This window comes from Rathayibacter sp. PhB152, assembly GCF_003751395.1.
Classification (GTDB): Bacteria; Actinomycetota; Actinomycetes; order Actinomycetales; family Microbacteriaceae; genus Rathayibacter; species Rathayibacter festucae.
In genome coordinates this window covers 400,015-454,863 of the sequence record NZ_RJUT01000002.1, presented here as the reverse complement: position 1 = coordinate 454,863, position 54,849 = coordinate 400,015, and the positions used below count along the sequence as shown (strand labels likewise).

The following is a 54,849-nucleotide window of genomic DNA, read 5'->3' as shown; positions in this document are numbered from 1 at the left end:
CCCCAGCGGTCCGCGAGGCGACCGGCGAGATAGGCGCCGACCGCGCAGCCGAGGAGGGCCGATGCGACGGCGAAGCCGATCAGCGCGGCCGACAGCTCGAACTCGCCCTGCACCGCCTCGACGGCTCCGTTGACCACGGACGAGTCGAAGCCGAAGAGGAAGCCGCCGACCGCCGCCGCGATGGCGAGACCGATCACCTTCCTCTTCAGTTTCGCCGCCGAGGGGTTCGGGATGGTGTCAGATCGTCCGCTGGTCATGGTCGTCTCCGATTCTCGCCGCCGGTGGGTGCGGTGTCTCCGCGCCCGCTCCGGATCACAGGCACGTTACTCCCGCCTGCTAATGTCCCGGGCCGGGTTGCGCAGCGGGGTCGACGTCGTTCTCCTCCACAGCCCACCGTGCGAGCGTCTTCTCCCCCGGTCGCGCAGCCGGTCGCCCGCGCGACGCGAGCGAGGACGAAGGTGTCCGCATGGTTGCTCCACTCCTCCTCCGCCCGGGCGTGTTCCTGGTGCTCGCCCTGCTCGCGCCGATGCTCTGGACCCCGCCGGTGGACGGGTTCTCCGTCGTCGAGCCGTGGCGGGCTCCCGCGCATCGCTACGCCGCGGGGCATCGCGGGATCGACCTCGCTGCCACGGCCGGGTCTCCGGTGCGGGCCGTCGCGGACGGGCGGGTGTCGTTCGCGGGGCGGGTGGTCGACAGGAGCGTGGTCAGCATCGCGCACGCCGACGGGCTGGTGTCGAGCGTGGAGCCGGTGGAGCCGTCCGTCGCGGAGGGTCAGGAGGTCCGCGCCGGGGACGTCATCGGCACCGTGGGCGCGGGCGGGCACTGCGACGGCTCGTGCGTGCACCTCGGGGTGCGCGAGGACGGGGAGTACGTGAACCCGATGCGGTTCTTCGGCGGGATCCCGCGCGCGGTGCTGCTCCCGATGGATGGAGTGGCCGCAGGAGCGGTCACCGATACGGAGCAGGCGGTGGTGAGTGCGGCGCGCTCAGGCGCGCGGGTGGGCGAGGCGGTAGGCCTCGCGGATCCGCTCGGTCGAGACGTGGGTGTAGATCTGCGTGGTGCCGAGGCTCGCGTGGCCGAGCAGCTCCTGGACGGCGCGGAGGTCCGCTCCCCCGTCGAGCAGGTGCGTCGCCGCGGTGTGCCGGAGGGTGTGCGGGCCGGACGGGCCGGAGCCTTGGCCGCCGTCGAGGAGCCGGGCGACGACGCCGTAGACGGTGCGCGGGGTGAGGCGGGCGCCGCGTCGGCCGAGGAGGAGGGCCGGGGTGCTCGTACCGGTCGCGCCGGTCTCCGCGTCCGGGAGCAGCTGCGGGCGGGCCTTCTCCAGATAGGCGATGAGCGCCTCCTTCGCGGGCACGCCGAACGGCACGACGCGCTGCTTGCTCCCCTTGCCGGTGACGAGCACGGTGAGCCGGCTCAGGTCGAGATCGCCGACGTCGATCGCCACGAGCTCGGAGACGCGGATGCCGGACGCGTAGAGCAGTTCGACGATCGCCAGGTCGCGCAGGGCCACCGGGTCCTCGGTCGCCCCGCGCGCGGCGACCACGTCGATCAGGTGCTCGGTCTGCGGCTCGGTGAGCACGCGCGGCAGCGGGCGCCCGCCCTTCGGGGTGCGCAGGCGCGCGGCGACGTCGATCGGCAGGCGCTCGGAGCGCTGCGCCCAGGACGAGAAGGAGCGGACGGCCGCGGTCCGCCGGGCGAGCGTCGCGCGGGCGACGCCGGTCTGCGACTCGTGCCAGAGCCAGTCGCGCAGCAGCTCGAGGTCGAGCTGGGCGAGCATCGGCTGCTTCCGGCTCGCGGCGAAGTCGATCAGCGTCGAGAGGTCGGCTCGGTAGCCGCGAGCCGTGGCGGGAGAGAGCGAGCGCTCGTCGAGGACGTAGCGGAGGAAGTCCTCGACGGCCGCCGCGAGCGGCTCGCCACGCGGGGGCAGGCCTGCGGGAGGCGTGTCAGCCATCGGTGCCCGGCATCCGCGACCAGAGGTCGATGCGGCCCTGCTCGTCGAGACTCTCGAGCTTCTCGATCAGGTCCGTGCCGAAGCGGGTGGCGATCGGCGCGGTGGCGCTGGGGACGAGCGAGGTGACGACCGTCTCCGGGTGCACGTGGACGAGCGCGAAGCTCTGCGCGCCGTCGATGCCGGCGAGCTCGCGCTCCGGGGCGCCGAGGTCCATCGTGTAGCTGGTCGCCCCGGCGACGAAGACGGGGACGCCGGCGAAGGTCGCGGCCGTCGGGTAGTGCAGGTGCCCGCCGAGGATCGCGCGCACGTCGGTCCCGCGCACCACCTCCTCGAGCCGGTCCATCCCGCGGAGCTCGAGCACGGTCATCGCTCCGAGCGGCGTCGGCAGCGGCGGGTGGTGCAGCGCGAGGACGGTGCCGAGCGCGGCCGGCATCGCGAGCTCGGCTCGGAGCGCCTCGAGCTGCTCGCCGGTGAGCGCGCCGTGGTGGTAGCCGGGCACCGCGCTGTCGAGCGCGATGAGCCGCAGCCCGCCGAGGTCGACGACCTGGTCGATCGGGGCATCGCTGGACACGTCGCCCGGCTCCTGGTCGAGGAGCACCCGGCGGAACGCGCCGCGCTCGTCGTGGTTGCCCATCACCCAGACGATCGGGCAGTCGAAGCGCTCGCCCACGGGATCGAGGACGTCCTTCACCCGTCGGTAGGCGTCCTCCTCGCCGCGGTCGGCGACGTCTCCGGTGACGAGAATCGCGTCGAGCCGACCGCCGCGCTCGACGAGCCGCGCAACGGCCTGCTCGAGCCGCGACCCGGTGTCGACGCGCCCGTAGAGCGGAGCGCCCTCCGCGAGGAAGTGCGTGTCGCTGAGATGGGCGACCACCCGGTCGGCGGCCCGGAAGTGCCCGAGCTGCGGATGCTCCGGCTGCGTCCTCGTCGTCGTCTCGTCGCCCATGCGGCTCCCCTCGCTGCTTGATCGACAGCGTAGGGCGCACCGCCGACAGCGCCTCGTCGGCTCGGCGGCAGCCCGTGCGCTCGGGATGCTCCGGACGGGTTGCTTCGCCGCGGATCAGGCGGGGCCACTCCCCCATGCCTCGCGCGGCCGGAAGAACCTCCTGCCGCCAGTCGGTCGCCTTCCGGGGCCGTCGAGGACCGGATGCCCCGCCGGGCGGCGAGGAACGGGGCGGAACATCACCCGGTCCTCCTGCGTCGGACCGTCGCCTCCCCTCACCCGCTTCTCATGCGGCTGCCCTCCACCTCCCCTCCGCGTCGCGCTGGACGAGCCCGGTCGCGAGGCAGGTCCCGAGCAGGTCGAGCGTCTCGAGGACGGACAGGCCGGAGCGCTGCGCGAGCGCCTCGGTCACGTGCGCACCGTCCGAGCGGAGGACGTCCAGGACGCGCGACGCCGCCCGTGAGACCTCCGGTGCAGCAGCGAGTACCGCGGACATGCCGAGCAGTTCGACGACCTCCGGAGCCGACGTCACGCAGGTCGCGGCGTACTCCCGGAGAAGCCGATGGCAGCCCGCTGAGGAGGCGCTCGTCACCGGGCCCGGCACTGCACCGAGCGGGCGCCCGAGCGCCGCAGCGTGGCCGGCGGTGTTCAACGACCCGGAGCGGGCTCCCGCCTCCACGACGACCGTGGCCGCGGTCGTTGCGGCGATCAGCCTGTTGCGCTGCAGAAAGCGCCAGCGCGTCGGCGTCGTACCCGGCGGCACCTCCGTCACCACCGAGCAGCCGGGCGTCGCGATCACGCGATGCAGGAGGTCGGTGTGCGCCGTCGGGTAGAGCCGGTCGGAGCCGCCGGCGAGGAAGGCGACCGTGCTGCCACCCGCACCGAGGGCGGCCTTGTGCGCGACCGCGTCGATCCCGAAGGCGGCTCCGGAGACGACGAGGACGCCGCGCTCGGCGGTTCCGGCGGCGAGGTCCGCGGCGACGTGCTCGCCGTAGCCGGTCGCCGCGCGGGCCCCGACGACGGACAGGCGATACGGAGCGGCGAGGGCGATCGGGTCGCCGCGGCTCCACAGCGCGAACGGCGCGTGGTCCCCCAGATCGGCGAGCGGCTGCGGCCAGCCGTCGCATCCCGGCAGCAGCAGGCGCGCGTCGAGACGGTGCGCGATCTCCAGGCGGCGGAGGAGCAGGGCCCTGTCGACCCGGGGACGCCAGCGCGCCAGGCCTGCGGCGAGGACTCTCGTTCCGCTGCGGGAATCGTCGCCGTCGCTCTCTCCGTCGCCTGTCGAGTCGAACGAGTTATCGGAGCGGCCGGTCTCCGCGGCAGCGTCACCCGCAGATCCGGACCCCCTCTGGCGCAGGTCGGCCGCCGCCGCTTCCGCGAGGATCTCCCCGGCGGACGCCGTCCCCACCACCTTCGCGAGCGCGCCGCCGGCGCCGAATCGCTCGATCAGTGTGCCGGCCGCCGCGTCGCCCGGCTCGGCGAGCGACGACCAGGCCGCGCGCGCGAGCGCCTCCAGCGGATCCGACTCGCCGTCCTCGGGAAGGAGCCGCCGCGCGAGGCGTGTCTCGGTCCGGTCGAAGAGCTCGGCGACGGCCGTCACGAGCCCGCTCCCCGCAGAATCAGTGCGCGGGCGAGGTGGCTCGCAGCGGGGCGGTCGACCTCGTCGAGGTCGGCGAGCGTCCACGCGAGGCGCAGCACGCGGTCGTAGCCGCGCATCGTCACGAGCCCGCGCTCCAGGGCCAGGTCGAGGGTGCCCGACTCCCGGGCGGTCGGGCGCTGCGGGCTCGCGCGGAGCCACGCGCCGTCGACCTCGGCGTTCAGCGACCACGGGGTGCCTGCCAGACGCTCCCGAGCGCGGGCGCGGGCGGCGACCACCCGAGCGCGAGCCTGCGCTGTCGAGAGCCCCGGCTCGTCACGGCGGACGGCGAGCTGTGCCGCGCCGATGCGCCGGACCGTCAGCCGGATGTCGACGCGGTCGAGCAGCGGACCGCTCAGCCGCGCCAGGTAGCGGCGCCGCACCGGCGGCGAGCACGTGCAGATCTCACCCCGGATGCCGTGGCGACCGCAGGGACACGGGTTCGCCGCGAGCACGAGCTGCACGCGGGCCGGGAACTCCGCCATGACGTTCGCCCGGTGGATGCGGATCAGGCCCGACTCGAGCGGCTGCCGCAGCGCGTCGAGGGCGACGGCGGAGAACTCCGGAGCCTCGTCCAGGAAGAGGACGCCGCGGGTCGCGCGTGCGACGGCGCCCGGTCGGATCCTTCCGCTGCCACCGCCGACGATCGCTGCGGCGGACGCGGAGTGATGCGGACTTTCGAAAGGCGGACGCCTCACCAGGGTGCCGCCGGTGTGCTCGCCGACGAGGGAGCGCATGCAGGTGGCCTCGAGGGCGGCCTCGTCGTCGAGGTCGGGCAGGATCTCGGGCAGGCGTGAGGCGAGCATGGTCTTTCCCGCACCGGGCGGCCCGAGCAGGAAGACGTGGTGCCCGCCCGCAGCTGCGGCGATCATCGCGGACGCCGCCTCCTCGTTGCCGATCACGTCCGCGAAGTCGAGCCGGGACTCCGGCTCAGGGACGGCTGGAGGCGCAGCAGAGCGCTCCGGCAGGACCGGCACATCCCACTCCGCCCCGTGCCAGACGGCGGCCGCCGCCAGGGACGAGACCGGGATGACGTCCACCCCGTCCACGAGCTCCGCTTCGAGCCGGTCGTCTTCGGGCACCATCACCCTGTATCGGCCGGCCCGCGCCGCGGCGAGTACCGCGGGCAGAACGCCCGGCACCGATTGCAGACGTCCATCGAGCCCGAGCTCGCCGATGTGCACGACCGCCGCGACCGATTCCCGGTTCACCTCCCCCAGCGCCGCCAGCGCCGCGAGCCCGATCGCGAGATCGAACGCGGACCCGTGCTTGGGCATCGCCGCCGGCGACAGGTTCACCGTCATCTTGTATTCGGCGATCCCGCTCCCCGAGTTGATCGCCGCGGACCGCACCCGCTCCTTCGCCTGCGACAGCGCCGCATCCGGCAGCCCGATGATCACCATCCCCGGAGTGCCGTCCGCGGAATGCGCCTCCACGCCCACCACGGCACCCGTGAAGCCGACCAGACCGACCGCGGACGTCCGCCCCAGCCCCATCACGCCACCGCCCGCACATGACGCACCTGCGACGGCACTCCGTCCGGCGCGACGATGCCGACCGCGTCGATGCGCAGGTGCCGCGAGCGCTCGTCGTGCTCCCGCGCCCACGCATACGCCAGCCGCCGCAGCCGCTGCGCCTTCACCCGCGTGATCGCCTCGATCGGCAACCCGAACCGCGTCGAGGACCGCGTCTTCACCTCCACCACCACCAGCGCCGCACCCTCCCGCGCCACGATGTCCAGCTCCCCCTCCCGCACCCGCCAATTGCGGTCGAGGATCTCGAAACCGCGCTCCCTCAGATGCGCCGCAGCGATGTCTTCGCCGCGGCGGCCCAACTCGTCCTTGTCCATCCAGAACCTCCCGGACGAACCCTCACCGATCCGGACACCCCGCGAACGAGCGAGCGGCACATCTTGGGAGCGATCCCGAGATGTGCCGCTGGGGAGGAGACCCGCGAGGACCGCGTCATCCCACTCGCGTGATCCGCAACACCAGCGCCTCCCCCTCCGGCAACGCCACCTCCCCATCGACGGCGTACGCGTCGTTCCGCTGCACGTCCCCCAGCACGAACCGCCGCCCGGCCGGCGTCACGGTCATCGCCCAGGTGTCGATCACATCGACCTCGAAGGCGTCGCCGGGCTCGAGCCGCTCCCCCGTGTTCCCCTGCGGCAGGCGGAACGTCCACGACGACGGAGAAGAACGCCCGAGGTACTGCAGGTACTGCCGACGCGCCACCCCCGCGACGTACGCCGGGTCGTCCCAGCGGTCGATCGGGTCCAGACCCGGCACGACGAGCTCGTCGAGGATGCCGCGGAGGAAGCCCAGGCGCGCCGGGCTCGTCCCCCGCAGCTCGCCGCCCTCGACCATGTGCAGGCTGCCGCTCTCGGTGACGAAGCTCTCGCCGTGCGAGGCATAGCAGCCGGCGACCGTCGCGACCCAGAAGCGGTGCACGAGCTCCTCGCCGCTGAGCCGACCCCAGCGGTCGGGGATGTCGCCCTCGTACTTGATCTCATCGAGGACGACCGGTTTGCGGTAAGCGTCGCGGTAGAGCGAGGCGCGGCCGAACTCCTCCGTCGCCGCCCCGTTCTGGATCGACGCGTGCGTCACCCAGGCCTTGTTGTGGTCGTAGAACTCCATCCACTGGTGGATCGAGCGCAGGCGCTGGTGCGGATCGACCGCGGCGACGAGCTCGCCCGCGCGAGTCCACCGCTCGACGGGACGCGGCAGCAGGTCGAACTCGTTGCAGAGTGACCACCAGACGTTCGGCGCCGCGGAGAGCCGGGCGACGAGGTAGCGGAGGTAGGCGGCGTCCTGCTCCTCCGTCAGCCCGTCGAGGCCGAACGCGGCGGCGGAGTCGTACGCGTTCAGCATCAGCACGTCGGCCTGGATGCTGTGCGCGTCGAGCGCGGCGACCGCGCGGTCGAGGCGCTGGAAGAAGGCGACGACCGGCCGCGAGGCGTCCCAGTGGCCGTCCGCGTCCTTCTCGAACGGAAGCAGGTCGGGCACGTGCTCGACGCGGTCGCCGGCCTGCGGGAAGACCAGGAAGCGCAGCTTGGTGAAGCCGGCGTCGGCGATCGCGGTCACCGTCGCGGCGAGCCGCTCGTCGGGCTGGTGCAGCCAGTTGTAGACGGTGGCGCCGACCGGGCGGAACGGTGTCCCGTCGGCGTGGGCGAAGTGGTGTGCGTCGACGACTCCGATGGCGCCCGGCGATTCGCGCGGACCGGAGGCGAAGGATCCCGAGACGCCGTCCAGTTCCGCTGCCTCGCTCGACGCCCTCCACGACCACTCCCCCTCGAGCGGTGGACTGAAGCGCACCCGGTAGACGTTGTCGCCGTCCCAGAACCCCGGCACGCCGACCGAGATCTCGGCGTGCCGGAACAGCACCGTCAGTGGCGTGCGGTCGGCGGGGATCCGCTCCTCCGGGCCGGTGAACGTCAACTCGAGGACGCCGCCGACCGCGATCATCGAGCGTCGCCCGGGACGAGCACGCCGTCGACCCGGCGCGGCAGGCCGGGCACCGCGTCGTCGCGCAGCTCGGGCGGCAGGAGTGCCTCCGGAGCGTCTTGGAACGCGATCGGCCGCTGGAATCGACGGACACTCGTCGCGCCGACCGAGGTGAACAGCGAGGTGGTGGCGGGCCAGGGACCGCCGTGCTGCTGCGACCAGGTCACGGCCACGCCCGTCGGCCAGCCACCGAAGAGGACCCGGCCGACCCGCTCCGCGAGCACGGCGACGAGCCCCTCGACGTCCTCCCCCGGCTCGGCGTGCACGGTGCCGGTGAGCGAGCCCTCGAACGCCGCGAGCGCCGCGACCACGTCGTCGAGCTCCGCGTAGGTGACGAGCAGCGTCGCAGGACCGAACAGCTCCTCGCGCAGCAGCGGCTCCGCGAGCAGGACTGCAAGCGGCACGCGGACGAGACCCGGGGTGACGCCGTCGGAACCCGACGTCGCCTCGGTCAGGACCTCCACCCCGTCCAGAGCGGCGAGCTCGGCCCAACCGCGGGTGAACGCGTCGCCGATCGACGGAGTGAGCAGTTCGGCGGCGGCGGCACCGGCCGCACTCTCCGCGGCGACAGCGGGGATCCCACTGCCCTCGGGAACGAAGACGATCCCGGGCTTGGTGCAGAACTGGCCGGCGCCGAGCGTGAACGATCCGGCCAGGCCGAGACCCAGCTCCTCCGCCCGGGCGGCGCTCGCGGCCGGAGTGACGACGACCGGGTTCACGCTGCCGAGCTCGCCGTAGAACGGGATCGGGTCGGGTCGGCCGGTCGCGATGTCGAAGAGTGCGCGGCCGCCTGTGACCGAGCCGGTGAACGACGCTGCGCGGATGCTGGGGTGGGCGACGAGCGCGGTGCCGGCCTCGCGGCCCTCGACCAGCGCGAAGACGCCCTCGGGCGCGCCTGCGGTGAGGAGCGCCTCCGTCACGATCTCGGCCGTTCGCCGGGACAGCCCCGGGTGGCCGCTGTGGCCCTTGACGATGACGGGGCAGCCGGCGGCGAGCGCCGCGGCGGTGTCGCCGCCCGCGATCGAGAAGGCGAACGGGAAGTTCGACGCCGCGAAGTTCGCGACCGGGCCCAAAGGCACCAGGATACGTCGGAGGTCCGGCCGCGGCGGGACGGCCTCAGCGGCCGCGTGGTCGATGATCGCCTCGCGGAACGAGCCCTCGCGGACCACTGCCGCGAACAGCCGCAGCTGCCCGGTGGTCCGAGCGACCTCGCCGGTGAGCCGCACGGGCGCAAGATGTGTCTCCTCGTGCGCGATCGCGACGAGCTCGTCGCGGGCGGAGTCGAGGGCGTCGGCCACCGCCTCGAGGAACTCGGCGCGTTCGGCATCGGGGATCGTCCGGAGGGCGCGCGCGGCCTCGACGGAACGGTCGAGCAGGGCGTCGAGCGAGGTCGAAGCTGTGGTGAGGGTCACGGAGTCTCCTGAGGTTCGAGGATCGAGGGTTCGACGGTCGGGTGTTCGTGGCTCGGCTGATCGCGGATCGAGCTCTCGCGCCCCGCCTCCGCTGGCGCCCGAAGAGCGAGCCCGAGACCGAGCACGGAGCGGACCTCCGCCGTCGCTCCGCTGATCCGCACGGGCGACCACGCCTCGAGGACACCGAGCGCATCGAATCCCGCTTCCTCGACGTCCTCCACCCAGGTCGGTCGAGCACGGGTGACGGCGAGCTGCGCCGAGAGGTCCGGCAGCAGGTGCGGAGCGACGGTGACGCCGGCCGCGTCGGCCAGGGCGGCGATCTCGAGGAACGGCGTGATGCCCCCGACCCGGATGACGTTCGGCTGCACGACGCCGGCGAAGCCGGCCTCGATGGCCTCCCGGAAGCGGTGGATCGTGTGCAGGTTCTCTCCGAGGGCGATCGGAACGTGGATCCGCTCGGCCAGCCGGCGGTAGCCGACCGTGTCGTCGGAGCGCAACGGCTCCTCGATCCACTCCGGATCGAAGCAGGCGAGCGCGTCGACCGCGCGGACGGCCTGCTCGAGTCCCCAGCGCTGGTTCGCGTCGATCATCAGCATTCGGTCCGGCCCGATCAGGTCGCGGACGAGTCCGACCCGGGCGACGTCCTCGCCGAGGTCCGGCTTGCCGACCTTGATCTTCACGGCGTCGAGCCCGCGCGCGAGCCAGCGCCGCACCTGCGCGGCCAGCTCGTCCTCGCCGTAGTGCAGGTTCACGCCTGAGCCGTAGACGGGCAGCCGATCCTGGCGCCGGACGAGCAGATCGGGCAGCCCGACACCCGAGGTGCACGCGCGGAGGTCCCAGAGCGCGAGATCGAGGCCGGCCATCGCGATCGTCGTGATCCCACCGCCGCCCGCCTCATGCAAGTGCGCCCAGAGCTCCGGCCACAGCGCGGCCGGATCGGTGTCGCGGCCGACGGCGAAGCGGGTGATGTCATCGCGGAGCAGCGCCGCGACAGCGCTCGCCCCGATCGTGGGCGTCCAGGAGAAACCGGTGCCGCGCCGACCGTCCGAGTCCTCGACGTCCACCCGCACCAGGTGCAGGTCGGGCGCCGAGGGAACCCAGGGGCGGGGCATGCGCGCCGAGATCGGGCGGAGGCGGATCGCCGCGATCGTGCTCATGCGGCGACGAGCTCCTCGCCCGCGCGCAGCAGCTCGTGCAGGCGCGCGAGGTGCTCCTCCCCCGGGTCGGTCAGCGGCGGCCGGACCCCGCCCACGGCCGCGCCGCTGAGGCGCAATCCCGCCTTGATCAGCGCGACGGCGTAGCCGGGCGTCGTGTCCCGAAGCCGCACCAGCGGGTGGTAGAACCCGGTCAGGAGGCGGTCGCACTCGGCCTGATCCCCCGCCGTGTACGCGCGATAGAAGGCGTTCGCGATGGCAGGGGCCATCGCGAAGACCGCGGAGGAGTAGAGCGGGATGCCGAGGGCGCGGTAGGCGACCTGGCTCGCCTCCGCGGTGAGCAGGCCGTTGAAGAACTGCAGATCGTCGCGGACGGCGCGGGCGGCGAGCACGATCTCCTGCGCGAGGGCGACGTCGCCGACCCCGTCTTTGAAGCCGGCGATCGTCGAGTGCTCGGCCACGAGCCGGGCGAAGGTCGCGGCCGAGAACACCGCGCTACCTCGGTGGTAGACGACGACGGGGAGCGAGGAGGCGCCGGCAACGGCCCCCACGTACCGCCCGAGCCCCTCTTGCGTCGCGCCGACGAGGTAGGGCGGCAGCAGCAGCAGGCCGTCGACCCCGGCCTTCTCGAGGGCGCGGGCGGAGGCGACGGCCTGACCGATCGGTCCGCCGACACCTGCCACCACCGGCACGCGGCCGGCGACGACCTCGACGCTCGCGCGCGCGACCGCGAGCGACTCGGCACTGGAGAGCGCGTGGAACTCGCCGGTCCCGCAGGCGGGGAAAACCCCGCCCGGGCCGTGCTCGAGCCCACGCGCGAGCACCTGCGCCGTCGCGTCGAGGTCCACCTCGCCCTCGGCGTCGAACGCCGTCACAGGGAAGTAGAGCGGTCCGTCGCGGAAGGGGAGCGTCATGAGGAGGTCCTTTGCGAGAGGGCGGGCTCGAGCGCGCGGACGGCGGCGAGCGAGTCGGAGTCGAGTTCGGTGCGCCAGGAGCGGCGGGCCGTCCAGCCGGTGTCGCGGGCCGCGGCCGAGCTGTCGAAGGCCGGCGCGGTGCCCAGCAGACCGGCGGCGGCGAGCGCGGTGGTCGGCAGGTGCTCGGGGAGGAGCTCGGCGAGCGGCCGCGCGGCCAGTGCGTCCTGAGCACCGACGAAGTAGCAGGCGCCGCTCGGAGCGGAGTCGGCCGCGAGCCAGCAGTCGGCGAAGTCGCCGACATCGCGGGCGTCGACGTAGTTGAAGAGCGATACGGCCGCCAGCTCGGGGGTCTGCAGCCGGTCGAGGATCGAGTGGCCCTGCTGCGTGCGGGCGCCGCGCCACTCCTCCGGGGACACCACGAAGCAGGGTCGGAAGGAGGCGAACCGCACTCCTTCGTGCACGCGGGCGAAGGTGGCGATCGTCTCCTCGACGCAGATCTTGGACAGAGAGTAGGCGTTCGCGGGCGCGACCGGGACGGACTCGTCCAGCGGGAGCCGCTCGGGTGTCCAGCCGGCGACGCCGTAGCCCAGCACGGTGGGGCTGGACGCGGCGAGCACGAAACGCGCCCCCGCCGAGACGGCCGCCTCGATCACGGTGAAGGCCATCGCGGTGTTGACGGTGAAGATCTCCTGCTCCGGGGCGCTGAAAGGGACGGCGATCGCCGCGAGGTGGATCACCGCGTCGGGCGAGAGTGCCGCGAGCAGCTCCCGCGTCGCGAGCGGATCGAGCAGGTCGACCGCCCGAGCACGCGGCTGGTCACTGAGGACTCTGTCCAACGGATGCACGTCGTGGCCGGCCGCGCTCAGCACCGCCACGACGCTCCGTCCCAGCCGCCCGGCCGCTCCCGTCACTGCGATGCGCATCCGCCGCCTCCTCTTGCCGGCGATGTCAGTGACATGCGAGAAACCGGTTTCTCACTCACCGTAGCGCTCAGCTACCCTCGCAGCAAGCGGATCCGCGACAATGGGTCGCGGCATACCGGGAGGCTCACATGAGCACAGCAGACCAGGCACGGCCGGCGAGGATCGCCGACGTCGCGTCAGCCGCCGGCGTCTCCCGCGCGACTGTCTCGCGGGTGATGAACGCACGCAGCACCGTCGATCCAGTCATCGCGGAGAGGGTGCGCGAAGCCGCCGCGCGCCTCGACTACCGGCCGAGCGAGCTGGCCCGCAACCTCTCGCTCGGACGCACCCACACCGTCGCGGTCGTGGTGCCGGATCTGGGCAACCCGATGTTCCAGGCGATCCTGCGCGGTGTCACCCGCGCGGCGGCGGAGGACGGCTACCGGGTGCTCGTCGGCGACACCCAGGAGCAGGCGGGCGCGGAACCTGATGCCGCCGTCGAGGCCCGGCGGCGCTGCGACGCCCTGATCCTCTGTGCCCCGCGGATGAGCGCCGAGCGGCTCGACGGCATCGTCGGCGAGACCGGACCGGTGGCGCTCGTCAACCGGATCGTGGACGCCGACGGAGTGCCGCAGGTGGCGATGGACTACGGCCAGGCCGTCAACCTCGTCGTCGATCACCTGGCCGGGCTCGGGCACCGCCACCTCGTCTACCTGGGCGGACCGGTCACCAGCGCGTCCAACCGGCTGCGGATCGCCGGGCTCGACATCGCCGAGCAGCGACATCCGCAGTTGCGCATCGACCGCCGGACCATCGGCTCGAGCCTCGACGACGGCTGGTCGAGCGCCGAGAGCGTGCTCGAGTCGGGTGCGACCGGAGTGGTCGCCTTCAACGACCTCACCGCCCTGGGCCTGCTCTCCCGGCTCCGCGAGCTCGGCGTCGGGGTTCCTGAGCAGCTCTCGGTCGTCGGGGTGGACGACATCCCCTACGCGCGGTTCAGCGAGCCGACGCTGACCACCGTGTCGGTGCCCCAGGACGAGCTCGGCGTGCAGACCTGGCGGCGGCTCCGGCTCGCGATCGACGGGCTCGACGTGCCCGGCCCGCTCTGGCTCGAGGGTGGGCTCCGCGTCCGCGCGAGCTCGGGCCCGGCCCCGCGCTGAAGATCAGCCCTCCTCGGCGAACTCGGCCAGCTTGGCGAACATGTCCTCGAGCAGGTACCGCACGTCGATCTGCTCGACGACCGAGAACGCCGAGCCCGATCCCGCCGGGACGCAGTGCCCGGTCTCGGTGAACCGCACCGGCGACTGCCGCCGGAACACCGCGCACCACGGATCGAGCATCAGCGCGATCGCGGGCGAGTCGCCGAGCGAGCGCGACTCCACCGGTACCCGGTGGTGCTCGCGGTTGAAGTCCGCGACCGTCTGGACCAGGTGCTCGCCCAGGCGCCCGTGCGGCTCGACCCGGCGGCGCAGCTCGGCATAGCCGACGCTGACCAGCCGGTAGATGTTCGCCGGCACCTGCTGGATCGTGATCCCCGAGCCGAAGACGACGTTCGCCGCGGCGATGTCGTTGCGCAGGTTGAACTCAGGCCAGGTCCCGCGCCACTCCAGGTCGCCGTAGGGCGGGCCGCCGATCCAGATCACGGTCGTGTCGGTCCGCGCGATGTCTGGCGCGAGCAGCAGGGCGCTCGCGAGGTCGGTCAGTGGACCGAGCAGCGCGATGAAGAGCGGACCGGCATCGGTGCGCCGAGCCTCCTGGATGATCAGCCGGGCACCAGGGCTGTCCCGCGCCTCGACCTCGCTCGGCAGCGCCTCTGCGGCGCCGTTCGCGACCTTCACCCTCCCGGCGCGTCCCATCAGCTCGAGCAGCAGATCCAACTCGGCCCGCGAGTCGAGCATCGACCGCGGCGAGCGCGAGTCGCCGAAGTGCGAGGCCACGATGCCGCGGATGTCGAGCGACGGCGAGAGCAGGGCGTGCACGACCGCGAACTGGTCGTCCGCCTCGTTCGCGACGTCGGACACCACGATCACGCGCCGGGTCCGCGGATCGTCGACGATCATCGACTCACCGCCCCGTCGCGATCCATCGCCAGCGCCGCGAGGGCGAGTGGACCCGCCATCACGACGATCAGCAGCGGCACGACGGCGATGACGGCACCGGCGGAGGCCACCGCGAGGACGAGCACCACGGTGCCCGCCGCGTCGTCGGACATCCGCCGCCAGGCGATCCCGAGGATCCGCGTCGCCGACGCGTCGTCGCGCCACGCCCCGGCGACGCGGAGCGCGACGGCTCCGGCGACCGAGGCGAGGACGATCGGAACGGCGGCGGCGAGCGTCGGGTCGGCCCCCAGGAACGGCAGCACGAGCAGATCGAGCGCGAGCAGCGCCGTCACCACGGCCGGCAGCAGCAACTGGGTGACCGGACGGCGCAGCCGCCGGACGAATGCCCGCCACACCGAGCCGATCGTCACATGACCATCGTTCTCGCGTGCCTCGCGCAACGCCGCCACGCCCGCACCGAAGGCGGCGAAGCCGGTGACGACCGGCAGCGAGAGCGCGAAGACGAGGACCCCGGCGTAGAGCACGTCCGCGAAGGCGGCGAAGGTGCCGGAGTGCGGATCGAGTGCGCTGCGGCGCCGCGGGGCGCGCGCTCCCACCGTCCTCAGCCCTGCCCCGCTCATCCCTTGAGGCCCGACGTCGCGACCCCGTCGACGAGGTACCGCTGGAAGAGTGCGAAGAAGATCACCACGGGCAGGATCGCCAGAACGCTCATCGCGAACATCGGCCCGAACGCCGAGGCGCTGGTCTGATCGACGAAGAGGCGCAGACCCATCTGCAACGTGAAGGACTCCGGCCTGTTCAAGTAGATCAACTGGGGGAAGAAGTCGTCCCAGCTCCAGATGAACGAGAAGATCGTCGTCGTGATCAGCGCCGGCCGCATCAGCGGCAGGATGATCGACCAGAACGAGCGATAGGGACCTGCGCCGTCGATGAACGCGGCCTCGTCGAGCTCCCGCGGGATCCCCCGGATGAACTGCACCATCAGGAAGACGAAGAACGCCTCGGTCGCCAAGAACTTCGGCAGGACCAGGGGCAGGAATGTGCCGACCATACCGAGCTCGTTGAAGATGATGAACTGCGGGATCAGCACGACGTGCATCGGCAGCATGATCGTCGAGATCATGAAGGCGAAGAGCAGCCCCCGGCCGCGGAAGCGCAGCCGGGCGAAGGCGTAGGCGGCCAGCGCGCAGCTGACCACGTTTCCGATCACCGACAGCGCCGAGATGGTCAGCGAGTTGCCGAGCAGCTGGCCGAGGCTGAGCCCGGCGACGCCCTGCACCGCGATCTCGAAGTTCTCCAGTGTGAACTGCTGTGGGATCGGCGTCGGATTGGTCAGGATCTCCGTGCCCGGCTTGAAGGCGGAGCCGACCAGCCAGAGCACCGGGTAGAGCAGCACGGCGAGCAGGGCGAAGGAGAAGACGTGCCAGGCGACGGAGCCGAGCCGCGCACGGAGGGGACGGGTGCGGTGCGCGGCGACCGGCGCGGGGGGCGCCTGCATCCCGCGCTCGAGGGTGGCGGTCATCGTTCGTCTCCTGCGTAGTGGACCCAGCCCCGGGAACTCCGGAAGATGAGCGCCGTGACGATCGCGATCACGATCAGCAGGAACCACGCCATCGCGGAGGCATAGCCCATGTCGAACGCCGTGAACGCCCGGTCGTAGAGGTAGAGCGTGTAGAAGAGCGTCGAGTCGATCGGTCCGCCGCGGCCGCCGCTGACCACGTAGGCCGAGGTGAACGACTGGAACGCGCCGATCATCTCGAGCACGAGGTTGAAGAACAGAACGGGGGAGAGCATCGGCCAGGTGACCGACCAGAAGCTGCGCCACTTGCCCGCGCCGTCGACGGACGCCGCGTCGTAGAGCTCCGACGGCACCTGCTTGAGCCCGGCGAGGAAGATCACCATCGGGGCGCCGAACTGCCAGACCGCGAGCGAGACCAGCACGTAGAGCGCGAGCGACGGGTTCGAGATCCACCCGCCGAGGTCGAGGCCGACCAGCCCGAGACCGGAGTCGACGACGCCGTCCTGGGCGTAGAGCGTGCGGAACACGATCGCGACCGCGACGCTCGCACCGAGGAGCGACGGCGCGTAGAAAGCCGAGCGGTAGAAACCCTGCCCGCGGCGCGGCCGGTTGAGCAGCAGCGCCACGCCGAGCGCGAGGCCGAGTTTGACCGGAACCGCGACCGCGACGTAGGTGAGGGTGACGCCGACCGACTTCCAGAAGCGTGGATCCTCGGTCAGCATCCGCTCGTAGTTCGCGAAGCCGACGAACTCCGGCTGGGTGAACAGGTCGTAGTTCGTGAAGGAGAGGACGAGCGAGGCGATCATCGGCCCGATGGTCAGCAGGGCGGCCCCTATCACCCACGGCGAGAGGAACACCCAGGCGGCGCCCTCCGATCGCAGCTTCGCGCGCTTCGGGCGAGCGGGCGCGACCGGAGCGGGCTGGAGCGCGGCCGGGCGAACGGGCTTCTCTGTGACGGTCATCGCTCCTCCTCCGTCCGTGCGCCGGACGTCCGCGAACAGGCCGTCCGCGACTCGTGGGATCGGGACGGGATCGCCGCTCGGGACGACCCTGCTGACCGCCGGGTCACGAGATCGCGGCCTCGAAGGACGCGTAGAGCGCCTTCGCGGCGTCCTGGTTCGACTGCTGCCCGAAGGTGATGCCCTCGTAGGCGAGGGTGAAGTCAGCGGGCAGTGTGCTCACTCCCGGAGGCGCCAGCGGCGCCGGGTCCGAGAACTGCGGCTGATACTTCTCGACGAAGTCGTTGACGATCTTGTCGCCGCCGCCGAGCGTGGGCGCCAGCGTCGCGTAGTTGTCGCTGTTCAGCGGGATGCCGCGACTGAGCTTGAGGATCTCGGCCGCCTCCGGGTCGTTGATCAGGAAGTCGAGGAACGCGGCGGCCGCCTCGGGGTGATCCGAGTCGGGCGAGATCGCGGCGACGTTCGTGCCGGCCATGCCGAGGCCGATGACTCCTGTGTCGGTAGGCATCGGCGCGAGCGCGACGTTGCCCTCACCGAGCGTGTCGACGAAAGCGCCGGTGATCGAGGCGGCGATGAACTCGCCACTGGCCAGTCCCCGCGCGAAGCCCGAGTTCTGCATGCTCTGGTCGATCGTCGAGGTGGTCTGCGGGTCGGTCGAGGCGCCGGAGTCGCGGAGCTCCTCCATCAGGTCGAACCAGCCGAGCAGGTCCTTCTCGGTGAAGCCGAGTTCGCCCTCCTCGGTGAAGAGCAGCTTGTCCTGCTGGCTCAGCCAGGTGGAGAAGAGAGCGATGTAGCCGCCCGGGTCGCTGATCGCGGCCTTCGCGCCGCCGGTCGCCTCGCGGATCGCGGCGCCCGCCTCCTTGAGGTCGTCCCAGGTGAAGTTCTCGTCGGGGGTCTCCAGCCCGGCGGCCGCCCACTGATTGGGGTCGTAGGCCCAGCCGTAGGTCGCGGTGCCGAGGGTGAAGCCGTAGGTCCTGCCGTCGATCTGGCCGATCTTCTGCGTGGTCTCGGGGATGGCATCGACGGAGATGACGTCGCCGATGTAGTCGGTGATGTCGGTGGTGGCCTGCTTCTGGGTGTACTCCTTCACCGACTCCATCGGGATGAGGAAGAGGTCGGGCTGCGACCCGGAGGCGATCTGCGTCGCGAGCTTGGGGATGTAGGAGTCGATCGCCGAGAAGGAGGTCTCCACGGTGACGTCGGGGTTCTTCTTCTCGAAGACGTCGATGGCGGCCTCGGTCAGCTCGGCGCGCTCGTCGTTGCCCCACCACTGGAAGGAGATCGTGACCGGACCGGACTCCCCCTCCGCAGCCTCGGGGGCGGCACCGGAGCAGGCACTGGTGCCCACCGCCAGGCCGAGGGCGACGGCGCCGGCGCCGAAGACCCGGAGCGTCCTCTGCGGGAATGGTCGTGACATGTGCTACTCCTCGTTGAGCGGTCGGTACCGAGAAACCGGTTTCTCACGTACTGTAGCAGCAGGTACCCGAGGTGCCAACAGCTGTCGAACACGAAAGGCGACGATGCCCGACGACCGCCCCATCCGCTCCCGCTACCGCAATCCGATCCTCGATCACGATGTCCCCGACCCGGATGCGATCGCGCTGTCCACGGGTGGTTGGGCACTGATCGCGTCGAGTTTCGACCGCGCTCCCGGCCTGCCGCTCTGGCGCTCCGACGACCTGATGACCTGGACGCCCGTCGGCCACGCCGGCGGCTACCGGGAGGACGCGCCGCACGACGGCGGAGTGTGGGCGCCGAGCCTGCGCGAGCACGGCGGCCGGCTCTTCATCGTCTGGGGCGACCCCGATCGCGGCGTGCTCGTGGTCGACGCTCCCGCGCTCGAGGGTCCTTGGTCGCCTCCCCGGCTCGTGCTGCCGGCGAAGGGGATCATCGACGCCTGCCCGCTCTGGGAGGACGACGGCACGGCCCGCATCGTGCACGGCTGGGCTCGGTCCCGGGCCGGCTTCGCCAACCGGCTCGACGTGTTCGAGGTCGACCCGGCGCTGACCCGAGCGCTCGGCCCCTCCCACGTCGTCATCGACGGCGATCGGATCGAGGGCTGCTCGACCCTCGAGGGCCCGAAGGCGTACCGGCGCGACGGCGTGCTCTGGATCCTCGCACCCGCGGGCGGCGTCGCCACCGGCTGGCAGTACGCCTTCCGCGCACCCGGCTGGGACGGGCCGTGGGAGCACCGCCTCGTGCTCGAGCAGGGCGACTCTCCCGTCAACGGGCCGCACCAGGGCGCCTGGATCGTCGGCGAGGGCGGCGAGGAGTGGTTCCTGCATTTCCAGGCGCGCACTGCGCTCGGGCGGGTCCTGCACCTGCAACCGCTGAGCTGGGGCGCGGACGGCTGGCCACGGATCGGTTCCGTCGGTGCGGGCGGAGTCGGCACCCCGGTGGCCGAGTGGGACACCCCGGACGGCGGCGCCGCTTCCCCGCCGGCGGCCCGAGGCGGCGACGACTTCCTCGCCGAGCGTCCGAGCCCGGCCTGGCACTCCCGCGGCACGGACCCAGCGAAGATCGTCGCGTCCGTCGGCGGCGGTCGCCTCGTGCTCGTCGCGCACCCGGAGGCCGCGCTGCTGCGCCCCCTCGACGGCGCGCACTCCGCCGTGGAGGTCGAGGTGCTCGCCACCGACGGCGCGGCGGCCGCCTTCGTGATCGTCGACGGGGAGACCCGCGAGCTGCGGCTCGGCGTCGACGGAGCGGCGATCGCGAACGGCGACTCGATCGAGCCGGTCGCCGCAGGCCGCCGGATCGGCGTCCGGTTCGCCGGCGGCAGCGCGAGCTTCCTCGTCGACGGCTCTCCCGTCGGCCGTCCGTTCGCTCTCGAGGGCCGCCGCTGGACCGGAGCGGAGTGGGGGCTCGCCGCGCGCGGCACCGGCACCGCGACCTTCGGCCCCGTCGAGGTGACGCTGTGAGCGCCGCGGATCACCGCATCAAGCGCCAGCGGCTGCTCGCTCTGCTGGAGGAGGCCGGCGGGGACGCGATCGCGCTGACCTCGGCCACCGCGCTGTCCTGGTATCTCGAGGGTGCCCGCGTGCACACCAGCCTGCTCGGCGCCCCGATCGCCGCCGTGCTCGTCGAGCGCGACCGCGACCTCGTCCGCGTCTTCGACAACGAGCTCGACCGCCTCGTCGCCGAGGAGCTGGGCGGCCTCCCCGGGCTCGCCCTCGAGGCGGTCCCCTGGCACGCGCCGCTCCTCCCGCCGCCCGGCTCCCGGGCGGCAGGCCCTCAGACGATCCATCGGGAGGAATCGCTCGCCGCGCCGCTGCGCGCCGCCCGCGCCGCCCTGCTCCCCGCCGAGCGGGACCGATACGCCGCACTCTGCCGCGACGCCGCGGCCGTGCTGACCCGCGAGCTCAGCGATGCGCATCCCGACGAGACCGAGCGCTCCCTCGCCGCGCGGATCAGCGGGGCTGTCGTCGCTCTCGGCGCGGATCCGGCGGTCGTGCTGGTCGCGGGAGCCGAGCGCCTCGGGCACCGCCACCCGCTGCCCACACGGCAGCGCTTGGGCGAGCGGACGATGGTGGTTCTCTGCGCGCGCCGCCACGGCCTCATCGCGAACCTCAGCCGCTGGATCCGCTTCACCCCGGAGGACACGCGGGCCACCGATCGAGCGGCCGCCCTCCGCGCCGTCGAGGCCGACGTCCTTCGCGCCACCCGCGCCGGGGCGACCCTGCGCTCGATCCTCGCCGCGGCCGCCGCCGCCTACCCGCGGCACGGCTTCGCGACGGACGAGTGGACCCGCCACCACCAGGGCGGCGCGGCGGGCTACGCCGGCCGCGACCCGCGGGCGACTCCGGACACGGCCGATCGGGTGCAAGACGGGCAGGCCTTCGCCTGGAACCCGTCCGCTCCCGCCGCCAAGATCGAGGACACCGTCGTCGTCGACGGCGATCGGATCACCGTCCTCACCCGCGACAGCGCCTGGCCCGAGATCGATGTCGACGGCATCCCCCGACCTCTCGAGCTGACCCTGTGAGCACATCGACCCCGGAGCGCGCAACGCCCTCCCCGACGGAAAGACTCCCCGCCATGACGACCAGCCGCCTCCGCTACGCCCTGATCGGCTCCGGTCACCGCGCCGAGATGTACCTCCGGGCGATCGCCGGCCCGCACGCCGAGGTGGCCGAGCTCGTCGCGATCGTCGAGGCCAACCCGAGCCGGGCCGAGTACGCGGCGGAGACCACGCTGCGCCACGGCGCACCAGACCGACCTCGGCTCGCCGGGCCGGACGACCTCGAGCGCGTCCTCGCCGAGGAGCACGTCGACCGCGTGATCGTCACCACGCCGGACGTCACTCACGCCGGCTTCCTCGACCGCTGCCTGCGCGCGGGAGTCGACGTCGTCGTGGAGAAGCCGCTGACCATCGACGAGGCGGGCGCCCGACTCGTCGCCGAGTCGGCCCGCGCCACCGGCCGCACCCCGGTGGTCACCTTCAACTACCGCTACTCCCCGCGCAACTCCGCCCTGAAGGAGCTCGTCGCGGGCGGGGCGATCGGCACGGTCACCTCGGTCGCCTTCGAATGGCTCCTCGATACCGCGCACGGTGCCGACTACTTCCGCCGCTGGCACCGCGACAAGGCCGTCTCGGGCGGACTGCTCGTGCACAAGGCCTCGCACCACTTCGACCTGGTCAACTGGTGGATCGACGACGTCCCCGAGCGCGTCTTCGCCTCGGGCGGGCTCCGCTTCTACGGGGCGGAGAACGCTGAGCGCCACGGGCGGAGGGTGAGCCGTGATCGCGGCAGCGACGACGCGTCGGCCGCCGACCCCTTCGCCCTCGACCTCCGCCGAGATCGGCGTCTGCGCGCTCTCTACCTCGACGCCGAGCACCACGACGGCTACCGGCGCGACCAGTCGGCCTTCGATGTGGGCATCACGATCGAGGACAACCTGGCTCTGGTCGTCGACTACCGCGGCGGCGCGACGCTGAGCTATGCGCTGAACGCGCACTCCCCGTGGGAGGGCTACCGCGTCGCGATCAACGGCACGCACGGGCGGGTGGAGCTCGACGTGGTCGAGCGCGGCGCCGTGCTGCCGGGCGCGGACGGCCGGATCGCGGTCGACCCGTCGCTCGAGGGCGCGGCGCCGGCCGCCTACGGCCCGCGCCCGGACAGCGAGCGGTTGCTGCTGCAGCGGCACTGGGAGGCGGCTCGGGAGGTCCCGATCCACAGCTCTGCCGGCGGGCACGGCGGCGGAGACGAGCGGATGCTGCAGGACCTCTTCCGCGGCGCCGACGACGACCCGCTCGGCCGCGCCGCCGACTACCGCGACGGCCTGCGCTCGATCGCCGTCGGGATCGCGGGCAACCGGTCCCTCGAGTCGGGCCGAGCCGTCCGCATCGCGGGCCTCGGCATCCTCCCGAAGTGATGCGCGTTCGCCGCTGGCGTCGCCCTGAGAGGGCGTCCCCAGCGGCGAAACCGCTCCGCGTCTCGGCAGTGAGGGGAAGGGCGCGGCCGCAACCTCAAGCTGGTCGAGCAGCCCTGCGCGGGCGCATCGAGGATGCATGCATCTGCTCGTGTGAGCGAGGCGGCCTGAGCCAGGAAACGAGGATCCAGCAGCGGGCCGCAAGCCCTACTCGTCGAGGGCGAGCTCCTTCGGGAGCTCGAACTCCTTGCGGGAGAGCTCCTCGACGTTGACGTCCTTGAAGGTGAGGACTCGGACCGACTTCACGAAGCGGTCGGAGCGGTAGACGTCCCAGACCCACACGTCGCGCATGGTCAGCTCGAAGTAGAAGTCGTGCTCGGTGTCGCGGCGGACCAGCTCGACCTCGTTGGCGAGGTAGAAGCGCCGCTCGGTCTCGACGACGTACGAGAACTGCGAGACGACGTCGCGGTACTCCCGGTACAGTGCCAGCTCGACCTCGCGGTCGTAGTCCTCGAACTCGTCCTCATCCATCGTCCGTCGATTCTACGCGACACCGCCCGGTACCGGGACCGCCCTAGGCGGAGACGGCATCCGCTCCGGCCTCGCGCGAGCGCGACAGCCAGGTCACCCGGTGCAGCGGCGACGGCCCCACGCGGTCGAGGCCGGCCCAGTGCGCGGCGCTGCCGTAGCCCTTGTTGCTGTCCCAGGCGTAGTCCGCGAAGTCGTCGTGGTGGCGCACCATCTGGCCGTCGCGGCCGACCTTCGCCAGCACGGACGCGGCCGAGACGGAGGCGCAGTCGCGGTCGGCCTTGACGCGGGTGACGATCGTCAGCTCCGCCGCCCACGGGCCGAGCGCGGGCGTGAGCCAGTCGTGCTTGCCGTCCAGCAGGACGACGGCGCGCGAAAGCTCCACGCCCTGGTCGACGAGGCGCTCGATGCCGCGCGAGGCGGCGAGGCCGAGGCCGGCGATGATCCCGGTGTCGTCGATCTCGTCGGCGGAGGACTCGCCGATCGCCCAGCCGGACACCCACTTCACCACGCCGGGCAGCAGCGCCTCGCGACGCGCGGGCGCGAGCATCTTCGAGTCGCGCAGTCCCTCCGGGAAGCGGCCGCACCGCGAGCCGATCGCGACGACGCCGACCGAGACCGGTCCGGCGATCGCGCCGCGGCCGACCTCGTCGCAGCCGATGACGCTCTCGTAGCCCTGGCGGAAGAGCCGGCGCTCCTCTCGGAGATCCGGGTCGGCGACGACCACCTAGCGCCCGCCCGCGCTCGTCCGGTCGTCCTCCGCCTGCTCGTCGGACGCCTCGGTGTCGACGCCGCGGAAGACCGAGGGGTAGTCGTCCAGCCAGGCCCACTGCTGCACCGGCCAGGTGACCAGGATCGCGCGGCCGACGACGTTATCGATCGGCACGAAGCCGTTGCCGGGCTTGTCGGTGTTGTAGCGGGAATCGGCTGAGTTGTAGCGGTTGTCGCCCATCACCCAGAGCGAGCCCTCGGGCACGACCACGTCGAACGGGGTCGCCGAGACCGCCTGGACGCCGTCGGGGAGCTTCACGTACGGCTCCGAGATCGGGTTGCCGTTGATCTCGACCTGGCCGAGCGGCGTGCAGCAGGTCACGTGATCGCCGGGCAGCCCGATGACCCGCTTGATCAGGTGGTCGTTGCTGTCGGGCGCGGTGAGGCCGACGAGCGCGAGGGCGGAGTCGATCGCGGCCTGGAACGCGGGGACCTCGGGCTCGGTGGTCGGCGAGAGCCAGCCGCCCGGATCGCGGAAGACGACCACGTCGCCGCGCGAGATCGGGACGACGCCGGGGACCAGCTCGTTGACGAGGATGCGGTCGTTCTCGACCAGCGTCTGCTCCATCGAGGAGGACGGGATGTAGAACGAGCGGATCAGGAACGTCTTGACGAGGAACGAGACCAGCACGGCGACGACGACGATGATCAGCACGTCGCGGAGGAAGAGGAGCACTCCCCGTCGGCGACGGCGCGGTCGATGCTCTCCGTCAGGATCCGCGGAGTGGCGGCCGCCGTCGTGCGGGAGGGTCACGGGGGCCGTGCTGTCTGTCATCGCGTGCCGTGGCCCCTACTGTGGTCGACCCGCGCGGTGCCGCGCCGGTCTGTGGATCACCGGGTCGTACCGCCCCGGAAAAGGGTCGGACCCCGGTCCATCATAGATGGGCCGGGGTCCGGGAATCGCTGTGCGGACGCCGCTCAGGAGTCGCGCTTCTCCTTGATCTTCGCCTTCTTGCCGCGGAGGTTGCGGAGGTAGTAGAGCTTCGCGCGACGCACGTCACCGCGGGTGACGACCTCGATGTGGTCGATCACCGGGGAGTGGACCGGGAAGGTGCGCTCGACGCCGACCTGGAAGCTGACCTTGCGGACCGTGAAGGTCTCGCGGACGCCCTCGTTCGAGCGGCCGATGACGACGCCCTGGAAGATCTGGATGCGCGAGCGGGTGCCCTCGACGATGTTGACGTGCACCTTGACGGTGTCGCCGGCGCGGAACTCGGGGATGTCGGTGCGGAGTGACGCCGCATCGAGTGAGTCGAGGATGTGCATGCTGTATCGCTCTCCGTGCCCGCCACAGGTCGAACACCGTTTCGTTGATGGAAGTCGGTCGTGCCCACGTCGTCGCGGCTCCCCTGTGGCAGAGCCTGCGCGAGGCACAAGCGCTCATTCTGCCATGGGGCCGGAGCCGGCGTCAAAGCGGCGGGCCGGCCGGATTCTCACCGCTACGCAGAAGTTGCGGTAGTCGAGCGCGATTACCGCAACTTTCGAGGACTCGACGGCGGAGTCGGAGGCGCCCCGAGCCGGGGGCGCAGCCTCAGAGGACGATCGTCTGGCCGTCCTGGGGGCGGTCCGGGTCGAAGCGGTCGTCCGTCACCGGCTGGGGCTGCGGGCCGCCCTGGGCCTGCACCTCGGCGGCCGCGGCGAAGGCGAGGAGCGTCGCGCGTGCATCCGTGAAGAAGCGCCAGACGGAGTGGGTGAACGCGACGACGCCCAGCAGGATCGAGAGCAGGCCGAGTGCCCAGGCTCCAGGAGGGAAGAAGCCGAAGGCGATCAGCGACACGTGCCAGGCGCCGAGCGCGGCCACGTCGCCCCAGGCGGGGGTCCGGGAGGGCCGCACGGTCACCCGAAACGCCACGACGCTCGCGACGACGGCCAGACCGACCGCCAGAATGGGGAGGGCGATGACCAGGCCGAGCACGGTCCAGCCGCTCGATCCTCCGAAGAGTCCGTACCCCAGGAGGATCCAGAGCGGCAGGACGACCGCCGCAGGGTACAGCCAGGAACCGAAAGCCCGTCTCGTGCGCATGCACCGACGGTACCCACGACCGCTGAAGAACGCCTCAGCGACCCCCGAGAGGATCAGCATGATCGAGCTGCGCACACCCGCCGAGATCGAGGAGATGCGCCCGGCCGGCCGCTTCGTCGCCGAGGTGCTGAAGGCGACGTCCGCCGCGGCCGCCGTGGGCGTCAACCTGCTCGAGCTCGACCGCCTCGCCCACGACATGATCCGCTCGGCCGGCGCGGAGTCCTGCTACATCGACTACCACCCGTCGTTCGGCGCCAGCCCCTTCGGCAAGGTGATCTGCACGTCGGTCAACGACGCCGTGCTGCACGGCCTCCCCTTCGACTACCGCCTGCGCGACGGCGACCTGCTGACCCTCGACTTCGCCGCCTCCGTCGACGGCTGGGTCGCCGACTCCGCGATCACCGTCGCCGTCGGCACGCCGCGCCCGGAAGACCTGAAGCTGGTCGACACCACGACCCGCGCGCTCGAGGCCGGCATCGCCGCCGCGCAGCCGGGCAAGAAGATCGGCGACATCTCCGCCGCCATCGCCGCGGTCGCCCGCGCCGAGGGGCTCAGCATCAACACCGACTTCGGCGGCCACGGCGTCGGCCGCACCATGCACGGCGACCCGCACATCGCCAACGACGGCCGCGCCGGCCGCGGCTACCCGCTGCGCCCGGGCCTGGTCGTCGCGATCGAGCCGTGGTTCCTGCAGAGCACCGACGAGATCTACACCGACAAGGACGGCTGGACCCTCCGCAGCCGCGACGGCTCGCGCGGCGCGCACATGGAGCACACGATCGCGATCACGGAGACCGGCAACATCGTCCTCTCCGCGCGCGACTGAGCCCAGTCCCGAAAAGTTCTCCCGTCGAGTACTGGACAGCAGCAGTATCCGATAGCAATACTATCCGCATGCGAGTCTCGGAGCTCAGCCGCCTCAGCGGCGTCAGCCTGCCCACGATCAAGTACTACATCCGGGAGGGGCTGCTGCCGCCGGGCACGGCCTCGGGGCCGCAGCGGTCCGACTACGGCGACGAGCACCTCGCCCGCCTCCGCCTGCTCCGCGCGCTGATCGAGAGCGGCGGGGTCGGCATCGCCGGCGCGAAGCGGATCACGGCCGTGCTGGACGAGGGCGCTCCCCCGGCGGTCGCGTTCGAGGTGGCGCAGGACGTCGTCTCCGCGAACGTCGACTCCGAGGCCGTCGCCTCGGACGACGCACTCGAGCGGGTGCGGGCGATCGTCGGCGACGACTACTGCGAGCACCCGGCCGTGCGGACGGCGGCCCGGGCTCTCGACGCCCTGGAGCTCTCCGGGGGCGGGATGACGCCGTCCTGGCTCGACGCCTACGCCCGGGCGGCGGCGATCGTCGCGAGTGCGGACCTGGACGAGCTCGAGGCGCGCAGCAGCGTGAGCGAGCAGACGTCGATCGCGGCGGTGGGCACGGCCCTCGGCGACGTCGTGCTGCAGTCGATGCGCCGGGTCGCCCAGGCCCGGGAGACGCAGCGGAGGTTCAGGGAGCGGCAGGACTCGGCACCCGCCTCCGAGCACAGCGCGGTGCGAGAGAACGCCGTGGTGGCGCGATGACCGCCACGATCCAGCGTCCGGAGCGTGCCGCAGCTGCTCCCGCCCGCCCGCACCGCCCGCTCCTCGTCCTCGCCGCGGCGATGGCTGTCGACGTCCTGGCCTGCCTCGTCCTGCTGCTCGCCGACCCGCGCGAGCTCGGCGGGCAGCCGCTCTGGGCCAAGCCGCTGAAGTTCTGCCTCTCCATCGCCGTCTACGCACTGACGCTCGCCTGGCTGATCGGCCTGGTCCCCGAGCGCCGCCGGCGACTCGCGCGGATCCTCGGCAGCGTCGCGGTCGCAGGACTCGCGATCGAGATGGTCGTCATCGGCGGCGCCGCCGCGGTGGGCGTCACGAGCCACTTCAACGTCTCGACGCCGCTGCACTCGGCGCTCTGGGCGGCGATGGCGGTGTCGATCGTCGTCGTCTGGCTGGTCACGCTGGTGCTCACGGCGCTCCTGGCGCGGGTGCCGCTCGGCGACCCCTCGCTCACCCTCGCGGTCCGGGCCGGCCTCGTGATCGGGCTCGTCGGGATGGCACTCGCCTTCCTGATGACCGGGCCGACCGCGTCGCAGCTCTCGGACTACCAGGGAGTCGTCGGTGCGCACGCGGTCGGCGTGGACGACGGCGGCGCGGGGCTGCCGCTGCTCGGCTGGAGCACCACGGGCGGCGATCTGCGGATCCCGCACTTCGTCGGGATGCACGCGTTGCAGGGGCTGCCGCTGCTGGCCTTCGCGCTCGCACGGCTGGCGACGCGGGTGCGGATGCTCGGCGACGCGACCCTCCGCCTCCGTCTGGTCGCGCTCGCGGCGCTCGCCTGGTCCGCCCTCGTCGCGCTGACCTGCTGGCAGGCGCTGCGCGGGCAGTCGATCGTGGCTCCGGATGCGCTCACCCTCGCTGTCGGCGGCGCGGTCGTGCTCGCCCTCGTGATCGCGGGAGTCGTGGCGGTCCGCCGCGCCTCCGTCGAGGTCGCGCGATGAGCCGGCTGCGCCGCGGCTGGACGCCGCCCGCCGTGATCTACCTTCTGCTCGCCGTCGCCGGCCTCCTCGGCACCTGGACGTACAACGTCCGGGCCGTGCTGGAGAGCGTCGACTTCCTCGGAGACCTCGCGGGCGGCGGACCGGCGGTCTCGTCGATCACGACGGACCTGCTGGTGGTGGCGATCGCCGCCGTCGCCTTCATGCTGGCGGAGGGGCGCCGCATCGGCATGAAGCGGGTCTGGATCCTCGTCCTGCTCGCGCCCCTGGTCGCCCTGGCCTTCGCCTTCCCCCTCTTCCTCGCCCTCCGCGAACGCCACCTCACCCTGACGCGCGCGCCCTGACCCCCGCCGCGAGATGCCACTTATGAGCACGACACGCCGCAAAAGGCGATCACAAGTGGCATCTCGCGGGATCGGGGCCAGGCGAGGAGTCGTGAGATGCCACTTCGGTACGCGACACGCCGCAGAAGGTGTGCACAAGTGGCATCTCGCGGGGGTGGGTCAGGGCAGGAGCTCCGGGCGAACGCGGCGGGTGCGCTCGACGCTCTGCTCGTGACGCCAGGCGGCGATCGCTCCGTGGTTGCCGCTGAGGAGCACCGGGGGGACGTCGAGGCCGCGCCAGGAGGCGGGCTTGGTGTAGCTGGGGTACTCGAGCAGGCCGTCGGAGTGGCTCTCCTCGACCAGGCTCGCCGGGTTGCCGACGACGCCGGGGACGAGGCGGCCGACGGCCTCGATCATCGCCATCACGGCGACCTCTCCCCCGTTGAGGACGTAGTCGCCGAGGCTGATCATCCGCACGCGGGCGCGCTCGGCGGTGTGGTCGACGACGCGCTGGTCGATGCCCTCGTAGCGGCCGCAGCCGAACACGAGGGACGACTCCTGCGCGAGCTCGCGCGCGGTGGCCTGGGTGAAGACCTCGCCGGCGGGCGAGGGGAAGACAACCAGAGGATCCGCCGCGGGATCGAGGATCGCGTCGAACGCCTCGCCCCACGGCTCGGGCCGCATGACCATGCCGGCGCCGCCGCCGTAGGGCGTGTCGTCGACGGTGCGGTGCCGGTCGTGGGTGAAGGAGCGGAGATCGTGCACCCCGAGCTCGATCAGCCCGCTCTGGCGCGCACGCCCGAGCAGGCTGATGTCGAGGACGCCGAAGAACTCCGGGAAGATCGTGACGATGTCGATCCTCACGACCGCGGCTCCTCCTGGGAGTCCGGGGTCGCGACGTCCGCCGAGTCGGCACCCGCGGAGTCGGCCGGAGCGGAGTCGGCGGTCGCGTCCGCGGAATCGGACTCGGCATCGGCGTCGTCCTCCTCCTCGATCGGAGCGGCCGCGGCCAGCTCGGGATCGGAGAGGTCGACGCCGCTGAGGTCCACCTCGGCGGGCTCCTCCTCGGGAGCCTCCTCGAAGAGGCCGATCGGCGGCGTGACGGTGACGACGCCGGCGACCGGGTCGACGGACGGGACGATCGCGTTCACGAACGGGACCATCACCTCGCCGGACGGCGTGCCGACGATCAGGAGGTCCTGCGCGGGGAAGTGGTCGACGCGGCGGACCGTGCCCACCTCGCGGCCGTCGCGGACGACGGACATGCCGACCAGCTGGTAGTCGTACCAGGAGTCGTCGTCGCCGGGCTCGGTCTGCACCTCCTCGTCGATCCAGAGGATCGCCTTGAGGAGGGTCTCGGCGGCGTCGCGGTCGGCGATGCCCTTGAAGAACGCGACGGGGTGGCTGTTGTACCAGCGCAGCTCGACGAGCTCGAGCTTCTTGCCGTGCCACTCGGAGGTGCGGGGCACCTGGAGCGTGAAGGAGGCGCCGGGGGTGAAGCGCTTGTCGGGCTCGTCGGTGTAGAGCTCGAGCTTGATCGCGCCCTTGAGCCCGTGGGCCTTGGTGAGTCGGGCGACGCGGAGCTGCGTCGTGCCCGCTGCGGGGGTCGCCACCCTACTTGTCGGTGTCGACGACGTCGACGCGCACGCGTCGCCCGTCGGCGAGGGCAGCGACGAGAGTGCGGACGGCCTTGGCGGTGCGACCGGAACGTCCGATCACGCGGCCGAGGTCCTCGGGGTGCACGCGCACCTCGAGGACCTCTCCGCGCGGGGAGCTCGTAGCCACGACCTTGACCTCATCGGGGTTCTCGACGATCCCCTTGACGAGGTGTTCGACGGCAGGAGCGAGCATTGACTACGCCTCGGTGGAGGCTTCGTCGGCGGCGGGCGCCTCGGGCGCGGTGGCCTTGGCGGGAGCCTCGGACTTCGGCTTGAGGACCGGCTTCTTCTTGGCGTCGACGACGAACGGAGCCTTGGGCTCCTTCACCTGGACGGTGCTGACGGCGTCGGCGTCGCCCTTGAAGCGGCCCCAGTCGCCGGTCAGCTTGAGGATCGCGGCGACCTGCTCGGTCGGCTGCGCGCCGACTCCGAGCCAGTACTGCGCGCGCTCCGAGTCGACCTTGATGAACGAGGGCTGCTCGGTCGGGTGGTACTGGCCGATCTCCTCGATCACGCGGCCGTCGCGCTTGGTGCGCGAGTCGGCGACGACGATGCGGTAGTAGGGCGCTCGGATCTTGCCGAGGCGCTTCAGACGAATCTTGACAGCCACAATTCTCCTGTGTGGTCGTTGACCGTGAGGTCGATGATGGATGAACTGAGCCGTGAGCGTGGGGTGCACACCCGGCCGGAAGCTCGAGGGGGTTTCTTCGGCGGTGAGTAGAGGGTCGACCGCCTCGGACCCGACGGATCATTCTGCCAGAAAAACCCCCGGCCTGCGGCCCCGACACGGACACCCGTCACTCGGCGTCCGCTCCGGTCTCTGGTGCGAGGATGTGGGGGCGCGTCCCGCCCCGGTGGACGCCGGACTGACGAGGACGCCGTCATGGAGATCACCTTCGCCGAATCCGACCGCTCCACCCTCGGGATCGAGTGGGAGGTCGCCATCGTCGACCGGCAGACGGGCGATCTCGCCAATGTCGCCGACGTCGTGCTCGAGGCGCTCCGCGGCGAGGACGGATCGCCCCATCCGCGGATCACCGGCGAGCTGCTGAAGAACACCGTCGAGCTGGTCTCCGGGGTGCACCGCACCGTCCGCGACGCCGTCACCGACCTGCAGGACCAGCTGCGCCAGGTGCGCGAGATCACCGACCCGATGGGCCTGGACCTCGTCTGCTCCGGCTCGCACCCCTTCGCGCAGTGGTACGACCAGACCATCACCGACAAGGAGCGGTACCACCGGCTCATCGACCGCACCCAGTGGTGGGGCCGCAACATGATGATCTGGGGCATCCACGTGCACGTGGGGATCGAGGACCGCGACAAGGTCCTGACGATCCTCAACGCGCTCCTCGACTACTACCCGCACCTGCAGGCCCTCTCGGCGTCCAGCCCGTTCTGGGGCGGCGTCGACACCGGCTACGCCTCGAACCGCGCGCTGATGTTCCAGCAGCTGCCCACCGCCGGGCTGCCGCCGCAGTTCGGCGCCTGGGCGAACTACGAGGAGTACGTCGACGACATGATGCGCACCGGCGTCATCGACGACCACACCGAGGTCCGCTGGGACATCCGCCCCTCGCCGCAGTGGGGCACGATCGAGATGCGCGCCTGCGACGGGCTGTCCTCGCCGGAGGAGATCGGGGCGGTCGCGGCGCTGATCCAGTGCCTGGTCGAGCACCTCTCGACGCAGCTCGACGAGGGCGGGACGCTCGCGACGATGCAGCCCTGGTACGTCCGGGAGAACAAGTGGCGCGCGGCGCGCTACGGACTCGACGCCGAGATCATCCTCGACGCCGCCGGGAACGAGCGGCTCGTGACCGACGACATCCGCGATCTGCTCACGACGCTCGCGCCGGTGGCGGAGCGGCTCGACTGCGCGGCGGAGCTCGCGGACGTCGAGCTGATCCTCGTCGCGGGAGCCAGCTACCAGCGCCAGCTGCGCACCGCGGCCGCGAACGACGGCGATCTGAAGGCCGTCGTCCGCGCGCTGGCGGGAGAGCTGCGCGACGGGCTGAAGGACCCGCGGGCATGACCCGACGGCTCCTCGCGGGCGCGCTGCTGCTCGGCGCGAGCGCGCTGGCTCTCGCCGGGTGCTCGAGTGCCAGCGGCGCTCCCGCCGGAGCGGGTGCGACACCGACGGCGTCCGCCGCGACGGCCACTGCCCTGCCGTCACCGACCTCGGATCCGCTGTCCGACTCCGCTCCCCTCGCACTCGGCGGAGCGCTGCCCGCCGGCGCGCGGGTGACGATCGTGGGCGACAGCATCGTCCGCGGTCTGGGGCTCGATCCCGGACAGGCCTGGCCGGCCCTCGTCGGGGACGACCTGGGCTGGAGCGTCGTCAACCTGGGCTGCGACGGCGGCGGCTTCATCGAGCCGGGCGACTGCGGCGTGGCCGTGGGCGACCGGGCCGAGGAGATCGCCGACACCCGGCCCGACGCGATCGTGCTGATCGCCAGCAGCAACGACCTCGGCTGGACCCCCGAGGAGGTCGCCGACGCGATGGGCCCGGCGGTGCAGGCGATCGCGGAGGCCTCCCCCTCCGCGAAGCTGATCGCGCTCGACTCGGTGTGGGGGCCGGATCCGCGACCGGAGGATCTCGACGCGTACGACGCGGCTCTCGTGGGCGCCGTCGATGCCGCGGGCGGGATCGCCCTCGAGTACCCGGACCCGCTGCGCGCCGACGGGCTGCTCGCCGAGGACGGGGTGCACCCGACGGCGGAGGGGCAGGTCGCGCTGGCGGACGCCTTCGTGCTCGCCGCGGAGAAGGCGGGGCTCGCGCAGGCGATCCCCGGGGATCAGCGGGCGACCGACGCGCCCGGCTGACCCCGGGGATCCGCTCAGCGGGTGGTGCTGTTCTTGCCGTCGCGCCAGGAGAGCAGGTCGCGCACCGGCTGGAGGTCGATGTCCGGGCCGGTGATGCCGAGGGTGAAGAGCCGGGCGCCGAGGTCGAACTGCTGGTCGAGCACGCCGAAGGAGGCGTCGCCGACTCCCCCGCGGACACTCGCGCCGGTCGAGATCTCGATGGCGTCCATGTCGCGATCGACGCGTCCGCACCAGTCGGCGAGGACGCCGAGCTTGCGCTCGAGGGTGGGGACGTCGGAGAAGCTGTGCCAGATGTCGGCGTGCTCCGCGACGATGCGGAGGGTCTTCTTCTCGCCGCCGCCGCCGATCATCACGGGGATGTCGCGGGTGGGAGCGGGGTTCAGCTTGTCCCAGCGGGCGCGGATGCGGGGCATGGCCTCGGAGAGCTCGTCGAGGCGCGAGCCGGCGGTGCCGAAGTCGTAGCCGTACTCCTGGTAGTCGCGCTCGAACCAGCCGGAGCCGATGCCGAAGATCAGGCGGCCCTCGGCGCCCTTCGCGCTGATGTGGTCGACGGTGCGGGCCATGTCGGCGAGCAGATCGGGGTTGCGGTAGCTGTTGCAGGTGACGAGCGGGCCGAACTCGATGCGGCTGGTCTGCTCGGCCCAGGCGGCGAGCATGCTCCAGCCCTCGAAGTGCAGGCCGTCGGGCTCGCCGGAGAGCGGGTAGAAGTGGTCCCAGTTGAAGGCGATGTCGACGCCGATGTCCTCGAGCTCGGCGAGCGTGTCGCGGATGACCTCGTAGGAGACGTGCTGCGGGGCGATCTGGACGCCGATGCGGACGGGGCGCGGAGAAGCGGTTGTCATGCCTTCACGCTAGACCTCGCGGCGGGCCGATCGGGAGTCGCGGGAGCATGCTGATCGAGTAGGCCGCGCAGCGGGCGTATCGAGATCCACCGGGATCGGGACGAGGGGATCGGGCAGCCACTGCGCTGACGGTGGTGGGTCTCGATACGCCCCTCCGGGGCTACTCGACCAGCATGCAGAGCAAGCGGACCAATGGAGGCCGACCGGGGCGGCTACTCGCCGGCCGGGTCGGGGGACGCGGTGGGGGCGTCGTCGCTGGTGGAGCGGGCGAGCTTGACGGTGGTGGCCCCGTCGGCGTCGAAGAGGCGGAGGCGGCCGCCGTCGATCGAGGCCATCATCGCGTCCGCGAAGATCATCGGCAGAGCGACGCCGTCGCAGGCGATCATCGTGCTGGGGCCGGCGTCGACGGTCAGCGCGCCCTCGCCGTCGATCGACCATTCGCCCTGCACGCCGTTGCAGCCGTCGGAGCCGGTCCAGGTGCCGTCCTCGGCGAGGAGCAGGAACGGGACCTCGGGCGACTCGTAGGACACTCCGGTGACCCAGCGGCCCACGAGCTCGTCCGGCGCCGGGGCCGACGCGGCGTCGACTCCCGAGCCCTCGGAGCAGCCGGCGAGGCCGAGGGCGACGGCGGCCGCCGCGGCCACCGCGAAGCCGGCGCGCACGCCCCTCATCGGCCGAGGAGCTTCTGCAGCTGCTCCAGCTCCTCCGGAGTGGGCTGCGCACCCGCGCCGGAGCCGCCGCCGAGGCCGAAGCCCGAGCCGCCCGCGTTGGTGGACTGCGGGCCGGAGCTGATCGCCGCGTTCTCCGCGGCGCGCTTGGCCGGGTTGCCCGACTTGCTGCTCTTCTTCTTCTGCGGCTTCGGGCGGCCCTGGTAGCCGGCACCGGGCACGGGGCCCATGCCGGGGACGTTCGGCACGCCGCCCTTGGCGACGGTCTTCATCATCTTCGCGGCCTGGTCGAAGCGCAGGACGAGTTGGTTGACGTCGGTCACGGTCATGCCGGAGCCGCGCGCGATGCGCAGGCGCCGCGAGCCGTTCAGCAGCTTCGGGTTCACCCGCTCGGCCTTGGTCATCGACTGGATGATGGCCTCGGTGCGGACGATCTCGCGCTCGTCGAACTGGTCGAGCTGCTCGCGCATGCCCTTCGCGCCGGGCAGCATGCCGATCATCTTCTTGATCGAGCCCATGTTGCGCAGCTGCTGCATCTGGCCGAGGAAGTCGTCGAGGGTGAACGTGTCCCCCATGATCTTCTCGGCGATCTTGCGCGCCTCGTCCTCGTCGAAGGCGCTCTGCGCCTGCTCGATGAGGGTGAGGACGTCACCGAGGTCGAGGATGCGGCTCGCCATGCGGTCCGGGTGGAACTGCTCGAAGTCGTCGAGGCCCTCGCCGGTGGACGCGAAGAGGATCGGGCGTCCGGTGAGCGAGGCGACCGACAGGGCCGCGCCGCCGCGGGCGTCGCCGTCGAGCTTGGAGAGGACGACGCCGGTGAAGTCGACGCCCTCCTGGAAGGCCTTCGCGGTGGCGACCGCGTCCTGGCCGATCATCGCGTCGATGACGAAGAGGACCTCGTCCGGGTTCGTCACCCGGCGGATGTCGGAGGCCTGCTTCATCATGTCGGCGTCGACGCCGAGGCGGCCGGCGGTGTCGATGATGACGGTGTCGTACTGCTTGTCGGTGGCGAACTTGATCGCGTTCTGCGCGACCTTCACCGGGTTGCCGACGCCGTTGCCAGGCTCGGGCGCGTAGACGGCGACGCCGGCCTGCTCGCCGACGACCTGCAGCTGCTGCACGGCGTTGGGGCGCTGGAGATCGGCCGCGACGAGGAGCGGGGTGTGGCCGTCCTTGCCGAGGTACTTGCCGAGCTTGCCGGCGAGGGTCGTCTTTCCCGCGCCCTGGAGGCCGGCGAGCATGATGACCGTCGGCGGCCGCTTGGCGAACTCGAGGCGGCGCGACTGGCCGCCGAGGATCGCGACGAGCTCCTCGTTGACGATCTGCACGACCTGCTGCGCGGGGTTCAGCGCCTTGTTGACCTCGTCGCCGAGCGCGCGCTCCCGGACCTTGCCGGTGAACGCCTTGACGACGTCGAGCGCGACGTCGGCGTCGAGCAGCGCGCGCCGGATCTCGCGGACGGTGCCGTCGACGTCCGAGGCCGAGAGCTTGCCCTTCGTGCGCAGGTTCTTGAAGGTCTCGACGAGTCGATCGGAGAGGGTGCCGAAAGTAGCCATGATGCCGGGAATTCTACCGGAGCCTTCCCGGAGGTCGGACGACGGCGGCCCGCCGCGATTAACTGTACCGAGTGCAGCAACTCGTCTAGGGTGGCCGGGTGATCGAGACACTGCTCGCGGGCGACGCCGCGGATCCCCTGGACTACCGCGACGGCTGGGAGCTGCAGCGCCGGCTGCACGGCGAGGTGGTCGCCGGTTCGCGGCCGGGCACGCTCGTGCTCTGCGAGCACGCCGCCGTGTACACGGCCGGCAAGCGCACGGAGGCGCACGAGCGGCCGGTCGACGGCTCCCCCGTGGTCGACGTCGACCGAGGCGGACGGCTGACCTGGCACGGGCCGGGGCAGCTGGTCGGCTACCCGATCGTGCGGCTGCGCGAGCCGGTGGACGTGGTCGCCTACGTCCGCTCGCTCGAGGGCGTGCTGATCGACGTGCTCGACGACCTCGGTGTCGCCGGGGTGCGGGTCGACGGGCGCTCGGGGGTCTGGATCCGGCGGGGCGAGGGGGCGGACAAGATCGCGGCCATCGGCATCCGGGTGGCGCACGGCGTCACGATGCACGGCTTCGCGCTCAACGTCTCGAACAGCCTGGAGCCCTACTCCCGGATCGTCGCGTGCGGCATCGCCGACGCCGGAGTGACCACCGTCGAGCGCGAGCGCGGCGAGGCGCCCTCGATGGAGTCGGTGCGCGCCCGGGTCGAGGCGCGGTTCCGGGAGGCGGCACCCGCCTTCGCGGTCGTGGACGTCGTCGCAGGGGTCGCGGCGTGAGCGCCGAGACCGGCGGCCGGAAGCTGCTGCGCCTCGAAGTCCGCAACGCCGAGACGCCGATCGAGCGCAAGCCCGAGTGGATCAAGACCAAGGCCGTGATGGGCCCGGAGTACCGGCAGCTGCAGTCGCTGGTGAAGGACGAGGAGCTGCACACGGTCTGCCAGGAGGCCGGCTGCCCGAACATCTTCGAGTGCTGGGAAGACCGCGAGGCGACCTTCCTGATCGGCGGCTCGCAGTGCACGCGTCGCTGCGACTTCTGCCAGATCGACACGGGCAAGCCCGCGGACTACGACGCCGACGAGCCGCGCCGGGTGGGCGAGTCGGTGGCGCGGATGAACCTGCGCTACGCGACGGTGACCGGGGTGGCCCGCGACGATCTGCCGGACGAGGGCTCCTGGCTGTACGCCGAGACGATCCGGCAGATCCACGCGCAGGCGCCGGGGACGGGCGTGGAGATCCTGGTGCCCGACTTCAGCGGGCGGGCGGAGCACCTGCAGCGGGTGTTCGACGCCCGGCCGGAGGTGTTCGCGCACAACGTCGAGACGGTGCCGCGCATCTTCAAGCGGATCCGGCCGGCGTTCCGCTACGAGCGCTCGCTCGACGTGCTGACCCAGGGGCGCGACGCGGGGCTGATCACCAAGTCGAACCTCATCCTCGGCATGGGCGAGGAGCGCGAGGAGATCTCGCAGGCGCTGCAGGACCTGCACGACGCGGGCACCGACATCGTGACGATCACGCAGTACCTCCGCCCGACCCCGCGGCACCTGCCGGTGGACCGCTGGGTGCACCCGGAGGAGTTCGTCGCGATCAAGGAGGAGGCGGAGGACATCGGCTTCCTCGGCGTGCTCTCCGGCCCGCTCGTCCGCTCCTCCTACCGCGCCGGCCGCCTCTGGGCCCGCTCGATGGAGTCGAAGGGCCTGCCGGTCCCGGAGCACCTGCGCCACCTAGCCGACGCGGCCCTCGGCTTCTCCCAGGCGGTCTGACCCGCTCTCCCCCGCGAGATGCCACTTGTGCACGCCTTACACGGCGTGTCGCGTGCACAACTGGCATCTCGCGGGAGCGGGCGAGACGGCGGGCGACCGGGCCTCGTATCCTTGACGCATGTCCACGGCCACCGCGCGAGCAGTCCTTCTGCGTCGAGCGCTGGAGACGCACCGTGCCGCCGTGGACGAGGTCCTCGCCCGATACGGAGCGCGCGATCCCCGACTCTTCGGCTCCGTCGCCCGGGGTGACGCCCGCGCGGACAGCGACATCGATCTGTTCGTCGACCTCGAGAGCGGATCGGGCAACGCCCTGCTGCGGGTGGCGGGCATCGGCGAGGAGATCAGCCGCATCCTCGGGGTGCGGGTGGACGTTGTGACGGAGTCGCTGCTCCGCCGACCTGTCTCGGAGACCGCGCACCGCGACATGGTTCCCCTGTGAGCAGGTCGCCCGAGGACCGCTTCTGCGACATCCGCGCCGCGATCGACCGCTGCATCGAGTACCGGCCCTACCTGAGCGGCGACGACGACGCGATGGCCGGCATGGCCATGGACGCAGTGCTGCGCAACCTCGCCGTGATCGGAGAGGCGGTGCGCGCGCTCCCGGAGTCCGCGCTCGTGACCTTCGAAGGCGTTCCGTGGGCGGCTATCGCGGGGCTCCGCAACGTGATCATCCACGAGTATTTCCGCATCCAGCCGGAGCTCATCATCGAGATCCTCGACGAGGAGCTGCTGCCCCTGGCCGAGGCACTGCGGACGCGACACCTCTGACTCCTTCGCGAGATGCCACTTGTGCGCGCGTTTCACGGCGTGTCGCGTGCGCAAGTGGCATCTCGCGGAGGGGGAGGGAGGGCTCCCGGGTCAGGCGACGAGCTGGGCGGCGAAGACGTGGGGCGTGAAGCCGGTGAGGTCGTTGATGCCCTCGCCCTGGCCGACGAGCTTGATGGGGATGCCGGTCTTCTCCTGGACGGCGAGGACGAAGCCGCCCTTGGCCGAGCCGTCGAGCTTGGTGATGACGAGGCCGGTGACGCCGGCGTGCTCGATGAAGGCCTGGGCCTGCATCAGGCCGTTCTGGCCGGTGGTCGCGTCGAGGACGAGCAGGATCTCGGAGATCGGCGCCTGCTTCTCGACGACGCGCTTGATCTTGCCGAGCTCGTCCATCAGGCCGCCCTTGGTGTGCAGGCGGCCGGCGGTGTCGATGATGACCATCTCGATGCCGTGGGTCTTCGCGTACTCGACCGTCTGATAGGCGACGGAGGCCGGGTCCTGGCGCTCCTGCTGCGGCCGGACGATCTGCGCGTCGGCGCGCTGCGCCCAGGTGGCGAGCTGGTCGACCGCGGCGGCGCGGAAGGTATCGGCGGCGCCGACCACGACGCTGCGGTCGAAGTTGCGGAGGAACTTGGCGAACTTGCCGATGGTCGTGGTCTTGCCGACGCCGTTGACGCCGACGACCAGGATGACCGCGGGCCGCTCGCTGAGCTTCAGGGTCGTGTCGTACTTGGCGAGGCGCTCCTCGAGCGACTCGCGGAGCATCCGCTGGAGGTCGCGCGGGTCGGTCGTGTTGTAGCGGGCGACCTTGGCGCGGAGGTCCTCGACCATCTCCTCGGTGATGTCGGGCCCGAAGTCGGCGGTGATCAGGGCCGTCTCGAGGTCGTCCCAGGTCTGCTCGTCGATCGTGCGCTTCTCGAACAGGCCGCGGAGTGCGCGACCGAGCGACCAGGAGCTGCGTTCTGCCATGCGCCCAGGCTACCGGCGGGGCGGACGTCCGATCTGCAGGCGATCCGCCGTTCGCGGCGCCTGCACCTGCGGCAGGACGGGCCTGCCGGCCGGCATCGCCTGCGAATCGAACCCGTGGATCAGCCCGCCGGCGCCTCCACGCGCTGACCGACCACGGCGGAGACGCCGTCCTGGCGCATCGAGACGCCGTAGAGGGCGTCGGCGATCTCCATCGTGCGCTTCTGGTGCGTGATGACGATCAGCTGACTCGAGGTGCGGAGGTCCTGGAAGATGCTGAGCAGGCGGCCGAGGTTCGCGTCGTCGAGCGCCGCCTCCACCTCGTCCATGATGTAGAACGGGCTCGGCCGCGACTTGAAGATCGCGACCATGAAGGCCACCGCTGCGAGCGAGCGCTCGCCGCCGGAGAGCAGCGACAGCCGCTCGATCTTCTTGCCGGCCGGGCGCACCGCCACCTCGATGCCGGTGGTGAGCAGGTTCTCCGGGTCGGTGAGCCGGATGCTGCCGGTGCCGCCGGGGAAGAGCACCGGGAAGACGTCCGCGAAGGCGGCCTGGGTGTCGTCGAAGGCCGAGGCGAAGACCGTCTGCATGGTCTCGTCGAGCTCCTCGATGATCGTCAGCAGGTCGCGCCGCGTGTTCGTCAGATCGGTCAGCTGCTCGGTGAGGAAGACGTGGCGCTGCTCGAGAGCCGCGAACTCCTCGAGGGCGAGCGGGTTCACCCGGCCGAGCTGGCCGAGCTGCTTCTCGGCCTTGTCCAGCCGGCGGCGCTGCTCGTCACGGACGAACGGGCGCGCGGGCGCCTCCTCATCGGTCTCGTCGGGGACCGGGACCTCGGGGCCGTACTCGGCGACCAGCACGTCCTCGATCAGGCCGAGCTCGGAGCCGGCGCGCTCGAGCAGCCCGGTGAGCTGGAGGCGCTTCTCGTAGATCTGCAGCTCCAGACCGTGCACGCTCTCGGTGACACTCTGCAGCCGGTCGCGGAGCACTCCCTCCTCGCGGCGCAGCGCCTGCAGCTCCTCGTTCTGCTGCGAGCGGGCGGTCTCGGCGCGCAGCAGCTCGGCACGCGACTGCTGCACCGAGCGGTCGACGGAGGCGAGCACCGCGGGGATCGCGCCGGTCACGTCGGCCGCGGCGTCGTGCTGGCGGCGGCGGATCACGGCGCGGCGGGCGGCCTCGTCGGCGGCGGCGCGGTCGGCGGCGAGCTGACGCTCGAGCGACTCGCCGCGGGACTGCTCGGCTCGGACGCGCTCCTTGGCGGTCTCGACGCCGAGGCGCGCCTCGATCTCGCGCTCGCGGGCCGCGTCGACCTCGCGCTGGAGGCCGTCGCGGGCGCTGACGTCGAGGACCGGCCGCGGGCGCGAGCGGGCGACGTCGAGCTCGCCCTTCGCCTTCTGCGCCGCGGTCTCGGCGTCACCGACCCGCTCGGTGGCGATGGTCAGCGCCTTCTCGCCGCGGCCGAGCTCGGCGGTGGCGCCCTCGAGCTGCGCGCGGACCCGGCCGAGGCGCTCGGTGTGCGCGGCGCGGGCCGCGTCGTGCTCGCGCAGGGCGGCGAGGGCCAGGCGCGACTGCTCCTTGGCGGCGCGCAGGGCGCCGGTCTGCTCGGCGAGGTCGAAGCGGAGGCGGTCGATCCGGCCCTCGATCTCCTCCAGCCGGCTCGCGGCCGCGTCGCGCTCGGAGACCAGCTCGAGTCGGCTGCGCTGCCCGCCCGCTCCCCCGCTGAGGACGGCGTCCGAGACCGAGGCGCCGTCCCGGGTGACGACGGTGACGGGGTGCTCGCCGCCGGCCAGAGCGGGCCAGAGCCGGCGGGCGGTGTCGAGGTCGTCGACGACGACGACCTGCTCGAGGAGGGCGAGGACGCCGTCGGGGCCGGTGACCAGGTCGCGGGCGCGGACCGCTCCCTCCGGCACCTCGATCGCGAGGGCGGGGCGGGCGGCGTCGCCGATCAGAAGCTCGACCCGGCCGAGCTCGCGGCGGATCGCCTCGTCGAGCGCGGCCTCGGCGTGCGGCTGCGAGTCGGCGAGCACGGAGTCGGCGGCCGCACCGAGGGCCGCCGCGATCGCCGCCTCGTAGCCGCCGCGGACCTGGATCCGCTCGGCGACACGGCCGCGGATGCCGTCCAAGCGGGTGGCGATCAGCTCGGCCGAGCCGTCGGAGACGTCGAGGGCGAGCGAGAGGGCGCTGCGGCGGGCGGCGAGTCCGTCGCGCTCGCGCTCCAGGGCGTGCAGCTCCTCGCGGAGCCGCTCGATCTCGCCCTCGGCCTCGAAGACGGAGGACTGGGCCAGCTCGTAGCCCTCGTCGAGCGTGCCGTCGGTGCCGCCGCCCGCCTCGCCGATCTCGTCCTCCAGCGCGTCGAGCTGGCGCTGGGCCGCCTCGCGGCGCTGCACGGCGGAGTCGAGGGTGTTCTGCGCGCGGAGGACCTCGCCGCGGACGGCCGCGAGACGGGAGGCCGCGGTGTCGGCCTGGCCGGTCAGCTTGGACAGCTCGAGGTCGTGCCGGGAGACCAGCGCCGACTGCGCCGCGATCTCCTCGTCGGTCGCGTCCAGGGCGCCGCGGGCGCGCACCGTCGCCTTCTGCGAGTCGGTCCACGCGGTCTCCGCGTCGAGGACGGCGACGCGGAGTCGCTCCAGCTCGGCGCGCGCCTCCTCGACCATCGGCGCCGTGACGCGGGGCTGCACGGCGGGCTGCTCCGACTCCGCCTCGAGCAGGGCGAGGCGCTGGCCGGCGAGCGCCGCCAGATTGCGCAGCCGCTCCTGCACCGATTCGAGCTCGAAGGTGGTGCGCCGGGCGTCGTCGACCGCGTCGCCGACCATCTCGGACTCGATGCGCGCGGTGCGCAGCGTGCTCTGCTCGAGCCGCTCCTGCAGCACGAGGCGCTCGCTGTGCCGCTCGCTCTCGGTCCGGGCGAAGCCGTCGAGCGCGGTGCGGAGGGTGACGACGTCGTCGGCGAGCAGGCGCGCGCGGGCGTCGCGGACGACGGCGGCGATGGTCTGCGCCTGGCGGGCGACCTCCGCCTGGCGGCCGAGCGGCTTGAGCTGGCGGCGGATCTCGCCGGCGAGGTCGGAGAGGCGGGTCAGATTCGCCTGCATGCCGTCGAGCTTGCGGAGGGTCTTCTCCTTGCGGCGGCGGTGCTTGAGGATGCCGGCCGCCTCCTCGATGAAGCCGCGGCGCTCCTCCGGGGTCGCGTGCAGGACGGCGTCGAGCTGGCCCTGGCCGACGATCACGTGCATCTCGCGGCCGAGACCGGAGTCGCTCAGCAGCTCCTGGACGTCGAGCAGCCGGCAGGCGCGGCCGTTGATCGCGTACTCGCTGCCGCCGTTGCGGAACAGGGTGCGCTTGATCGTCACCTCGGTGTACTCGATCGGCAGCTCGCCGTCGGTGTTGTCGATGGTGAGCGCGACCTCCGCGCGGCCGAGCGGGCCGCGGGTGGAGGTGCCGGCGAAGATGACGTCCTCCATCTTCCCGCCGCGGAGGGTCTTCGCGCCCTGCTCCCCCATCACCCAGGCGAGAGCGTCGACGACATTGCTCTTGCCCGAGCCGTTGGGCCCGACGACGCAGGTGACCCCGGGCTCGAAGGCGAACGTGGTCGGCTGCGCGAAGGACTTGAACCCCTTGAGGGTCAGGCTCTTCAGGTACACCCGGCCGCCTCGCTCCGCTCGAAAACGCTCCCTACGGTACTCGACGGGCTCCGTCGTGCCGCGGAACCGCGCGGTGCGGCCCGGCGGCGTGCACACTGGGGAGGTGACGAGCCCAATCGACCCCGCGCTCCGGATCCGCGAGCTGCCGATCCCCGAGCACCCGGGCGCCGAGGGCTGGGACGACTTCGTCACCCTCACCGCGATCGGCAACGCCGTCGAGGCCGAGGGCACCGGCACGGACGAGCTGGGCTTCCCCGCCGAGACGAACCTCGGCGAGTGGCGGCAGCAGGAGTTCGACCCTCGCCGCGCGTTCCTCGCCGAGGTCATGACGGACGACGGCGTCCGCGCGGTCGGCAGCGGCGAGCTGCACTGGAGCACCGAGGAGGGCGACGACGCGGCCTGGCTGGCGTTCTCCGTCCTCGCCGGGGAGCGCGGCCACGGGGTCGGCTCCGCCCTGCTGGAGCAGCTGACGGCGGAGGCGCACGCGCTCGGGCGCACCGTGCTGCAGACCTGGACGGCGCACCGGGCCGACCGCTCGGCGCCGCGCCTGGCCGCCCGCTCGGGGGCCGGCTCCGTGCCCGCCGACGACCCCGGCGCGCGTTGGCTCGCCTCCCGCGGCTGGGTGCTGGAGCAGGTGGAGCGGGTCAGCGCGGTGCGACTGCCGCTGGACCCCGTGCTCGCCGCGTCCCGGCGCCGCGGTGCCCTCGCGCACGCCGAGGCCTACGAGCTGCGGCACTGGAGCGGCGCGACTCCCCAGGAGCTGGTCGACGGCATGCTCGCCCTGCGCGCGAGCATGTCCGCGCAGGCGCCCACGGCCGGGCTGTCCGTGCCCGAGGAGACCTGGACCCGCGAGCGCCTCGAGGCGCACGACCGCGAATCGACCGCCGGCGGGCGGGTGGAGCTGACCTCGGTCGCTCTGCACGAGGGCCGGCCGATCGGCTACTGCACGGTCGACGTGCTTCCCGGCCGCGCCGCGCTCTGGGGCGCGACGCTCGTGCAGCCGGCGCACCGCGGGCACCGGCTCGGCATGCTGCTCAAGCTCGACGCGCTCGAGCACCTGGCCGCGGCCGACCCCGACTGCCGTGCCGTCTACACCTGGAACGCGGAGGAGAACCGGCCGATGCTCGCCGTCAACGAGGCCGTGGGGTTCCGCGCGATCGCAGTGGAGGGCCAGTGGCGGCTCGACGAGGTGGCGCCGTGATCCCGCTGGTGGAGCCGGGGCCGGTGCTGAGCGCCGCCGAGCGCGAGCGCTTCGCCCGGCAGATCCGGCTGTCGCCGCTCGGCGAGCTCGGGCAGCGGCGCCTGCGGAACGCGCGGGTGCTCGTCCTCGGCGCGGGCGGCATCGGCTCCCCGGTGATCACGGCGCTCGCCGCGGCCGGAGTCGGGCATCTCGGGATCGTCGACGGCGACGTCGTCGAGGCGTCCAACCTCGCTCGGCAGACCGCGCACGACGAGTCGTCGATCGGCTCGTCGAAGGCGGAGTCCGCGGCGGCGACCGCGCGGCGGCTCTCCCCCGGGATCGATGTGCAGGCGTTCCCCGTCTCCTTCACCGGTGCGAACGCCGACGCGCTCGTCGCCGGCTGGGACGTGGTGGTCGACGGCTTCGACACCTTCGGCTCGCGCTACCTGGCCTCGGACGCGACGACCCGGGCCGGGGTCCCGCACGTCTGGGGCTCGGCGCTCGGCTTCGACGGCCAGCTGTCCACCTTCTGGGCGGCCGCGCCGGGCGGCGGGGTCACCCTGCGCGCCCTGCACCCCGGGGCCGAGGACGCGGCGGACAGCTGCGCGACGGTCGGGGTGCTCGGCTCGCTCTGCGCGGCGATCGGCTCGGCGATGGCGAGCGAGGTGGTGAAGCTCGTCACGGGCGTCGGCGAGCCGCTGTTCGGGCGCATCGTGGTGCACGACGCGCTCGACGGCTCGTGGAGCGAGCTGCCGCTGGCCCGCGCGGTGCCGCCGGTGGCTGCGGTGCTCGCCGTGGCCGGCGCGGTGACCGCCGACGAGCTGCGGGCGCGGCTCGCGGGGCCGATGCCGCCGACGGTCGTCGACCTGCGGGAGGACGACGAGGACCGCTCCGTCGCGATCCCCGGAGCGGTCCGGCTGCCGATGTCGCGGTTCGACCCGGCGCTGCTGCCCGCGGGGCCGCTGGTGCTGCACTGCGCCTCGGGCGTGCGCTCGCGGATCGCAGCCGAGCGGGCGGCGGCGGTGGGGATCGCCTCCGACTCTCTGCTCGGCGGCATGGTGGGCTGGCGGAGCTGATCCGGGCTGGTCAGCCGCCGGCGAAGGGCGGTAGGACGTCCACCGAGGCGCCGACGGGCAGCGGAGTGGCGCGGTCGGTCGTGGAGACACCGTCGACCAGGTAGCTGCAGCGGGCGAGGACGTCGGCCGCGGACGGGACGGCGGCAACCAGCGCGGCCTCCAGGGCGGCCAGGTCGGCCACGCCGTCGAGCTCGTCGGAGGCGCGCCCGAGGGCGGCCTTCGCCGCGGCGAAGTAGCGGACGCGCACGCTCAGCCGCCGATCGCGCTCATGGTGCGCTCGGGCTGCACGAATCCAGCCCGGTTCATCTCGTGGCCGGCCGGCTTGGCCCACATCGCGCCGCGCCAGAGCTGGGCGACGTGGTGGTCGTCGGCGCCGGAGCGCATCGCGCCGAGCAGGTCGGTCTCCTCGTTGGAGAAGAGGCAGCTGCGGACACCGCCCTCGGCAGTGAGCCGGGTGCGGCGGCAGTCGCCGCAGAACGCCTCGGTGACGGAGGCGATGATGCCGACCGTGCCGAGCAGCTCGTCGGAGCCGATCGCGCGGACGTCGAAGAGCTCGGCGGGCGCACCGTCGCGGGGAGCGGCGTTCGGCGTGAGGACGAAGCGCTCCGAGAGCAGCTCGCGGATCATCGCCGCCGTGATCATCGTCGAGCGGTCCCAGCCGTGGTCGGCGTCGAGCGCCATCTGCTCGATGAAGCGGAGCTGGTGCCCTCCGGCGAGCGCCCAGGCGAGCAGCTCGGGCGCCTCGTGGTCGTTGATCCCGGGCAGGAGCACCGCGTTGATCTTGGTCTGCTGGAGTCCCGCGGGGCCGAGCGCGTCGATGCCGGCGAGGACCCGGTCGAGGAAGGGGCGGCGGGTGACCTTCGCGAAGGTCTCGGCGCAGATGGAGTCGAGCGAGACGTTCACCCGGTCCAGGCCCGCGTCGGCGAGCGACTGCGCGCGACCGGAGAGGCCGATCGCGTTGGTGGTCAGCGAGATCTCGGGGCGCGGCTCGATCGCGGCGACGTCGCGGATGATGTCGACGAGGTCCTTGCGGAGCAGCGGCTCGCCGCCGGTGAAGCGGATCTGGCGGACGCCGAACTGCTCGACGGCGATGCGGGCGAGGCGGACGATCTCCTCGCGGTTCAGCAGCGAGGCGGGCGGCTGGAACGGCAGCCCCTCGGCCGGCATGCAGTAGGTGCAGCGGAGGTTGCAGCGATCGGTGAGCGAGATCCGCAGGTCGTCGGCGACGCGTCCGTAGCTGTCGAGCAGCAGCGGGGTCTCGGGCCGCTCGGCCGGGAGGACCGCACCGCGTGGGCGGGGCCGGATGCCGGGGATCCCGAGTGCTGTGCTCATCCGGACAGACTACGCGCCGGATCCGGGCCGGAGCGGGCAAGATGGAGACGTCCCTGCCGCCGGTCAGGAACGCCTCCGCCCCGTCAGGAACGCCCCGCGCCGTCAGGAGCGCTTTCGCCGGCCAGGACCTCCGAGAGGACCCGATGACCTCGATCGATCTGCACGCCGCCCGCGTGCGCGCACTGCTCTCGCCGCTGGCCACCCGCGGCGCCCGTGAGACGCTGGCGCTCGCTCCCGCCGCGGTCGCGGCCGACCCGGGCGCGTACGACCGCCGGGTGCTCGCGCGCTCGGTCGACGCTCCGCTGGATCTGCCGCGCTTCGACAACTCGCAGATGGACGGCTTCGCGGTGCGGGCGGCGGACCTCGCCGCGGCGAGCGCCGGCAGCCCGGTCTCGCTGCCCGTGGCCGCGCCGATCCCGGCCGGCGACCGCGCTCCCCGGCACGAGGCGGGCACCGCGGTGCCGATCATGACGGGCTCGCCGCTGCCGGCCGGGGCCGACGCGGTCGTCGCGATCGAGACGGTCGACCCCCCGCGCTTCCCCGCCCCGGGCAGCACCGACGCCCAGGTGGCGTTCTCGCGCCCCGTGGTCGCGGCGGCCTTCGTCCGCGCCCGGGGGAGCGACGCCAAGCAGGGCGAGCTCGCGCTGCCCGCCGGCACCGTCCTCCGCGCCGCGCACTACGGCCTGCTCGCCTCGCTCGGCCTGACCGAGGTCGAGGTGCTCCCCCGCGTCCGCGTGCTGGTCGTGCCGACCGGGCACGAGATCCGCGCGGCCGGCTCGGAGCTCGAGGACGCGCAGATCTACGACGCGAACGGCTCGCTGCTGGCCGAGGCGGTCCGCGAGGCCGGCGGCCTGCCGATCGTGGTGCCCTGCGGCAGCGACCGGCCGGAGGACCTTCTCGCGCTCCTCGACGCGCACGCGGCCGAGGCCGACCTCGCGATCACCGTCGGCGGTGTCAGCGCGGGCGCCTACGAGGTCGTCCGCGACGCGCTCGGGGCGGCCGGCTCGGAGTTCGGCCACGTCGCCGTGCAGCCGGGCGGACCGCAGGGACTCGGACTGGTCCGGGTCCGCGACGACCTGCACCTGCCGATCGTCTCGCTGCCGGGCAACCCGGTGAGCGCCCTGGTGTCGTTCGAGCTGTTCCTGCGGCCCGTGCTCCGCTCGCTCGCCGGCCGGCTGCCGGCCGAGCGCCCGCTGCTGCGCGCCCGGCTGGCCACGCCGCTCGACTCCCCCGGGCACCTGCACCAGATCCGGCGCGGCACCCTCGACGACGAAGGGCTCGTGCACGCCGTCGGCGGCCCGAGCTCGCACCTGCTCGCGTCCTACGCTCGATCGAACGTGCTCATCCACGTCCCGATCGGGACCGAGCACGCCGCGACCGGAGACCCGGTCGAGATCTGGAGGATCGATGACTGACACGACGGACAGCCCGCCGACCACCGACGGCACCGAGCTGACCCACGTCCGCGGCGACGGCGCCGTGCACATGGTCGACGTCGGCGGCAAGCAGGTCACCTCGCGGGTCGCGGTCGCGGAGGGGTTCGTCGAGACGACCCCCGACGTCGTCCGCCTCCTCGCGCAGGGCGAGCTGCCCAAGGGCGAGGCGCTCGGCGTCGCGCGCATCGCCGGGATCATGGGCGCCAAGGCCACCTCCGCGCTGATCCCGCTCTGCCACCCGCTGGTGCTCGACGGCGTCGACATCGACCTCGAGCCCGGCGACGACCGCGTCCGGATCGAGGCGCGCGTGCGCACGAGCGGCCGCACCGGCGTCGAGATGGAGGCGCTCACCGCCGTCAGCGTCGCCGCGCTCACCGTCTACGACATGATCAAGGCCGTCGACCGCGGCGCCGTCATCACCGGCATCCGCGTCCTGGCGAAAGAGGGCGGCAGGAGCGGCTCATGGAGCCGGTCGTGAGCCGCACCGCGGTCGCGGTGGTCGCCTCCACCCGCGCCGCCTCGGGCGTCTACGAGGACCGCACCGGTCCGGCGCTGCTGACCTGGTTCGAGAGCCGCGGCTGGAGCGGCCGCGTGGTCGTCGTCGCGGACGGCGACGCGGTGGGCGAGGCGATCTCCGACGCCCTCTCGGCCGGCATCGACGTCGTGATCACCACCGGCGGCACGGGTGTCGCACCGAGCGACGTCACTCCGGAGCAGACCGCGCCGCTGCTCGAGCGCGAGCTGCCGGGTCTCGCCGAGGCGATCCGCGCGCGCGGCGCCGCGCACGTCCCGACCGCCGTGCTCAGCCGCGGGCGCGCGGGGGTCAGCGGCCGCAGCGTGATCGTCAACCTGCCCGGCTCCCCCGGTGGCGTCCGCGACGGTATCGACGTGCTCGAGCCGATCATCGGCCACGTGCTGGACCAGCTGGGCGGGGGCGATCATGTCCGCTGATCCCGTCGCCCTGGCCCGGATCGCCCGCGACCCCGTCACCGTCGACGAGTGCGAGCACGCCGTCGAGTCGCCGACCCACGGCGCCGTCGTCACCTTCGCCGGGATCGTGCGCGACCACGACGAGGGACGCGGGGTGCTCCGGCTCTCCTACGAGGCGCACCCGGAGGCGCCGGCGGCCCTGCTCGCCTCGGCCCGGCGGATCGCGGAGCGCTTCCCCGAGGTGCGGGTCGCCGCGGTGCACCGGGTCGGCGACCTCGTGGTCGGCGATCTCGCGCTCGCCTGCGCCGTCGCCTCCGCCCACCGCGCCGCGGCCTTCGAGGCCTGCGCGGCGCTGGTCGACGACATCAAGGCGACCGTGCCGATCTGGAAGGAGCAGTCGTTCGTCGACGGCAGCTCGGAGTGGGTCGCGTCGCTCGGCTGAGCCTCCGCGGCGGGCTCGGAAACACGAGCGTCACACGTCTGAGGTTCACTGGGAGGAGCGCGCCGTCGGCGCGCGGAGCGGAGGGCGCGGCATGGACCTGAACACGATCCAGCACGTGCGCGTCGTCCGCGAGCGCGCCGAGCTGGCCGGGATGGGTCCGCGCACCGCGGTGATCGGCGGCGGGTCCTGGGTGTTCTCGCTCCCGCACGACCACCTCGACGAGTTGCTCGACCTGCAGGGCTTCGGCTGGGAGCCGTACCGCGAGACGGCCGAGGGCCTGTCGATCGCGGCGACCTGCACCCTCGCCGAGCTGTCGGCGATGCCGGACGGCGACAGGCCCGCACACCCGCTCTTCTTCCAGTGCTGCACGGCGCTGCTGGGCTCGTTCAAGATCTGGAACGTCGCGACGGTCGGCGGCAACATCGCCAACGCACTCCCGGCCGGGCCGATGATCAGCCTCGCCGCGGCGCTCGACGCCGAGGCGCTCGTCTGGCGCGCGGACGGCTCCGACGCTCTCGTGCCGGTCGCCGAGCTGGTGACCGGCAACATGACCACCTCGCTCGGGCACGGCGACGTGATCCGCTCGATCGAGTTCCCGCGCCGGGCGCTGGCGGCGCGGACCGCGTACCGGAAGATCGCGCTGTCGCCGCTCGGGCGCTCCGGAGCGCTCGTCATCGGCCGGGTGGACGCCGACGGGGCGTTCGTGCTCACGGTGACCGCCGCGACGATCCGGCCCGAGGTGCTGCGCTGGACGGCGCTCCCCTCCTCCGCAGAGCTCGACAGCGCGATCAGCGCGATCACGAGCTGGTTCACCGACCCGCACGGGGTGGCCGACTGGCGGCGCGCGGTGGTGGGCGTGCTGGCCGAGGAGATCCGCGGCGAGCTGGGCGGAGCGGACCAGCCGGCGACGAGCGGCGAGACCACCCCGACCGCGGGAGGCGCCGCATGAGATTCACCGTCAACGGCGAGCCGGTCGACGCGTCGCCCCGCCCCGGCCAGGTGCTGCGGACGCTGCTGCGCGACCACGAGCACTTCGAGGTCAAGAAGGGCTGCGACGCGGGCGACTGCGGCGCCTGCTCGGTGCTCGTCGACGGCACGCCCTTCCACTCCTGCCTCTACCCCGCGCACCGCATCGAGGGGCACGAGGTCACCACCGCCGCCGGACTCGGCACGCCGGAGGAGCCCGGCGCGGTGCAGCAGTCGTTCGTCGACCACGCCGCCTTCCAGTGCGGCTTCTGCACGGCGGGCATGGTCGTCACTGTGAGCGCCCTCGAGGGGGCGCGCGAGGAGGACCTCCCCCGCCTGATGAAGGGGAACCTCTGCCGCTGCACCGGCTACCGGCCGATCCGCGAGGCGGTGACCGAGCATGCCTGCGAGCCGCCCACCGGGCTGACCCCCGTGCGGCGAACCGGGCGCGTCTCCGCCGACGAGTCGCGGGTGGGCCGCTCGCTCGGCGCCCCGGCCGGCCGCCGCATCGTGTCCGGTCAGGAGCCGTACACGCTCGACGTCGCGGTGCCCGGGCTGCTGCACCTCAAGGTGCTGCAGAGCCCGCACGCGCACGCGCGCATCCTCTCGATGGACACCGCGGTCGCCGCGACGATGCCCGGCGTCGTCGCCGTGCTGACCGCCGCCGACGTGCCGGACATCCTCTACTCCACGGCGCGGCACGAGTCGCGGCTGGACGATCCGGACGACACCCGTATGCTCGACACCGTCGTGCGCTTCCGCGGCCAGCGCGTCGCGGTCGTCGTCGCCGAGTCGGTCGGAGTGGCCGAGGCCGCCTGCCGGGCGATCGAGGTCGAGTACGAGCTGCTGCCGGCCGTCTTCGACCCCGAGGAGGCGCGCACGCCCGGCGCCCCGCTCCTGCACTCCGACAAGGACCCGATCGCCTCGCGCATCGCCGACCCCGGCGCGAACGTGGTCGCCGAGCTGCACGGCGAGTACGGCGACGTCGCCGCCGGCCTCGCCGAGGCGGACGTCGTGGTCGAGGGCCGGTGGACGACGTCCCGCGTCGCGCACACCGCGCTGGAGACCCACGGCACCATCGGCTGGCTCGAGGGCGACGAGCTGGTGCTGCGCACCTCCACCCAGGTGCCGTTCCTGGTCCGGGACGAGATCGCGCGCATCTTCGATCGTGACCCCTCGAGCGTGCGGGTGTTCACCGCGCGGGTCGGCGGCGGTTTCGGCGGAAAGCAGGAGATCCTCACCGAGGACGTCGTCGCGCTGGCCGTGCTGGCGACCGGGCGGCCGGTGCAGTTCGAGTTCACCCGCTCCGACGAGTTCACGATCGCGCCCTGCCGGCACCCGATGCGGGTCGACGTCACGCTCGGCGCGCGCCGCGACGGGACGCTGACCGCGCTGAGCGTCGACGTGCTCTCCGACACCGGCGCCTACGGCAACCACGGCCCCGGAGTGATGTTCCACGGCACCTCCGAGTCGGTCGCGACCTACACGGCGCCGAACAAGCGCGTCGACGCGCAGGCGGTCTACACGAACAACCTGCCCTCGGGCGCGTTCCGCGGCTACGGCCTCGGCCAGGTGATCTTCGGCATCGAGTCGGCGATGGACGAGCTCGCCCTCGAGCTCGGCATCGACCCGTTCGAGCTGAGGCGGATCAACGCGGTGAAGCCCGGCGAGCCGCTCGTGGTGACCCACGTGGAGGGCGACGACATCGGCTTCGCCTCCTACGGGCTCGACCAGTGCCTCGATCTCGCGGAGGCGGCGCTCGACCGCGCGACGGGCGCTGACGCTCCCGAGGGACCGGGCTGGAGCACCGGGCGCGGCATGGCGGTCGCGATGATCGCGACGCTGCCCCCGCGCGGCCACTTCTCGGAGGCCACCGTGTCAGTCGACGCCGAGGGCGTGCTCACGATCGGAGTCGGCACCGCGGAGTTCGGCAACGGGACGACGACCGTGCACACCCAGCTCGTCGCGAGTGCGTTCGGGGCCTCGGCCGATCGGGTGCGGATCCGCCAGTCGGACACCGCCGCGGCCCGGTACGACACGGGCGCGTTCGGCTCCGCTGGGACGGTCGTCGCCGGCAAGGCCGTCTACAGCGCGGCGCTGCGGCTCCTCGCCGACCTGCGCTCGCTGGCGAAGCGGCTCACCGGGCACGACGGCAGCGAGTTCGAGCCGGACGACGAGGGGCTGCTCGCCGCCGACGGCACCCGGGTGAGCTACGCCGACCTGGTGCTCGCGGCCGGCGGACCGGTGTCGGCGACCGGCAGCGAGGACGGAGCGCAGCGCTCGCTCGCGTTCAACGTGCAGGGCTTCCGCGTCGCGGTGCACGCGCCGACCGGTGAGGTGCGGATCCTGCAGTCGGTCCAGGCGGTGGACGCCGGCTTCGTGATCAATCCGGCGCAGCTCCGCGGGCAGGTCGAGGGCGGCGTCGCCCAGGCGATCGGCTCGGCGCTGTACGAGGAGGTGATCCTCGACGGCGAGGGCACCGTGACCACGGCGATCCTGCGGAACTACCACATCCCGCAGATGGCCGACGTGCCGCCGACCGAGGTCTACTTCGCCGACACGGCCGACGAGCTGGGCCCGTTCGGCGCGAAGTCGATGAGCGAGGCGCCCTACAACCCGGTGGCGCCCGCGCTCGCCAACGCCGTCCGCGACGCCGTCGGCGTCCGGCCGCACGCCCTGCCCGTCTCCCGCGACCGCGTCTGGCGCCTGCTGCACCCGGATGCCGTCCCCGTCCGCTCCGTCTCGGCGGAGGCGCCTCCGGGCTGAGCGGGCGTAGCGATGCGCAGGCAAAAGCTTGCTGCGAATGCGCGATTAGGGTGAATGACTGCAGTTCCCGAGTCATCTACTTATCCTTCGAACTCTCACTACTCAAATTCTGCCTCCAAACCAAACTCGGTTCTATGGGCAGGAGAAGCGGAGCTTTCCTTGCAAGGTCTATTGGATGAAGATCGACTAGATGGCGTTGTCCTAACATCTATATGCGTGCGGCCATACCGACGCGCCCTTCCGTTTCTTAACTCCGATCGAAGCGCCTTTGTTGATTCAGTGGCGAGGGTGGGCAGAATGTGGGGCGGCGGCAGCTCACCGCTAATCCCAGCCGACTCTGATGGACAATTCAATCCAGCATACTCCGCCCTGATACCCGGAGCCGAAGTCGATAATATTGTTGGGTGGGAGAATGATCGGTACGACGATTATTCCTCCAAGAGGGCCAAGTTTCTGCCCGAACGAGAACATGATTTTACGACAAAGCCCTTCTTTGCAGCAATCAAATACGGTCGAGCGAAAAAGTACGCGACCGTTGTCGACCCTGTTCTCAAGGAGGAAGACCCTTGGTGCGGTATATATAAGGCTGCGCTCGGCATTTTTCCCGAAGACTTTGAAAAAGCAGAGTTGGAAGACGCGGGTTATCGGTCCGACTTAAAGCTAGGTGACTTCCTTCGAGTTTCTCGCCCCTCCCTGGCCGGTTCTTTCGAGGACCTGATTGAACGCCTCCAAGGAAAACAGGGAGAAGTTTATCCCCGAATCACCACGATGTTCGGCCTTTCGTATGGGTCCCAGCCGTCGACTTCCTTGAGATCCGGTAGCTCATTCATACCGAGTCCTTGGGAGAAGGCACGGGATGCTGGGCCAAATGTAGTGGTGCTCTGCTCCGACAACTCGACCGAGGATCTAGCACTGCTCTGGAATCTCCGGGCAGCATGGGGTAACTCTTACGCGGCACCAATTGGCATTCCGCTAAGTGAGTATTCACCCACGTATATAGCAAAGCTTGTCGCCAAACATGGTATTGCCTTATCGGGCTTCCCAATCCACCCCGTCTATATCACCAGCGCTTCACTGTCTGCCGAGAGGCTGGAGGAGTTGGCGGCGTCGGCTGGAAATTGTGGAGTAATGTCACACGAAGAAGCTCTTTCCTTCGGTCCGGCGCCCGGCATCTATTCCGAAGAGCCAGTGGTTTGGAATAAGGGCAGGATGGACTATATTCCAAAACGGGAGACAGTCCGGAAAGCTCTACCGAGCAATGCCGATCGTTTTTCAAGTCTCGTCGTTACAGTTCGCGTGCCTGAAGTACCATTTCCAAGTGGCGCGGACCTCCGAAAGCATGCCTTGAACGGGGACTTCTTCGCGGGTGGCCTTACACAATCATTTTCTATGCGTGACTTTGCACCGATCCGGTTTGAGTGGCCGTCGCCTGCGCTAACCCTTAAGTCAGTCGGGAAAATGCGGGGGCTCGACCTCGCCGAATCGGAGCCAGGCCGAATCGCTTCGGTTTTTCTTTCAGCTTTAAACGACATTTGGGAAGTTCAGTACATAGCCCACGCCCCCTTACTGAAAACGCT

Annotated in this window: 55 protein-coding genes and 1 pseudogene (2 of these 56 cut by a window edge); 24 read left to right on the top strand and 32 right to left on the bottom strand. The window is 72.1% G+C overall.

Annotated elements, in window-relative coordinates; all coding sequences use genetic code 11:
- A protein-coding gene (locus tag EDF36_RS05545) for a sugar porter family MFS transporter (protein WP_123445729.1) crosses the window boundary here: on the bottom strand, positions 1–257 show its beginning. It extends 1,207 nt beyond the left edge of the window; the window shows 257 of its 1,464 coding nt (coding positions 1–257); it begins with the start codon at positions 255–257; its stop codon lies beyond the left edge, outside the window.
- 209 nt (positions 258–466) lie between these two features.
- Between EDF36_RS05545 and EDF36_RS21985 the strand changes: the two are divergent.
- Positions 467–868 (top strand): annotated as a pseudogene (locus EDF36_RS21985) (M23 family metallopeptidase); the annotation flags it as partial.
- A gap of 117 nt (positions 869–985) precedes the next feature.
- Here EDF36_RS21985 and EDF36_RS05535 read toward each other — a convergent pair.
- The 10 genes from EDF36_RS05535 to EDF36_RS05490 form a co-directional block, all read right to left on the bottom strand.
- Positions 986–1,951, bottom strand: coding sequence for a tyrosine recombinase XerC (locus EDF36_RS05535; RefSeq protein WP_123732201.1), 966 nt, complete (start codon positions 1,949–1,951; stop codon positions 986–988).
- Positions 1,944–2,897 carry a phosphodiesterase gene (locus EDF36_RS05530; protein ID WP_123732200.1) on the bottom strand — a complete coding sequence of 318 codons (954 nt, stop codon included), beginning with the start codon at positions 2,895–2,897 and terminating at the stop codon, positions 1,944–1,946. Before EDF36_RS05530 ends, EDF36_RS05535 begins: the two co-directional genes overlap by 8 nt.
- 283 nt (positions 2,898–3,180) lie before the next feature.
- On the bottom strand, positions 3,181–4,494 hold the full coding sequence (gene dprA, locus EDF36_RS05525; protein ID WP_260300534.1) for a DNA-processing protein DprA: 1,314 nt from the start codon (positions 4,492–4,494) through the stop codon (positions 3,181–3,183).
- Positions 4,491–6,026 (bottom strand): YifB family Mg chelatase-like AAA ATPase, encoded by a 1,536-nt coding sequence (locus EDF36_RS05520; protein ID WP_123732433.1) that lies wholly within the window; start codon positions 6,024–6,026, stop codon positions 4,491–4,493. Before EDF36_RS05520 ends, dprA begins: the two co-directional genes overlap by 4 nt.
- Positions 6,026–6,379: a YraN family protein gene (locus tag EDF36_RS05515; protein ID WP_123732199.1), complete on the bottom strand. Its 354-nt coding sequence runs from the start codon at positions 6,377–6,379 to the stop codon at positions 6,026–6,028. Before EDF36_RS05515 ends, EDF36_RS05520 begins: the two co-directional genes overlap by 1 nt.
- A 115-nt stretch (positions 6,380–6,494) precedes the next feature.
- Complete coding sequence (locus EDF36_RS05510) at positions 6,495–7,994, bottom strand: DUF4038 domain-containing protein (RefSeq protein WP_123732198.1); 1,500 nt, start codon at positions 7,992–7,994, stop codon at positions 6,495–6,497.
- Positions 7,991–9,445 (bottom strand): aldehyde dehydrogenase (NADP(+)), encoded by a 1,455-nt coding sequence (locus tag EDF36_RS05505; protein ID WP_123732197.1) that lies wholly within the window; start codon positions 9,443–9,445, stop codon positions 7,991–7,993. Before EDF36_RS05505 ends, EDF36_RS05510 begins: the two co-directional genes overlap by 4 nt.
- Positions 9,442–10,602 carry a mandelate racemase/muconate lactonizing enzyme family protein gene (locus EDF36_RS05500; RefSeq protein ID WP_123732196.1) on the bottom strand — a complete coding sequence of 387 codons (1,161 nt, stop codon included), beginning with the start codon at positions 10,600–10,602 and terminating at the stop codon, positions 9,442–9,444. Before EDF36_RS05500 ends, EDF36_RS05505 begins: the two co-directional genes overlap by 4 nt.
- The gene (locus tag EDF36_RS05495) at positions 10,599–11,513 is read right to left on the bottom strand and encodes a 5-dehydro-4-deoxyglucarate dehydratase (RefSeq protein ID WP_123732195.1); all 915 of its coding nucleotides are present in this window, start codon (positions 11,511–11,513) and stop codon (positions 10,599–10,601) included. The genes EDF36_RS05500 and EDF36_RS05495 overlap by 4 nt, the downstream gene beginning before the upstream one ends.
- Positions 11,510–12,436 (bottom strand): NAD(P)-dependent oxidoreductase, encoded by a 927-nt coding sequence (locus EDF36_RS05490; RefSeq protein WP_123732194.1) that lies wholly within the window; start codon positions 12,434–12,436, stop codon positions 11,510–11,512. The genes EDF36_RS05495 and EDF36_RS05490 overlap by 4 nt, the downstream gene beginning before the upstream one ends.
- Before the next feature lie 128 nt (positions 12,437–12,564).
- On the opposite strand from EDF36_RS05490, the gene EDF36_RS05485 reads away from it, so the two are divergent.
- The gene (locus EDF36_RS05485) at positions 12,565–13,575 is read left to right on the top strand and encodes a LacI family DNA-binding transcriptional regulator (RefSeq protein ID WP_123732193.1); all 1,011 of its coding nucleotides are present in this window, start codon (positions 12,565–12,567) and stop codon (positions 13,573–13,575) included.
- A gap of 3 nt (positions 13,576–13,578) precedes the next feature.
- Here EDF36_RS05485 and EDF36_RS05480 read toward each other — a convergent pair whose 3' ends face one another.
- The 5 genes from EDF36_RS05480 to EDF36_RS05460 form a co-directional block, all read right to left on the bottom strand.
- Positions 13,579–14,475: a nucleoside hydrolase gene (locus EDF36_RS05480; protein WP_123732192.1), complete on the bottom strand. Its 897-nt coding sequence runs from the start codon at positions 14,473–14,475 to the stop codon at positions 13,579–13,581.
- A complete protein-coding gene (locus tag EDF36_RS05475; RefSeq protein ID WP_148059973.1) occupies positions 14,472–15,095 on the bottom strand; it encodes a hypothetical protein in 624 nt (207 codons plus the stop codon). The genes EDF36_RS05480 and EDF36_RS05475 overlap by 4 nt, the downstream gene beginning before the upstream one ends.
- A complete protein-coding gene (locus tag EDF36_RS05470; protein WP_123732190.1) occupies positions 15,092–15,997 on the bottom strand; it encodes a carbohydrate ABC transporter permease in 906 nt (301 codons plus the stop codon). The genes EDF36_RS05475 and EDF36_RS05470 overlap by 4 nt, the downstream gene beginning before the upstream one ends.
- On the bottom strand, positions 15,994–16,956 hold the full coding sequence (locus EDF36_RS05465) for a carbohydrate ABC transporter permease (RefSeq protein ID WP_123732189.1): 963 nt from the start codon (positions 16,954–16,956) through the stop codon (positions 15,994–15,996). Before EDF36_RS05465 ends, EDF36_RS05470 begins: the two co-directional genes overlap by 4 nt.
- 103 nt (positions 16,957–17,059) lie before the next feature.
- Positions 17,060–18,370: an ABC transporter substrate-binding protein gene (locus tag EDF36_RS05460; RefSeq protein ID WP_123732188.1), complete on the bottom strand. Its 1,311-nt coding sequence runs from the start codon at positions 18,368–18,370 to the stop codon at positions 17,060–17,062.
- A 103-nt stretch (positions 18,371–18,473) separates the two neighbouring features.
- On the opposite strand from EDF36_RS05460, the gene EDF36_RS05455 reads away from it, so the two are divergent.
- From EDF36_RS05455 to EDF36_RS05445, 3 genes are read left to right on the top strand one after another with little or no spacing between them, the layout of a single operon-like run.
- Positions 18,474–19,871, top strand: a complete 1,398-nt coding sequence (locus EDF36_RS05455) for a family 43 glycosylhydrolase (protein ID WP_185020375.1) — start codon at positions 18,474–18,476, stop codon at positions 19,869–19,871.
- Positions 19,868–20,935: a Xaa-Pro peptidase family protein gene (locus tag EDF36_RS05450; RefSeq protein ID WP_123732186.1), complete on the top strand. Its 1,068-nt coding sequence runs from the start codon at positions 19,868–19,870 to the stop codon at positions 20,933–20,935. The genes EDF36_RS05455 and EDF36_RS05450 overlap by 4 nt, the downstream gene beginning before the upstream one ends.
- A gap of 53 nt (positions 20,936–20,988) precedes the next feature.
- Entirely contained in the window at positions 20,989–22,326 is a 1,338-nt protein-coding gene (locus EDF36_RS05445) for a Gfo/Idh/MocA family protein (protein WP_123732185.1), read from the top strand.
- 204 nt (positions 22,327–22,530) lie between these two features.
- On the opposite strand, the gene EDF36_RS05440 is transcribed toward EDF36_RS05445, so the two are convergent.
- From EDF36_RS05440 to EDF36_RS05420, 5 genes are all read right to left on the bottom strand, one after another.
- Positions 22,531–22,854, bottom strand: a complete 324-nt coding sequence (locus EDF36_RS05440) for a DUF2469 family protein (protein WP_056044100.1) — start codon at positions 22,852–22,854, stop codon at positions 22,531–22,533.
- A gap of 43 nt (positions 22,855–22,897) precedes the next feature.
- Positions 22,898–23,578, bottom strand: a complete 681-nt coding sequence (locus EDF36_RS05435) for a ribonuclease HII (protein WP_123732184.1) — start codon at positions 23,576–23,578, stop codon at positions 22,898–22,900.
- Positions 23,579–24,397, bottom strand: a complete 819-nt coding sequence (gene lepB / locus EDF36_RS05430; RefSeq protein ID WP_123732183.1) for a signal peptidase I — start codon at positions 24,395–24,397, stop codon at positions 23,579–23,581.
- 143 nt (positions 24,398–24,540) lie between these two features.
- Entirely contained in the window at positions 24,541–24,888 is a 348-nt protein-coding gene (rplS, locus tag EDF36_RS05425) for a 50S ribosomal protein L19 (protein WP_123445722.1), read from the bottom strand.
- Between the two features lie 265 nt (positions 24,889–25,153).
- Positions 25,154–25,645, bottom strand: coding sequence for a hypothetical protein (locus tag EDF36_RS05420; protein WP_123703313.1), 492 nt, complete (start codon positions 25,643–25,645; stop codon positions 25,154–25,156).
- Positions 25,646–25,703: 58 nt separating this feature from the next.
- Here EDF36_RS05420 and map point away from each other — a divergent pair, with 58 nt between their 5' ends.
- The 4 genes from map to EDF36_RS05400 all read left to right on the top strand — a co-directional run bounded on the left by map (position 25,704) and on the right by EDF36_RS05400 (position 28,508).
- Positions 25,704–26,471, top strand: a complete 768-nt coding sequence (gene map, locus EDF36_RS05415) for a type I methionyl aminopeptidase (RefSeq protein WP_123445720.1) — start codon at positions 25,704–25,706, stop codon at positions 26,469–26,471.
- A 68-nt stretch (positions 26,472–26,539) separates the two neighbouring features.
- The gene (locus tag EDF36_RS05410; protein WP_123732182.1) at positions 26,540–27,211 is read left to right on the top strand and encodes a MerR family transcriptional regulator; all 672 of its coding nucleotides are present in this window, start codon (positions 26,540–26,542) and stop codon (positions 27,209–27,211) included.
- Positions 27,208–28,167, top strand: a complete 960-nt coding sequence (locus tag EDF36_RS05405; RefSeq protein WP_123732181.1) for a hypothetical protein — start codon at positions 27,208–27,210, stop codon at positions 28,165–28,167. The genes EDF36_RS05410 and EDF36_RS05405 overlap by 4 nt, the downstream gene beginning before the upstream one ends.
- On the top strand, positions 28,164–28,508 hold the full coding sequence (locus tag EDF36_RS05400) for a DUF2834 domain-containing protein (protein WP_123732180.1): 345 nt from the start codon (positions 28,164–28,166) through the stop codon (positions 28,506–28,508). The genes EDF36_RS05405 and EDF36_RS05400 overlap by 4 nt, the downstream gene beginning before the upstream one ends.
- A 159-nt stretch (positions 28,509–28,667) precedes the next feature.
- Here EDF36_RS05400 and trmD read toward each other — a convergent pair whose 3' ends face one another.
- Genes trmD through rpsP form a run of 4 tightly spaced genes read right to left on the bottom strand, consistent with a single transcriptional unit; the run spans position 28,668 to position 30,755 of the window.
- On the bottom strand, positions 28,668–29,351 hold the full coding sequence (trmD, locus tag EDF36_RS05395; protein ID WP_123732179.1) for a tRNA (guanosine(37)-N1)-methyltransferase TrmD: 684 nt from the start codon (positions 29,349–29,351) through the stop codon (positions 28,668–28,670).
- Entirely contained in the window at positions 29,348–30,100 is a 753-nt protein-coding gene (gene rimM, locus EDF36_RS05390) for a ribosome maturation factor RimM (protein ID WP_123732178.1), read from the bottom strand. The genes trmD and rimM overlap by 4 nt, the downstream gene beginning before the upstream one ends.
- Before the next feature lies 1 nt (position 30,101).
- Complete coding sequence (locus EDF36_RS05385) at positions 30,102–30,338, bottom strand: RNA-binding protein (protein WP_123445714.1); 237 nt, start codon at positions 30,336–30,338, stop codon at positions 30,102–30,104.
- A gap of 3 nt (positions 30,339–30,341) precedes the next feature.
- A complete protein-coding gene (gene rpsP / locus EDF36_RS05380) occupies positions 30,342–30,755 on the bottom strand; it encodes a 30S ribosomal protein S16 (protein ID WP_123445713.1) in 414 nt (137 codons plus the stop codon).
- Between the two features lie 273 nt (positions 30,756–31,028).
- Between rpsP and EDF36_RS05375 the strand changes: the two genes are divergently transcribed.
- The gene (locus EDF36_RS05375; RefSeq protein ID WP_123732177.1) at positions 31,029–32,174 is read left to right on the top strand and encodes a glutamate--cysteine ligase; all 1,146 of its coding nucleotides are present in this window, start codon (positions 31,029–31,031) and stop codon (positions 32,172–32,174) included.
- Positions 32,171–32,965, top strand: coding sequence for an SGNH/GDSL hydrolase family protein (locus tag EDF36_RS05370; RefSeq protein WP_123732176.1), 795 nt, complete (start codon positions 32,171–32,173; stop codon positions 32,963–32,965). Before EDF36_RS05375 ends, EDF36_RS05370 begins: the two co-directional genes overlap by 4 nt.
- A 14-nt stretch (positions 32,966–32,979) precedes the next feature.
- Here EDF36_RS05370 and EDF36_RS05365 read toward each other — a convergent pair whose 3' ends face one another.
- From EDF36_RS05365 to ffh, 3 genes are all read right to left on the bottom strand, one after another.
- Complete coding sequence (locus EDF36_RS05365; protein WP_123732175.1) at positions 32,980–33,807, bottom strand: LLM class F420-dependent oxidoreductase; 828 nt, start codon at positions 33,805–33,807, stop codon at positions 32,980–32,982.
- A 212-nt stretch (positions 33,808–34,019) separates the two neighbouring features.
- A complete protein-coding gene (locus tag EDF36_RS05360; RefSeq protein WP_123732174.1) occupies positions 34,020–34,478 on the bottom strand; it encodes an META domain-containing protein in 459 nt (152 codons plus the stop codon).
- The gene (gene ffh, locus EDF36_RS05355; protein ID WP_123732173.1) at positions 34,475–36,031 is read right to left on the bottom strand and encodes a signal recognition particle protein; all 1,557 of its coding nucleotides are present in this window, start codon (positions 36,029–36,031) and stop codon (positions 34,475–34,477) included. Before ffh ends, EDF36_RS05360 begins: the two co-directional genes overlap by 4 nt.
- 98 nt (positions 36,032–36,129) lie before the next feature.
- On the opposite strand from ffh, the gene lipB reads away from it, so the two are divergent.
- From lipB to EDF36_RS05335, 4 genes are all read left to right on the top strand, one after another.
- Positions 36,130–36,795, top strand: coding sequence for a lipoyl(octanoyl) transferase LipB (gene lipB, locus EDF36_RS05350; RefSeq protein ID WP_123732172.1), 666 nt, complete (start codon positions 36,130–36,132; stop codon positions 36,793–36,795).
- Positions 36,792–37,778 (top strand): lipoyl synthase, encoded by a 987-nt coding sequence (gene lipA / locus EDF36_RS05345; protein WP_185020374.1) that lies wholly within the window; start codon positions 36,792–36,794, stop codon positions 37,776–37,778. Before lipB ends, lipA begins: the two co-directional genes overlap by 4 nt.
- Positions 37,779–37,896: 118 nt before the next feature.
- Positions 37,897–38,217: a nucleotidyltransferase family protein gene (locus tag EDF36_RS05340; RefSeq protein WP_123703290.1), complete on the top strand. Its 321-nt coding sequence runs from the start codon at positions 37,897–37,899 to the stop codon at positions 38,215–38,217.
- Complete coding sequence (locus EDF36_RS05335; RefSeq protein ID WP_123703288.1) at positions 38,214–38,546, top strand: DUF86 domain-containing protein; 333 nt, start codon at positions 38,214–38,216, stop codon at positions 38,544–38,546. Before EDF36_RS05340 ends, EDF36_RS05335 begins: the two co-directional genes overlap by 4 nt.
- A 90-nt stretch (positions 38,547–38,636) precedes the next feature.
- Here EDF36_RS05335 and ftsY read toward each other — a convergent pair whose 3' ends face one another.
- Both ftsY and smc read right to left on the bottom strand, forming a co-directional pair.
- Positions 38,637–39,512 (bottom strand): signal recognition particle-docking protein FtsY, encoded by an 876-nt coding sequence (gene ftsY, locus EDF36_RS05330; RefSeq protein WP_123732171.1) that lies wholly within the window; start codon positions 39,510–39,512, stop codon positions 38,637–38,639.
- Positions 39,513–39,631: 119 nt separating this feature from the next.
- Positions 39,632–43,144, bottom strand: coding sequence for a chromosome segregation protein SMC (gene smc, locus EDF36_RS05325; RefSeq protein ID WP_123732170.1), 3,513 nt, complete (start codon positions 43,142–43,144; stop codon positions 39,632–39,634).
- Positions 43,145–43,247: 103 nt separating this feature from the next.
- On the opposite strand from smc, the gene EDF36_RS05320 reads away from it, so the two are divergent.
- Positions 43,248–44,345 carry a GNAT family N-acetyltransferase gene (locus EDF36_RS05320; protein ID WP_148059972.1) on the top strand — a complete coding sequence of 366 codons (1,098 nt, stop codon included), beginning with the start codon at positions 43,248–43,250 and terminating at the stop codon, positions 44,343–44,345.
- Positions 44,342–45,400: a ThiF family adenylyltransferase gene (locus EDF36_RS05315; RefSeq protein WP_123732168.1), complete on the top strand. Its 1,059-nt coding sequence runs from the start codon at positions 44,342–44,344 to the stop codon at positions 45,398–45,400. The genes EDF36_RS05320 and EDF36_RS05315 overlap by 4 nt, the downstream gene beginning before the upstream one ends.
- A gap of 10 nt (positions 45,401–45,410) precedes the next feature.
- On the opposite strand, the gene EDF36_RS05310 is transcribed toward EDF36_RS05315, so the two are convergent.
- A complete protein-coding gene (locus tag EDF36_RS05310) occupies positions 45,411–45,647 on the bottom strand; it encodes a MoaD/ThiS family protein (RefSeq protein WP_221181608.1) in 237 nt (78 codons plus the stop codon).
- 2 nt (positions 45,648–45,649) lie between these two features.
- Positions 45,650–46,732: a GTP 3',8-cyclase MoaA gene (gene moaA / locus EDF36_RS05305; RefSeq protein WP_123732167.1), complete on the bottom strand. Its 1,083-nt coding sequence runs from the start codon at positions 46,730–46,732 to the stop codon at positions 45,650–45,652.
- A 143-nt stretch (positions 46,733–46,875) separates the two neighbouring features.
- On the opposite strand from moaA, the gene glp reads away from it, so the two are divergent.
- The 7 genes from glp to EDF36_RS20870 all read left to right on the top strand — a co-directional run.
- Positions 46,876–48,147: a gephyrin-like molybdotransferase Glp gene (gene glp, locus EDF36_RS05300; RefSeq protein ID WP_123732166.1), complete on the top strand. Its 1,272-nt coding sequence runs from the start codon at positions 46,876–46,878 to the stop codon at positions 48,145–48,147.
- A complete protein-coding gene (gene moaC, locus EDF36_RS05295; protein ID WP_123732165.1) occupies positions 48,140–48,646 on the top strand; it encodes a cyclic pyranopterin monophosphate synthase MoaC in 507 nt (168 codons plus the stop codon). Before glp ends, moaC begins: the two co-directional genes overlap by 8 nt.
- Positions 48,643–49,119, top strand: coding sequence for a molybdenum cofactor biosynthesis protein B (locus tag EDF36_RS05290; protein WP_260300533.1), 477 nt, complete (start codon positions 48,643–48,645; stop codon positions 49,117–49,119). Before moaC ends, EDF36_RS05290 begins: the two co-directional genes overlap by 4 nt.
- Positions 49,109–49,540: a molybdenum cofactor biosynthesis protein MoaE gene (locus EDF36_RS05285; protein ID WP_123703271.1), complete on the top strand. Its 432-nt coding sequence runs from the start codon at positions 49,109–49,111 to the stop codon at positions 49,538–49,540. The genes EDF36_RS05290 and EDF36_RS05285 overlap by 11 nt, the downstream gene beginning before the upstream one ends.
- Before the next feature lie 91 nt (positions 49,541–49,631).
- Complete coding sequence (locus tag EDF36_RS05280) at positions 49,632–50,489, top strand: FAD binding domain-containing protein (protein WP_123732163.1); 858 nt, start codon at positions 49,632–49,634, stop codon at positions 50,487–50,489.
- Positions 50,486–53,272 (top strand): molybdopterin-dependent oxidoreductase, encoded by a 2,787-nt coding sequence (locus EDF36_RS05275; protein ID WP_123732162.1) that lies wholly within the window; start codon positions 50,486–50,488, stop codon positions 53,270–53,272. The genes EDF36_RS05280 and EDF36_RS05275 overlap by 4 nt, the downstream gene beginning before the upstream one ends.
- A 288-nt stretch (positions 53,273–53,560) precedes the next feature.
- Positions 53,561–54,849, top strand: partial view of a hypothetical protein gene (locus EDF36_RS20870; protein WP_148059971.1) — the 5' portion only. The gene runs 955 nt beyond the window's last position; 1,289 of the gene's 2,244 nt are visible here — the first part of the coding sequence; it begins with the start codon at positions 53,561–53,563; its stop codon lies off the right edge, out of view.

What these genes read in the sequence shown, in the direction of transcription:
- rplS (WP_123445722.1), bottom strand. Translation starts at nt 24,888, where the DNA reads ATGCACATCCTCGACTCACTCGATGCGGCGTCACTCCGCACCGACATC.
- EDF36_RS05340 (WP_123703290.1), top strand. Translation starts at nt 37,897, where the DNA reads ATGTCCACGGCCACCGCGCGAGCAGTCCTTCTGCGTCGAGCGCTGGAG.
- EDF36_RS05360 (WP_123732174.1), bottom strand. Translation starts at nt 34,478, where the DNA reads ATGAGGGGCGTGCGCGCCGGCTTCGCGGTGGCCGCGGCGGCCGCCGTC.
- glp (WP_123732166.1), top strand. Translation starts at nt 46,876, where the DNA reads ATGACCTCGATCGATCTGCACGCCGCCCGCGTGCGCGCACTGCTCTCG.
- EDF36_RS05530 (WP_123732200.1), bottom strand. Translation starts at nt 2,897, where the DNA reads ATGGGCGACGAGACGACGACGAGGACGCAGCCGGAGCATCCGCAGCTC.
- ffh (WP_123732173.1), bottom strand. Translation starts at nt 36,031, where the DNA reads ATGGCTACTTTCGGCACCCTCTCCGATCGACTCGTCGAGACCTTCAAG.
- EDF36_RS05500 (WP_123732196.1), bottom strand. Translation starts at nt 10,602, where the DNA reads ATGAGCACGATCGCGGCGATCCGCCTCCGCCCGATCTCGGCGCGCATG.
- EDF36_RS05465 (WP_123732189.1), bottom strand. Translation starts at nt 16,956, where the DNA reads ATGACCGTCACAGAGAAGCCCGTTCGCCCGGCCGCGCTCCAGCCCGCT.
- EDF36_RS05535 (WP_123732201.1), bottom strand. Translation starts at nt 1,951, where the DNA reads ATGGCTGACACGCCTCCCGCAGGCCTGCCCCCGCGTGGCGAGCCGCTC.
- EDF36_RS05410 (WP_123732182.1), top strand. Translation starts at nt 26,540, where the DNA reads ATGCGAGTCTCGGAGCTCAGCCGCCTCAGCGGCGTCAGCCTGCCCACG.
- EDF36_RS05485 (WP_123732193.1), top strand. Translation starts at nt 12,565, where the DNA reads ATGAGCACAGCAGACCAGGCACGGCCGGCGAGGATCGCCGACGTCGCG.
- EDF36_RS05475 (WP_148059973.1), bottom strand. Translation starts at nt 15,095, where the DNA reads ATGAGCGGGGCAGGGCTGAGGACGGTGGGAGCGCGCGCCCCGCGGCGC.
- EDF36_RS05275 (WP_123732162.1), top strand. Translation starts at nt 50,486, where the DNA reads ATGAGATTCACCGTCAACGGCGAGCCGGTCGACGCGTCGCCCCGCCCC.
- EDF36_RS05420 (WP_123703313.1), bottom strand. Translation starts at nt 25,645, where the DNA reads ATGCGCACGAGACGGGCTTTCGGTTCCTGGCTGTACCCTGCGGCGGTC.
- EDF36_RS05370 (WP_123732176.1), top strand. Translation starts at nt 32,171, where the DNA reads ATGACCCGACGGCTCCTCGCGGGCGCGCTGCTGCTCGGCGCGAGCGCG.
- EDF36_RS05375 (WP_123732177.1), top strand. Translation starts at nt 31,029, where the DNA reads ATGGAGATCACCTTCGCCGAATCCGACCGCTCCACCCTCGGGATCGAG.
- EDF36_RS05455 (WP_185020375.1), top strand. Translation starts at nt 18,474, where the DNA reads ATGCCCGACGACCGCCCCATCCGCTCCCGCTACCGCAATCCGATCCTC.
- ftsY (WP_123732171.1), bottom strand. Translation starts at nt 39,512, where the DNA reads ATGGCAGAACGCAGCTCCTGGTCGCTCGGTCGCGCACTCCGCGGCCTG.
- EDF36_RS05515 (WP_123732199.1), bottom strand. Translation starts at nt 6,379, where the DNA reads ATGGACAAGGACGAGTTGGGCCGCCGCGGCGAAGACATCGCTGCGGCG.
- EDF36_RS05470 (WP_123732190.1), bottom strand. Translation starts at nt 15,997, where the DNA reads ATGACCGCCACCCTCGAGCGCGGGATGCAGGCGCCCCCCGCGCCGGTC.
- EDF36_RS05480 (WP_123732192.1), bottom strand. Translation starts at nt 14,475, where the DNA reads ATGATCGTCGACGATCCGCGGACCCGGCGCGTGATCGTGGTGTCCGAC.
- EDF36_RS05365 (WP_123732175.1), bottom strand. Translation starts at nt 33,807, where the DNA reads ATGACAACCGCTTCTCCGCGCCCCGTCCGCATCGGCGTCCAGATCGCC.
- EDF36_RS05280 (WP_123732163.1), top strand. Translation starts at nt 49,632, where the DNA reads ATGGACCTGAACACGATCCAGCACGTGCGCGTCGTCCGCGAGCGCGCC.
- EDF36_RS05285 (WP_123703271.1), top strand. Translation starts at nt 49,109, where the DNA reads ATGTCCGCTGATCCCGTCGCCCTGGCCCGGATCGCCCGCGACCCCGTC.
- EDF36_RS05510 (WP_123732198.1), bottom strand. Translation starts at nt 7,994, where the DNA reads ATGATCGCGGTCGGCGGCGTCCTCGAGTTGACGTTCACCGGCCCGGAG.
- moaC (WP_123732165.1), top strand. Translation starts at nt 48,140, where the DNA reads ATGACTGACACGACGGACAGCCCGCCGACCACCGACGGCACCGAGCTG.
- EDF36_RS05520 (WP_123732433.1), bottom strand. Translation starts at nt 6,026, where the DNA reads ATGGGGCTGGGGCGGACGTCCGCGGTCGGTCTGGTCGGCTTCACGGGT.
- EDF36_RS05460 (WP_123732188.1), bottom strand. Translation starts at nt 18,370, where the DNA reads ATGTCACGACCATTCCCGCAGAGGACGCTCCGGGTCTTCGGCGCCGGC.
- EDF36_RS05385 (WP_123445714.1), bottom strand. Translation starts at nt 30,338, where the DNA reads ATGCTCGCTCCTGCCGTCGAACACCTCGTCAAGGGGATCGTCGAGAAC.
- EDF36_RS05445 (WP_123732185.1), top strand. Translation starts at nt 20,989, where the DNA reads ATGACGACCAGCCGCCTCCGCTACGCCCTGATCGGCTCCGGTCACCGC.
- map (WP_123445720.1), top strand. Translation starts at nt 25,704, where the DNA reads ATGATCGAGCTGCGCACACCCGCCGAGATCGAGGAGATGCGCCCGGCC.
- EDF36_RS05495 (WP_123732195.1), bottom strand. Translation starts at nt 11,513, where the DNA reads ATGACGCTCCCCTTCCGCGACGGACCGCTCTACTTCCCTGTGACGGCG.
- moaA (WP_123732167.1), bottom strand. Translation starts at nt 46,732, where the DNA reads ATGAGCACAGCACTCGGGATCCCCGGCATCCGGCCCCGCCCACGCGGT.
- EDF36_RS05440 (WP_056044100.1), bottom strand. Translation starts at nt 22,854, where the DNA reads ATGGATGAGGACGAGTTCGAGGACTACGACCGCGAGGTCGAGCTGGCA.
- EDF36_RS05400 (WP_123732180.1), top strand. Translation starts at nt 28,164, where the DNA reads ATGAGCCGGCTGCGCCGCGGCTGGACGCCGCCCGCCGTGATCTACCTT.
- EDF36_RS05405 (WP_123732181.1), top strand. Translation starts at nt 27,208, where the DNA reads ATGACCGCCACGATCCAGCGTCCGGAGCGTGCCGCAGCTGCTCCCGCC.
- lepB (WP_123732183.1), bottom strand. Translation starts at nt 24,397, where the DNA reads ATGACAGACAGCACGGCCCCCGTGACCCTCCCGCACGACGGCGGCCGC.
- EDF36_RS05490 (WP_123732194.1), bottom strand. Translation starts at nt 12,436, where the DNA reads ATGCGCATCGCAGTGACGGGAGCGGCCGGGCGGCTGGGACGGAGCGTC.